The 57671-nt window shown below is 48.5% G+C and carries 48 protein-coding genes and 1 riboswitch; of the genes, 13 read left to right on the forward strand and 35 right to left on the reverse strand.

Translation table 11 applies throughout. From position 1 onward, the window contains the following. The coding region (locus AC58VC_RS35320) for a hypothetical protein (protein WP_497376208.1) at positions 1-209 on the forward strand (209 nt) is incomplete at its 5' end. A 243-nt stretch (positions 210-452) separates the two neighbouring features. On the opposite strand, the gene AC58VC_RS35325 is transcribed toward AC58VC_RS35320, so the two are convergent. Further along, positions 453-1970: an extracellular solute-binding protein gene (locus AC58VC_RS35325; RefSeq protein ID WP_497376209.1), complete on the reverse strand. Its 1518-nt coding sequence runs from the start codon at positions 1968-1970 to the stop codon at positions 453-455. A gap of 149 nt (positions 1971-2119) precedes the next feature. Between AC58VC_RS35325 and AC58VC_RS35330 the strand changes: the two genes are divergently transcribed. Then, positions 2120-4435: a helix-turn-helix domain-containing protein gene (locus AC58VC_RS35330; protein WP_497376210.1), complete on the forward strand. Its 2316-nt coding sequence runs from the start codon at positions 2120-2122 to the stop codon at positions 4433-4435. A gap of 114 nt (positions 4436-4549) precedes the next feature. Here AC58VC_RS35330 and AC58VC_RS35335 read toward each other — a convergent pair whose 3' ends face one another. From AC58VC_RS35335 to AC58VC_RS35345, 3 genes are all read right to left on the reverse strand, one after another. Continuing rightward, positions 4550-4834 carry a hypothetical protein gene (locus AC58VC_RS35335; protein ID WP_497376211.1) on the reverse strand — a complete coding sequence of 95 codons (285 nt, stop codon included), beginning with the start codon at positions 4832-4834 and terminating at the stop codon, positions 4550-4552. 209 nt (positions 4835-5043) lie between these two features. Then, complete coding sequence (locus tag AC58VC_RS35340; RefSeq protein ID WP_497376212.1) at positions 5044-5880, reverse strand: sugar phosphate isomerase/epimerase family protein; 837 nt, start codon at positions 5878-5880, stop codon at positions 5044-5046. A 17-nt stretch (positions 5881-5897) separates the two neighbouring features. Further along, positions 5898-6971 (reverse strand): Gfo/Idh/MocA family protein, encoded by a 1074-nt coding sequence (locus AC58VC_RS35345; protein WP_497376213.1) that lies wholly within the window; start codon positions 6969-6971, stop codon positions 5898-5900. Positions 6972-7092: 121 nt separating this feature from the next. On the opposite strand from AC58VC_RS35345, the gene AC58VC_RS35350 reads away from it, so the two are divergent. The 6 genes from AC58VC_RS35350 to AC58VC_RS35375 all read left to right on the forward strand — a co-directional run bounded on the left by AC58VC_RS35350 (position 7093) and on the right by AC58VC_RS35375 (position 14047). Continuing rightward, complete coding sequence (locus tag AC58VC_RS35350) at positions 7093-7980, forward strand: helix-turn-helix domain-containing protein (protein ID WP_497376214.1); 888 nt, start codon at positions 7093-7095, stop codon at positions 7978-7980. Positions 7981-8076: 96 nt separating this feature from the next. Then, a complete protein-coding gene (locus AC58VC_RS35355; protein WP_497376215.1) occupies positions 8077-8880 on the forward strand; it encodes a DUF2935 domain-containing protein in 804 nt (267 codons plus the stop codon). Between the two features lie 527 nt (positions 8881-9407). Further along, positions 9408-9914, forward strand: coding sequence for an SRPBCC domain-containing protein (locus AC58VC_RS35360; RefSeq protein ID WP_497376216.1), 507 nt, complete (start codon positions 9408-9410; stop codon positions 9912-9914). A gap of 131 nt (positions 9915-10045) precedes the next feature. Then, positions 10046-11500, forward strand: coding sequence for a stalk domain-containing protein (locus tag AC58VC_RS35365; RefSeq protein WP_497376217.1), 1455 nt, complete (start codon positions 10046-10048; stop codon positions 11498-11500). Positions 11501-11659: 159 nt separating this feature from the next. Beyond that, the gene (locus AC58VC_RS35370) at positions 11660-13216 is read left to right on the forward strand and encodes an ABC-F family ATP-binding cassette domain-containing protein (protein ID WP_497376218.1); all 1557 of its coding nucleotides are present in this window, start codon (positions 11660-11662) and stop codon (positions 13214-13216) included. 498 nt (positions 13217-13714) lie between these two features. After that, positions 13715-14047, forward strand: a complete 333-nt coding sequence (locus AC58VC_RS35375) for a DUF5658 family protein (protein ID WP_497376219.1) — start codon at positions 13715-13717, stop codon at positions 14045-14047. A 62-nt stretch (positions 14048-14109) separates the two neighbouring features. Here AC58VC_RS35375 and AC58VC_RS35380 read toward each other — a convergent pair whose 3' ends face one another. Next, positions 14110-17328 carry a response regulator gene (locus tag AC58VC_RS35380; protein WP_497376220.1) on the reverse strand — a complete coding sequence of 1073 codons (3219 nt, stop codon included), beginning with the start codon at positions 17326-17328 and terminating at the stop codon, positions 14110-14112. A 31-nt stretch (positions 17329-17359) separates the two neighbouring features. After that, positions 17360-18658, reverse strand: a complete 1299-nt coding sequence (locus AC58VC_RS35385; protein ID WP_497376221.1) for an EAL domain-containing protein — start codon at positions 18656-18658, stop codon at positions 17360-17362. A 285-nt stretch (positions 18659-18943) separates the two neighbouring features. On the opposite strand from AC58VC_RS35385, the gene AC58VC_RS35390 reads away from it, so the two are divergent. The 3 genes from AC58VC_RS35390 (at position 18944) to AC58VC_RS35400 (ending at position 21919) form a co-directional block, all read left to right on the forward strand. After that, positions 18944-19633 carry a response regulator transcription factor gene (locus AC58VC_RS35390; protein ID WP_497376265.1) on the forward strand — a complete coding sequence of 230 codons (690 nt, stop codon included), beginning with the start codon at positions 18944-18946 and terminating at the stop codon, positions 19631-19633. A gap of 302 nt (positions 19634-19935) precedes the next feature. Beyond that, the gene (locus AC58VC_RS35395; RefSeq protein ID WP_497376222.1) at positions 19936-20766 is read left to right on the forward strand and encodes a hypothetical protein; all 831 of its coding nucleotides are present in this window, start codon (positions 19936-19938) and stop codon (positions 20764-20766) included. A 160-nt stretch (positions 20767-20926) separates the two neighbouring features. Further along, the gene (locus tag AC58VC_RS35400) at positions 20927-21919 is read left to right on the forward strand and encodes a zinc-binding dehydrogenase (protein WP_497376223.1); all 993 of its coding nucleotides are present in this window, start codon (positions 20927-20929) and stop codon (positions 21917-21919) included. Between the two features lie 307 nt (positions 21920-22226). On the opposite strand, the gene AC58VC_RS35405 is transcribed toward AC58VC_RS35400, so the two are convergent. From AC58VC_RS35405 to AC58VC_RS35450, 10 genes are all read right to left on the reverse strand, one after another. Next, positions 22227-23900, reverse strand: coding sequence for a ribonuclease J (locus AC58VC_RS35405; protein WP_497376224.1), 1674 nt, complete (start codon positions 23898-23900; stop codon positions 22227-22229). Positions 23901-23972: 72 nt separating this feature from the next. After that, positions 23973-24668, reverse strand: coding sequence for a response regulator (locus AC58VC_RS35410; RefSeq protein ID WP_497376225.1), 696 nt, complete (start codon positions 24666-24668; stop codon positions 23973-23975). Beyond that, positions 24634-26193 (reverse strand): ATP-binding protein, encoded by a 1560-nt coding sequence (locus AC58VC_RS35415; protein WP_497376226.1) that lies wholly within the window; start codon positions 26191-26193, stop codon positions 24634-24636. Before AC58VC_RS35415 ends, AC58VC_RS35410 begins: the two co-directional genes overlap by 35 nt. Positions 26194-26200: 7 nt before the next feature. Continuing rightward, a complete protein-coding gene (locus tag AC58VC_RS35420) occupies positions 26201-28501 on the reverse strand; it encodes a histidine kinase (protein ID WP_497376227.1) in 2301 nt (766 codons plus the stop codon). 74 nt (positions 28502-28575) lie between these two features. Next, positions 28576-29139 (reverse strand): potassium-transporting ATPase subunit KdpC, encoded by a 564-nt coding sequence (gene kdpC / locus AC58VC_RS35425; protein ID WP_497376228.1) that lies wholly within the window; start codon positions 29137-29139, stop codon positions 28576-28578. A gap of 28 nt (positions 29140-29167) precedes the next feature. Next, positions 29168-31210 carry a potassium-transporting ATPase subunit KdpB gene (gene kdpB, locus AC58VC_RS35430; RefSeq protein WP_497376229.1) on the reverse strand — a complete coding sequence of 681 codons (2043 nt, stop codon included), beginning with the start codon at positions 31208-31210 and terminating at the stop codon, positions 29168-29170. Positions 31211-31240: 30 nt separating this feature from the next. Next, entirely contained in the window at positions 31241-32911 is a 1671-nt protein-coding gene (gene kdpA / locus AC58VC_RS35435) for a potassium-transporting ATPase subunit KdpA (RefSeq protein WP_497376266.1), read from the reverse strand. Positions 32912-32958: 47 nt separating this feature from the next. Further along, entirely contained in the window at positions 32959-33036 is a 78-nt protein-coding gene (locus AC58VC_RS35440) for a potassium-transporting ATPase subunit F (RefSeq protein ID WP_145659149.1), read from the reverse strand. Between the two features lie 156 nt (positions 33037-33192). Further along, positions 33193-33636, reverse strand: coding sequence for a hypothetical protein (locus AC58VC_RS35445; RefSeq protein WP_497376230.1), 444 nt, complete (start codon positions 33634-33636; stop codon positions 33193-33195). Between the two features lie 98 nt (positions 33637-33734). Beyond that, the gene (locus AC58VC_RS35450) at positions 33735-34151 is read right to left on the reverse strand and encodes a hypothetical protein (protein WP_497376231.1); all 417 of its coding nucleotides are present in this window, start codon (positions 34149-34151) and stop codon (positions 33735-33737) included. Between the two features lie 119 nt (positions 34152-34270). Then, a riboswitch (cyclic di-AMP (ydaO/yuaA leader) is annotated at positions 34271-34439 on the reverse strand. A gap of 284 nt (positions 34440-34723) precedes the next feature. Here AC58VC_RS35450 and AC58VC_RS35455 point away from each other — a divergent pair. Then, a complete protein-coding gene (locus AC58VC_RS35455) occupies positions 34724-35245 on the forward strand; it encodes a hypothetical protein (protein WP_497376232.1) in 522 nt (173 codons plus the stop codon). Between the two features lie 327 nt (positions 35246-35572). Here AC58VC_RS35455 and AC58VC_RS35460 read toward each other — a convergent pair whose 3' ends face one another. Next, positions 35573-37399, reverse strand: coding sequence for an APC family permease (locus AC58VC_RS35460; RefSeq protein ID WP_497376267.1), 1827 nt, complete (start codon positions 37397-37399; stop codon positions 35573-35575). A gap of 151 nt (positions 37400-37550) precedes the next feature. On the opposite strand from AC58VC_RS35460, the gene AC58VC_RS35465 reads away from it, so the two are divergent. Then, positions 37551-38453 (forward strand): helix-turn-helix transcriptional regulator, encoded by a 903-nt coding sequence (locus AC58VC_RS35465; RefSeq protein WP_497376233.1) that lies wholly within the window; start codon positions 37551-37553, stop codon positions 38451-38453. On the opposite strand, the gene AC58VC_RS35470 is transcribed toward AC58VC_RS35465, so the two are convergent. From AC58VC_RS35470 to AC58VC_RS35555, 18 genes are all read right to left on the reverse strand, one after another. After that, positions 38454-39962, reverse strand: coding sequence for a response regulator transcription factor (locus tag AC58VC_RS35470; RefSeq protein WP_497376234.1), 1509 nt, complete (start codon positions 39960-39962; stop codon positions 38454-38456). Continuing rightward, positions 39959-41620: a cache domain-containing sensor histidine kinase gene (locus AC58VC_RS35475; RefSeq protein WP_497376235.1), complete on the reverse strand. Its 1662-nt coding sequence runs from the start codon at positions 41618-41620 to the stop codon at positions 39959-39961. Before AC58VC_RS35475 ends, AC58VC_RS35470 begins: the two co-directional genes overlap by 4 nt. Before the next feature lie 94 nt (positions 41621-41714). Then, complete coding sequence (locus AC58VC_RS35480; protein ID WP_497376236.1) at positions 41715-42533, reverse strand: carbohydrate ABC transporter permease; 819 nt, start codon at positions 42531-42533, stop codon at positions 41715-41717. Beyond that, positions 42530-43468: a carbohydrate ABC transporter permease gene (locus AC58VC_RS35485; RefSeq protein WP_497376237.1), complete on the reverse strand. Its 939-nt coding sequence runs from the start codon at positions 43466-43468 to the stop codon at positions 42530-42532. Before AC58VC_RS35485 ends, AC58VC_RS35480 begins: the two co-directional genes overlap by 4 nt. Before the next feature lie 69 nt (positions 43469-43537). Continuing rightward, a complete protein-coding gene (locus AC58VC_RS35490; RefSeq protein WP_497376238.1) occupies positions 43538-44872 on the reverse strand; it encodes an ABC transporter substrate-binding protein in 1335 nt (444 codons plus the stop codon). Between the two features lie 162 nt (positions 44873-45034). Beyond that, entirely contained in the window at positions 45035-46357 is a 1323-nt protein-coding gene (gene melA / locus AC58VC_RS35495; RefSeq protein WP_497376239.1) for an alpha-galactosidase, read from the reverse strand. Between the two features lie 32 nt (positions 46358-46389). After that, the gene (locus tag AC58VC_RS35500) at positions 46390-47163 is read right to left on the reverse strand and encodes an SDR family NAD(P)-dependent oxidoreductase (RefSeq protein ID WP_497376240.1); all 774 of its coding nucleotides are present in this window, start codon (positions 47161-47163) and stop codon (positions 46390-46392) included. 19 nt (positions 47164-47182) lie between these two features. Continuing rightward, positions 47183-47992: an SDR family NAD(P)-dependent oxidoreductase gene (locus AC58VC_RS35505; protein ID WP_497376241.1), complete on the reverse strand. Its 810-nt coding sequence runs from the start codon at positions 47990-47992 to the stop codon at positions 47183-47185. Between the two features lie 22 nt (positions 47993-48014). After that, positions 48015-49004 carry a sugar phosphate isomerase/epimerase family protein gene (locus tag AC58VC_RS35510; RefSeq protein WP_497376242.1) on the reverse strand — a complete coding sequence of 330 codons (990 nt, stop codon included), beginning with the start codon at positions 49002-49004 and terminating at the stop codon, positions 48015-48017. A gap of 20 nt (positions 49005-49024) precedes the next feature. Continuing rightward, the gene (locus tag AC58VC_RS35515; RefSeq protein WP_497376243.1) at positions 49025-49792 is read right to left on the reverse strand and encodes an SDR family NAD(P)-dependent oxidoreductase; all 768 of its coding nucleotides are present in this window, start codon (positions 49790-49792) and stop codon (positions 49025-49027) included. Next, positions 49789-50823 (reverse strand): zinc-dependent alcohol dehydrogenase, encoded by a 1035-nt coding sequence (locus AC58VC_RS35520; protein WP_497376244.1) that lies wholly within the window; start codon positions 50821-50823, stop codon positions 49789-49791. Before AC58VC_RS35520 ends, AC58VC_RS35515 begins: the two co-directional genes overlap by 4 nt. 40 nt (positions 50824-50863) lie before the next feature. Then, entirely contained in the window at positions 50864-52036 is a 1173-nt protein-coding gene (locus AC58VC_RS35525) for a mandelate racemase/muconate lactonizing enzyme family protein (protein WP_497376245.1), read from the reverse strand. Positions 52037-52221: 185 nt separating this feature from the next. After that, the gene (locus tag AC58VC_RS35530; protein ID WP_497376246.1) at positions 52222-52740 is read right to left on the reverse strand and encodes a TetR/AcrR family transcriptional regulator; all 519 of its coding nucleotides are present in this window, start codon (positions 52738-52740) and stop codon (positions 52222-52224) included. Positions 52741-52849: 109 nt separating this feature from the next. Next, the gene (locus AC58VC_RS35535; RefSeq protein WP_497376247.1) at positions 52850-53590 is read right to left on the reverse strand and encodes an SDR family oxidoreductase; all 741 of its coding nucleotides are present in this window, start codon (positions 53588-53590) and stop codon (positions 52850-52852) included. Positions 53591-53874: 284 nt separating this feature from the next. Continuing rightward, the gene (locus AC58VC_RS35540) at positions 53875-54462 is read right to left on the reverse strand and encodes a TetR/AcrR family transcriptional regulator (RefSeq protein ID WP_497376248.1); all 588 of its coding nucleotides are present in this window, start codon (positions 54460-54462) and stop codon (positions 53875-53877) included. 87 nt (positions 54463-54549) lie between these two features. Next, the gene (locus tag AC58VC_RS35545) at positions 54550-55122 is read right to left on the reverse strand and encodes a TetR/AcrR family transcriptional regulator (RefSeq protein WP_497376249.1); all 573 of its coding nucleotides are present in this window, start codon (positions 55120-55122) and stop codon (positions 54550-54552) included. Between the two features lie 57 nt (positions 55123-55179). Then, positions 55180-56283 carry an NADH:flavin oxidoreductase gene (locus AC58VC_RS35550; protein WP_497376250.1) on the reverse strand — a complete coding sequence of 368 codons (1104 nt, stop codon included), beginning with the start codon at positions 56281-56283 and terminating at the stop codon, positions 55180-55182. Between the two features lie 72 nt (positions 56284-56355). Next, a complete protein-coding gene (locus AC58VC_RS35555; RefSeq protein ID WP_497376251.1) occupies positions 56356-57624 on the reverse strand; it encodes an MFS transporter in 1269 nt (422 codons plus the stop codon). Between the last annotated feature and the right edge of the window lie 47 nt (positions 57625-57671).

The raw sequence follows: 57671 nt of genomic DNA on the forward strand, positions 1-57671 counted from the left end.
CTCTCGCGGGAGGTTTGGCGGGATTACGCCAACTTTCCAGCACGAGACTGCCTTTTCGGCTCGCTCTACCACAATCGCGGAGCCTTGCGATTGTGAGACGGCCTTTTCGGCTCGCTCGCGGGAGGTTTGGCGGGATTACGCCAACTTTCCAGCACGAGACAGCCCTTCTGGCACGCTCGACCACAATCCCGGGGGCCTTGCGATTGTGAGACGGCCTTCTCGGCCCTCTCGTGGCAGGTTTGGCGGGATTACGCCAACTTTCCAGCACGAGACAGCCTTTTCGGCTCGCTCGACCACAATCGCGAGGCCTTACGATTGTGAGACGGCCTTCTCGGCCCTCTCGGGTCCTCTCGACTAGGCTCTGGTCACTCTCACCGAGAGCTCATCGAGGCGACACCGGCGCCCCAAACAAACAAAAAAAACCGCCAAGCAGCCCCGGCGGTTCCAATCACTCACTTCTTCGAATATGCCTCATTATATTCCTCAATAATCTGGTCGCCGCCGCCCCTCTTCCAGCGCTCAATCTCCTGCGCAAAGGCGGCCTTGTCGAGTTTCCCAAGCATATAATTGTACGTCGCGTCGGAGACGATTTTGTACAGCTCCACGCCACGCTCGTCGTAGGTTTTCGACTCCAACCCTAATGTCGGGTCCTTGACGACATATTTCTCGTTGTCCAAGCTGAGCTTATCCGCGAGCTGCGACAGGGACTCGCTCTCAGCGACCTGCTTCACCTGCGGATTGTTCAAGTCCGCGATCATGAGCGCATACAGCGCATTCACTTCGTTCACGCGAAGCTTGGACGTCTCCTCCAGCAGCTGGACTTTGTCCCCAATGGTGGTGTAATGACGACCCTCCAATCCATACTTCATCAGGTTGGCGACATCTTTATCCATCGATCGGTCAAAAAATTGCAGCACCTGCTTCAATTCCGCCTCCGTACGAATCGCTTTTTTGGAAAAAAGGTACAGCGCGCTGTAGTTCGGAATCGACCAGATCCGGAACCCCTTGGTACCTTCGATGTGATTCACGAGAGTGAATTTGGCCGAAGGATTCACAAGCTGCACCTCGTCCGAAAGCCGCTGCACATCCTGCATGCTGCCAATATAGACACCAGCGATGCCTCGAATCAGCTTATCGCGCTGTACTTCTTTACTGGTAACCGCAAAATCCGAGTTAATAAGCTTATCGTCATACAACTTTCGCATGAAGTCCATCGTGTCCACATAGGCCTGCGTCTCGAACTCCGGCACAAGCTTCCCATCCGCAACGCCCCAGTTATTCGGCGTGCCGAAATAGGAGCTAAGCGTTTTGAATGCGCCGAATACCAAGTCATTGCGGTCCGTCAGCCCGATGGTATCATCCTTGCCGTCGCGATCGGGATCGCCATACGTGAAGGCTTTTAACACTTGATAAAGCTCCTCCACCGTCGTCGGCTTAGCCAGTTTCACGTTGTTCAGCCAGTCTTCGCGAATAATAATCCCTTGCCGGGATGACGGACGCTCCGTGTACAAACCATAGATTTTGCCATCGACAGCCGCTTGTCCCAAAATCTCCTTGTTCAGCTGCTTCAAATTCGGATAGGCCTCCAAATAGGGTCCGATATCCCAAAAAGCGCCAGAACGGATCGAATTTTTCATCAACATGTAATCCGTATATTTCACATAAGTCGCTTTTTTTAGCGAGTTCGTGGTGAGGGCTGTGTTCATTTTATCGGTGTATATGCCATCCGGAACCCAATTCAATTCCAGCTTCGTATTCGTAAGCTTTTCGATCTCCTGAACAAGCTCAGGGATAGGCGGATGCGGAAAATGAAGCGGTGCCATAATCGAAATTACGGGGCGACTACTACTCGCCTCATCGGCTACAGTAGTGCTTCCTTTCGTGCAGCCACTGATCAAAACAACCGTCAGCAGCCCGATGATAAAGAGTCGAACGCGCTTAAAAGTTTTCACGTTTACTTGTGTATTCATAATCCTTCCCCCTTGCTGCAACAGCATTTTGCGGTCATAATCAAAGAAAATGATTATCCGCCAGACAGATGATTATTGCTCTTAACGACAGACTTGACTACAATACATAGATACAGAAATGATCATCCTATGATAAGGTGTTGGCTGCGATGCCCAATTTAAGTTTTCTCAGCAAAATGACCATGTTCGGGTTCTTGCTCAGCACGCTCCCGGTTATTTTTATCGGCGCTTTTGCCTTCATAACCTCGTCGAATGAGATCCAAAAAAATGTAAACGAAGGAAAAATGCAGTTAATCACCCAAATCAACTCCAATGTAGAGCAGAAATTAACGACTGTCAACCATACACTTAATCAGGTCATCAACTCCACCGTGCTAAAAAAAGCGATGGACATGCCGTTAACTGTAAACGATTTCATGATGTATGACGATCTGCGCAGCGAGATTCGGTATATGCAGTCTTTTGACACGAAGCTCGAAGATGTCATCTTGATCAATGCCCGCGAGAACTGGATGATTAAGAATTCGGGACTGTACCGTTTTGACGGCTACCCTTTTTACGATAAATTGCTCAACCTGATGAACACGCAGGAGAACAGCACGTGGATTATGAACCCGTCGAAATGGTTTTATACGGAGGAAAATGCTCGGAGCGTAACCTGCGATTACAGTATCTCACTGGTCAAAAAGCTGCCAACCACCGGTCTGGAGAAATACGGCTTGGCGATGGCGAACATTCCTGCCTGTTCCCTGCAGGATTTGATTCAGAGCGATACCAAGCATCTTGAAGATATCTTGATTATGGACGAGCACAACCAAATTCTCATGCATCCGGATGCAAGCCTGATCGGTAAATCCATCACAGAGGCCGGCCTGAAAGATCTAAGCCAGCTAACTGCGCCAACGGGTCAATTCACCGCAGATATCAACGAGAAACGTTATTCCGTGAGCTATCTGCACTCGAACTTGAATAATTGGACTTATTTGTCCCTAACCTCCATCGACAGTTTAACCACGGAGTCGCGTAAAATCGGAGTCTACACCATCTACGTCTGCATTCTGATGCTGCTGCTATCCATGCTGCTCGCTTGGCTCGGTTCACGCAAAATGTACTCGCCCATCCAGCTCCTGCTCAATCAAATTGGGGGTCTCGTTACCGTCAACCAGAAGCGGAAGGCCAACGAGTTCCAGATGATCAGCGAACACGTCCATACGCTGTTCCAGTCCAAGTCCCAGCTCGAAAGAGAGGTTCACCAGCATATTGGCCAAGTGCGGACTTTCTTCTTGATCAAAGCTTTTCAGGGTCATATCAAAACAAGCGAGCTGCCCGATAAATTAGCCCAATTTGGCTACACGAAGCATGTTGAAGAGTGGAAAACAATGTCCGTCATTACGCTGCAGATCGACTCCATCGATCATACGCGTTATGAAAAAAGGGACATGGAGCTGCTCCTTTTCGCCGCACACAATATGATTGAGGAGCTCATTCCTTCCGATCAGAGGCTCGCTCCGGTCATTATCGATCAGACGGTGGTGACCTTGATTGGAAGTCCTGACAGCGAAGCTGCCGCTTTCCGCAATAAGGTCTACGCACTGACGGAGCAGATGCAGCAGCACATCTTCAGCTATCTGAATCTGCATGTCAGCATTGGAATGAGTCTTCCCATCCATGCTTTTTCGCAAATGTCGATCGCCTACAAAGAGGGATTGGAAGCTCTGAAGCACCGTATCAAGCTCGGTGAGGGCATCATCATTCAGTACGAGAATATTAACTCGGGCAAACATTTCTTGAATCTAAACTATCCTAAGCCACTTGAAAATGAATTGATGGACGCCATCAAGGTTGCTGAAAAGGATAAGTCCAAAGAGCTGTTGCGACAGCTCCTGCAAGCCGTATTCGCCGCTCCACTCTCGCCGCAGGAATATCAAATTCCGCTGGCTCGGCTGCTCAACAACCTGCTGATGGTGATGCAGGAATCCGGCATCTCTTTGAATCAGATTCACCCGAACAAGGGCTCCCTCTTCGAGGAGCTATTGAATCTGCATATGACTGCAGAGATCGAAGACTGGTTCTGGACAGAGGTCATCCACCCGCTGATTCGTATCTATCGCGACCGGCAGGATGCGCAGTACCACAATATTTCTGAGAAAATCATTGATCTTGTGCAAAAATATTATGATACCGATCTCACGCTAGAGGACTGCGCTTCCAGACTACATTACAATGCGAATTATCTAAGCAGCATTTTCCGTAAAGAAACGAATTGCTCCTTCAGCGATTATTTATCGGCCTACCGATTCAACATGGCGAAGAAATGGCTGCTCGAAACCGATATGCCAATCAAGGATATCTCGTCCAAGCTGCGCTATAACAATTCGCAAAACTTCATCCGCTCTTTCCGCAAGCAAGAGGGTATTACTCCAGGGCAATACCGAGATAAGCAAAAGGAAGGCGTCGCTCCTTAGCGCCAAACTGCAGCGAACGCCAAAAGCCTCCGGAGCCACCAAGCCATCGTTGGTGGTTCCGGAGGCTTTTGCCTCTTCGTTTAACTAAGATGAGCTAGCTGGTTGTCCAGCTTTCTACTCGTTTGGATCTACAGCTGCCTTAAGCGCGGCACGATTGTTCCATAAGAACGAAACAACGCTGTTGCGTTCCTCAAAGAACGCTTCTTTTTCATCCAAATAGTCATTACCACGCCCATGTACGCTGAAACGATCATCGTTGTAGTTCATCAGCGTCCACTGCCCCCCACGCTTGTTATCAGCGAACACAAGGTATAGTTTCTGGCCCGAAGGATCCCACTTCGCATACGACGAAAAGTTATCCAAAATCAAGCCAATGTCATCCTTCTTTTTAATTTGCATGATCTTATCTCCTTTTCATATTTATATAGGCATATTTAGTAGAACAGGAACATAGTAAACGAGAATGCCTGAAAATGTTGTCGGACTGTGCGGATCGCTCATAGGAACCTTTGTCGAATGGCAAACTTCCTGGCATTTCGTGAGACTACCAGCCTGCAAATGCGAAATGAGCCGAGGACATAAAGTCCTCCGGCTCACTCTGCATTATCCTACAATCCCGCCGCCGCATAAACTTTGTCAAAGCCCGCTTTGGAACGCTGCACCAAGCTCTCCGGAGCGTCCGTAGGAGGCGTAGCTGTCAAAATCTCCTGCGAAACAGCGCCTTTATAGCCGATCTTCACCAAACCTTGCAGGAAACCCGCCAAGTCGATCACGCCTTCGCCTGGGTACACACGTCCGTTATCCAGCACATCCTCCACCGGAACGTCCGGCGCGTCGTTGATGTGGACGTGGACGATCTGCTCAGGGCGCAGCTTCTCGATATCAGCTACTGTTAAACCGTTCGTGTACCAGTGGTACGCGTCGTACAGTAACCCTACGTTGCTCTCGCCGATCGCGTCAATCCAATCCAGCGTCTCCTCGACCGTCCAGATGAACGGATGCTTCCAGCGTGTGCGCAGATGATGCGGCCCCACGAACTCTAGACCAAGACGGATGCCGTATGCGCCAAGAATTTGCGCGCAAGTACGCAATCTGCGCGTTGCCAGCGCCATGAAATGCGCAGCATTCAGATCCGTCGATGGCAGAACGTACGTGCAGCAGCTCGTACAGCCAAGCGCTGCTGCCGCTGCGGCTGCTTGAGTCAGCTTCGGCAGATCGGCGCGGAAGCGCTCTTCGGATCCACGCCATTCCACCGGCAGGCCGATGGAGCCGATAACGAGGCCGTGTTTGCCCAACAGCTCGCGCGCTCCGTCTATGCTGTGGCTCTCCACTAGGGCAAGCGCGTCGATATCGACGGCTTCAAAGCCGTATTTTGCCGCTAACTCAATGAACTGCTCCGTGCTTTCCAGCTTGCCAAGTCCTGCTCCCGTTAACCCTCTAAGCATCGTGTTTCCCTCCCGAATTAGATGTCCCAGTTTAGTTTAACTTCATTCCCTGTCCGGGAAGATTCATAGATGGCATCAAGAATTAGATTGTTCGTAAAGCCGGACAAAGCGGAGGTAATCGGCTGTTTGCCTTCCCGAATGCACGCTAGGAAATGTCTGCTCAGACGCAGGCGCTCCCCTTCATCATTCTCAGGCTTTTTCAAATCTGTCTCGATAGCCCGATTGAACTTCTCTGTCAGCAGTTTGCCGGTTGCACCCTTATAACTTGCGCCGCCGTCAGAGCCCATCAGATGAATGAACGGCGTATTGTCCGTATCCATATGAACCGCCCAGCTAACTTCCAACGTCAACGTGCTGCCGTCTTCCATTCGGATGAGCGCCGTAGCCAAATCTTCCACATCATACGTGCCGTTCCAATTTGGCGTCCCCCACGTGCCAATCCCCTTTTTGCGAGGACCGAATTCCGCATAAGTAGCACCAAAGACGGAAACTGGCTTCGGATTGCCCATTAGGTAGAGCGCAAGATCCAGCATGTGAACCCCAATATCAATTAACGGGCCTCCGCCCGATTCGTCCATTTTCGTAAACCATGTGCCCCAGCCTGGGATGCCTTTGCGGCGGAACCAGCCTGTTTTGGCTGTGTAAATTTTGCCTAGCTCACCAGCTTCAACCTGCTCTTTGATCAACTGGGGTACAGCTTCCCAACGCATTTGGTGACCGATCATGACCACTTTGTCCGAAGCCTCGCTGGCTTTCAGGATCTGCTTAGCTGCTGCAGCATGAATACCCATTGGCTTTTCAATCAGCACGTGCTTGCCGGCTTCAATAGCTTGTATAGCAAGGGAAGCATGATGTTGGTTAGGCACACCAATAATGACAGCATCTACATTGTCGCTATGAATAAGCTCTTCTGGGCTAGCTGCTACGAAAGCAATGCCGTATTCTTGAGCTTTTGCTTGCGCCAGGGGCAAGTAGGCATCTGTGATTGCCGTAATTTCACAGGAATCCGCCAATTTCGAAAACTCGCGTATATGCACGCCGCCGATGTTACCAGCACCAATAATACCTATTCTAATTTTACTGCTTCCCACGCTCTGTTCCTCCTCATATGTACATCCTGTACGACCTGCTTTTATGATAAAATAAATGCAGTAGAAAAACGCACCTATATTTCGGAAAACGTCCCATTTCTTCGAAGGAGATTAGCTTAGTATGACGTATTTTCCCGACTATTTGAAAACGTACCCAAATATGCACTCCTCCTTCCCTTTTCATATCAGCAAAAATACGCTGGGACACGGCTTTCGCGCGCATCGCCACGATTTCCTCGAGCTGTCCTATGTCATTGAGGGCACGGGGTCAGAAAGCATTAATGATGTCAATCATGAGATGAGGACGGGCACCTTCACGTTCGTGCTGCCTTATCAGGTGCATGAGATTTTTACGGACCCAGGGCAAAAGCTGGTATTGTATAACTGCATGTTCAGCATGGACCTGTTGATGGAGTCGGGGAGTGATCCTGGTCTGTCAGGGCTTCTAGGCGAAATGACAGCCTTGCCGGCTTATGTCCAGCTGCACGGACAGGATCAGCAAATGATGCTCACCCTCCTTGAGGAGATGTTTCAGGAATACAACGGCACCGAACGATATAGACAGACGCTTTTAAAAGGCAAGCTAAAAGAAATTCTCATCCGCTTCGACCGCCATCGTTGGAAGCATGCCCCACTTACAGAAGCAGAAGCGATCCCGCTTCACGGTGCGAAGACGCATCACTCGGTTTGGCCTATCATTCATTACATTCACCGCAACTATCAGGAGGAGCTGGCCTTATCGGACCTTGCTTCGAAGTTCGCGATGAGCGCGTCTCGGATCTCCGAGGTGATTAAGCAGACGACTGGACAGACTTTTGTCCACTTCCTGCACGACCTGCGGTTGCGCCACGCTTGCAGTCTGCTCGTGTCCACGGAGATGAGTGTAACAGAGATTGCGCTAGAGGTTGGATATGGCTCGTACAAAACATTCTCCCGTATTTTCCGGGAAAGCAAAGGGATCGTGCCCAAAGATTATCGCAAAGCTGAGCATCATCGCCGGATAACGTGAGCAGGGGTCGTCCCAGTTAGCCCAGAAGTGGTCTATCCCTTCCTCCAAGCGATTATACTTAACATAGTATATTTGACTAGGAGGAGAGTGCTAATCTTGTCCAATGAGTTTGTTGCACGTTCTTTAGAAGAAGTGCGGTTTTGGTCCCGAATCATGAAGGAACATTCGCTTTTTCTAAAGCTTGGTTTTCGCTGCGAAGATACACAACTCATTCAGGAAGCTAATCAATTCTACAGCATTTTTGAGCAAATTGAAGGCAAAGCCCATTCGTATACGGAGGCGACTGATCCCGCGCAAATTCAGCGTTTTAACCTAGAAGCACATGCTGCCGCAACACACATTTGGGCTTTTAAAAGAAAAGTTCTTGGACTGATCATTCAATGTAAGCTGCCAGGGGGCAATAACTTTCCCTTACTCGTTGATCATACGAGCCGAGAAGCCAACTATTTCAGGAATCGACTAGAGGAATTAAATACAGGAAGACTAGATCCATTACCTGACGCGATTATTCATGAAAATGTTTTCTTCCTTCGCATTATGGCGGATCATGCCAAGTTCATCGGACATCTGCTTGACCCGTCAGAGCGTCAATTAGTCGAGCAAGCCCGCAATTTCAGCCACGATTTTGATCAGCTGTTATTTCAAGCCATCGACCTCAGCGGCATGCGGCCGCAGTCGCAGACAGAACCGCTTCTGGATCAATTCCTGGATCAGAACCGCGTTTCCGTCGTTTCGCTCCGCGACTTCAAGAAGACGGCCAGAGATTTAATCGAAGCCTGCAAGATCAAAAGCATCATTCATCCACTGCTCGCAGACCACGTGTTCCGGGAGGCCGAGAGGTTCCTGTTCATCATTGATACTTTTGAAGTGGCGCTCACGGGGAAACAGGCCGGAGCCTAGAATATGAGCTAAGGCTGCTACGGAAGGTAGGTATACCTTTTCTTGGCGGCCTTTTTGAATTAGAGGGGACTGTGATCCTCTATTTCTGCGAAACCTGCTATTTTAGGCGACTAGTGGGAACTACGGTCCTCTATTCCTCCATTTCCAAGCCATTCGGTGGCTTTTATCCAAAAATAACGCCCTGTAGTTCCGCCAAACTGCCAACCCCAGCTCATCGGGCTTAAATAACGTCCTGTAGATCCCTTTCACGCACGTTCGAACATCACTTTACAGGCAGCCACACGATCATCTCCGAAATAAACCGCCACCCATCAGGCAATACTACTCCAATCTACATGTGCCCCTGTCTTTATATATTCCTTGACAGGAATATTCCTAGTAAAGTATATTTATAGCATGAAATCGACTAAGAGCGCAGTCGCCCCAAGACTGCCGCGGGTCCTGCTTCAAGGTGGAAGGGAAACCCGTTCTGTTTTTGTTTTACCCGTACAAATGGAATCTATTATAATTTTTGGAGGTATTCACCCATGTCCGAAACTACCAACTCCCGCTCGTTAGTTATTACACGCACATTCAACGCTCCCCGTGAGCTCGTCTTCCAATGCTGGACGAAGCCCGAACATCTGATGCACTGGTGGGGACCGACAGGCATGCAGTTGGAAGTATCCACGTGTGATGTTCGCCCAGGCGGGATGTTCCACTTCAGCATGAAATCCCCTGATGGCTTTCAAATGTGGGGCAAATTCGTCTATAGCGAAGTTTCCCCTCCGGACAAGCTCGTATACACGAACTCGTTCTCCGATGCGGAGGCGAACACCATACGTGCTCCGTTCAGTCCAATTTTCCCGCTTGAGATTTTGAATATCGTAGCCTTCGAAGAGCAAGATGGCCAAACGATTGTCACGACTAGCGGTGGCCCTGTAAACCCAACCGAAGAAGAAGCTGCTTTCTACGCTTCCATGATCGAGAACATGGAACAAGGATTTGAAGGTACCTTCCGTCAACTCGACGAGTACTTGACGAAGCTTGCTTAAAGCCCTATGCACCGGCTCACCAGAGCCGGTGCTTTTCTTTTGACGTCACAAAACCGCCCTGTCCGACCGAATAGTATAAGTAGCCGTATATTTTTCGGCAGCATTCGACTGAACCCAAAGGAGACTACCTCATGCTTCGCCATAAAATGATGAAACCCGGTGCAGCGCTTTTGCTGACGGCTGCACTATTTGCTGGCGCTACCCCGGCGTCCGCGCTATATTCCCCTTCCGTGAACGCCGTAACCAAACAGGTAACCGCTCAGGGCAAATCCTTTAACGTAAGTGTTGTTACGGTCGATTTGACCGATCCGACACTAGAGCTCGCTCCTGCGCTGGCTGACGGAGGAGTTGGCCATGACGCTCCGTTGCAAGCGATCGCAGAGCGCGAAGGCGCCGTTGCCGCGATTAATGGTACATTTTTCAACGCTTATGAGTCTAACCCCTACATCCGCTACCCGAATGGAACGATGGTGCAAGCTGGTGAAGCTCTTCACACCGGTGAAAATCAAACCTTTATTCTGAATCGGGAGAAAGTGCCAGATATTCAGTTCGTGGACCTCGACATCGCCGTGCGCGTCAGTGAAGGGAACGGGACTTACACCATTAACCCTTGGGGGGTTAACAAGTATTACGGTGAGGACAGTGCCGATCAAGTGATCTGGTATACCCCGGACTTCGGCAGCTGGATCAGCTTCTCGAACGGGACCAAAGTCGTCATCGAGGATGGACTCATCACCCGTATCACGAACGATTCCGTGCAGGTTCCTGCCGGCGGTTACGTTCTGTTCGTCGGCAGCAGCGCCAACAACCGGCAGCACATCCTGCCGAATCTAGACATCGGCGATCGAGTTACGAAAGAGCTGTTGGCCAAGGGCGAAGGGGGCAGTTCTCTGAACGCCAAGTCGTGGCTGGCGGCGATCGGAGTCGGGCCGAAGCTGGTCAGTGGCGGCGCTGTCGATATCGACGTTAAGCGGGACGGCTTCTCCGACCCGAAGGTAACGCAATCCCTTGCTGCGCGAAGCTTCATCGGCATCGACGGGTCTGACCGTCTCGTGATGGGCACCGTGCCGAGTGCAACGCTTACCCAGCTCGCCGCCATCACCCTTCAGCTTGGGCTGAAGGAAGCCATGAATATGGACGGCGGATCCAGCTCTGGTCTGTATGCCAACGGCACCATGCTGACCTATCCCGGCCGCGAGCTGAGCAACGCGCTTGTCGTTCGGAAGCTGGACAAGCCGAAGGTGCAAATCGACATCAACGGGCAACCTGAGTATGATTATAGCGGCTTCATCGTCAAAGAGACGACCGTTGTTCCAATCCGTCCCTTCATCACCGCGATGAATGCTGGTTTTCAGTGGGATGCCGCGACCCGAACAGCCACGATTACGAGCGCAGGCGTTACAATGAAGTTGAAGGACGGGAGTTCCACGGCGACAGTGAACGGCAAATCTGTCTCCGTGCCTGTCCCGCTCCAGATCATGGAGCACAGCCGCATGTATGTCCCTCTCCGCCTCGTCGCGGAGTCGCTGAACAGCAAAGTGGACTGGAACAGCAGCTTGTACCGGACATCCGTTCGCCTGCCATAATGATCGATGATGGAAACACTAATAGACCTGAGGGCAAACTGCCTTCAGGTCTTTTCATTTCCCACGAAGTCACATTTTTGCTTGCTAATTCATTGAGTTTTCTATCCCATAACGCTTATAATAAAACGAGAAAAAGTTTAAAAGAAAAGGTGTCATTTCATGAGCATATTAAATGTAGAAAGATTAAGTCACGGCTTTGGAGACCGCGCCATCTTCAATGACGTCTCGTTCCGCCTACTCAAAGGGGAGCACATCGGACTCATCGGTGCTAACGGGGAAGGTAAATCTACCTTCATGAACATCATTACGGGCAAGCTGCAGCCGGATGATGGGAAGGTTGAATGGTCCAAGCGCATGCGCGTTGGCTACCTGGATCAACATGCTGTTCTGAACAAAGGCATGAGCATCCGTGATGTCCTGAAGGGAGCCTTTCAATATCTGTTCGACATGGAACAAGAGATGAATGACATGTACGGCCGGATGGGCGATGTGACGCCAGAAGAGCTTGAACAAATGTTGGAGGATGTCGGTACGATTCAGGACACGTTGACGAATCAAGACTTTTACATGATCGATGCCAAAATCGAAGAAACCGCTCGCGGGCTAGGGCTTACCGATATCGGCTTAGAGAAGGATGTTAACGATTTGAGCGGTGGTCAGCGGACGAAGGTGCTTCTGGCGAAGCTTTTGCTGGAGAAACCGGACATTCTGCTCCTCGATGAGCCTACCAACTATTTGGATGAGCAGCACATCGAATGGTTGAAGCGGTATTTGCAAGAGTATGAGAATGCCTTCATTCTAATCTCTCATGATATCCCGTTCCTGAACAGCGTTATCAACTTGATTTACCACATGGAAAATCAAGCTTTGAACCGCTATGTTGGTGATTACGATCACTTCCAACAAGTACACGAAATGAAGAAACAGCAGCTTGAGTCTGCTTATAAACGCCAACAACAAGAAATTTCCGAGTTGAAGGATTTCGTAGCCCGTAACAAAGCGAGCGTCGCAACACGGAACATGGCGATGTCCAGACAAAAGAAACTCGACAAGATGGACGTCATTGAGCTGGCGAAGGAGAAACCGAAGCCGCAGTTTAATTTCAAAGAGGGCCGCACATCAGGCAAGCTCATTTTTGAAACGACAGATCTTGTTATCGGCTACGATCAGCCGCTATCCAGACCGCTTAACCTGCGCATGGAACGCGGTCAGAAGATTGCGCTAGTCGGTGCCAATGGTATCGGGAAAACGACCTTGCTGCGGAGTATTCTGGGCGAAATCCAGCCTGTTTCCGGCTCGGTTCAAAAAGGCGATCACCAGCAAATTGGTTACTTCCAGCAGGAAATCAAAGATTCCAACAACAACACTTGTATCGAAGAAGTATGGAATGAGTTTCCATCGTTCACGCAATTTGAAGTGCGCGCAGCGCTAGCCAAATGCGGTCTCACCACGAAGCATATTGAGAGTAAAGTTGTCGTGCTCAGCGGCGGCGAGAAGGCCAAGGTCCGTCTCTGCAAGCTGATCAACCGCGAAACCAACCTGCTCGTGCTCGATGAGCCGACCAACCACTTGGACGTAGACGCTAAGGATGAGCTCAAACGTGCACTGCAAGCCTATAAGGGCAGCATCATTCTGATTTCCCACGAACCGGAATTCTACCGTGATGTTGTGACAGAAACTTGGAATTGCGAGTCTTGGACAACGAAAGTGTTCTAAGCATAGAAAGACGAAAAGGCCATCTTTGAGTAGATTTCTCTACTTGATGATGGCCTCTTTTTTGAAGTTTCTCTTCCGAACGCTCCGCTTCCAATGCCGCTGCCGAACCCGCCAAACTCGGCCTAGCAGCCATATTTGCATATAGCTCAGTTGAATGAGAACGTGGCGAAGGAAACCACCCCACCCAAGGATCAGTGCGATATGTACCGTATTATACCAACTCGAGAAGAACGAATGCCTCCGCCTAACCAACCAATTCCTCAGCATCCTCACCCTCTCTCCGTAACCGTTCATTGCTGCTCGCATTCATTGTAAAAGAGATCAGTCGCTTGATAATCAGTCCTCAGACGGAATTCCGTCTCCGCTCTCCGCTTGATTTTGCGCGTCTTCCTAGGGCGACTTAGTAGCTCCGGTTGCTTTCAATTGATACAAAGTGTATCATTAATCTAATCTTACTTATCGATCTTACTCCTTCATGCGACGAAAGCGAGGACGTCTATGCCTGTCATCCGCCATTTTTTCCAGAGCAAACTACTCCTTTGGCTGTTATTATTATGCTTAAGTGATGCCCTATTCACGGACATCGGCTTGCATTTGTCCTTTATCGAAGAGCTAAATCCTCTGATACGAAGTGTATATGAATGGCATGTAGCCGGTTATTACTTCCTTAAACTCATTCTTCCTGTGCTGCTCATGGCCTTCTACCCTTATATCCGAAAACGCATCTGGGTCAAACCCTGCCTATCCCTCACGGTAATTATCTATGGAGCTGTCAATGTTTATCACTTCGTCTGGTTATCGTACGGACTTACCTACCTGGCTACCAACTAGCAGCAATGCAAAGAACCTAGCAATAGCTTACTGCCAGGTTCTTTATTAATTCGTCTTATATCCTAGATGGTTGCGATTATTTGATCGATCTCCAGCTGCACCCGGACAATCCCTTCCTTACAGGCTTCCAGGTTGATTTCACACGCCATCTCCTTCTCGAGCACCAAGACAGCCGCTAACAAGGACTCCGCATATAAATTCGCGGCCACTCCTTTCAGCGTATGTACCATCCGCCTAGCAACGGCATCTTCTTGATGGATGAAAGAAGGAAGCAGCTTCTCTGTGAAAGTAGCATAGTCCTGTTTAAACTTCTCAATCATGTATTGAAAAATGTGGATTTTCTGATCAATATTCCGCAGTACGCGCTCCGTATCTATGCCCTTAATGTGCAATAACCACTGCAAATCTTGCCACTTCTCCAGCATATCAGACAGCTGTTGCTCATTCACGGGTTTAACCAAGATGCCATTAAGTCCTAACTTCAGCATCTGCATCGGGTCCTTCACGAATCCGTTTGCAGTAAGCGCGATGATTGGAATTCGCTGCATGGGCCTCAGCTGTCTCAGCTTTTGCGTTGCCTCGTAGCCATCCATCTCCGGCATATGAATATCCATTAGAATAAGCTTCCAGTCATGCTGCCCTACACGTTCCAGAACCTCATAGCCATTCTGCGCAATAACGGCTTCGTAACCCAATTGCTGTAGAAGCTGCGTGATCACCAGTTGATTGATTTCGTTGTCCTCAGCTACCAGAATGTGTCCCTTGGACTGCAAGGGGGTTCCCTCTGCCATAGACAGCTCCTTGCTGCAATTAGAGCTGTTGGGATAAGGCTTCTGCCCACTCAGGACCTGCAAAACCTTGCGCAGCGACAACCTGCTAACCGGTTTTACCAGAACAGCGTCAGCTTTCAACGCTTCAGGGAGCTCGCTCATTTCTTCTCTGCCTTCCAGCGTCGTAAGCGCGATGACATGAGTTCGGGAGCGGTCTACCGCATTCAACACACGCTGCCAGATTGCCTGATGCTGCATGGGATCCATTTGCATATCCATGAGTATATAGCGGAAAGCCGATTTGCCTGGTCCTCCCTCATCTTGCTCTAGCGCAGCTAATAAGTCAGATACCGTCAGGACCGTCTTCGCTTCGAGCTGGAAGGAGTCCAACAAACCGGATACGTGCTGCGCAGCTATGGGATGATCCTCAGCAACTAGGACACGCTTGTTTTCTTGAAGCAGAAGACGCTGTCTGAAATGAAGGTACATTTCGTCTTCCGTCTGCTTATTTCGTCCGAACAACAGACTAAAGTAAAAGCGGCTGCCTGCTCCCAGCGTCGTCTCAACCCTCAACATGCCTCCCATGGACTGTACCAAATGCTGGCAGATCACGAGCCCCAGCCCTGTGCCTCCGTATCTTCGGCTAGTGGATGTATCCGCTTGCGAGAAGGGCAGGAATAACTGTGACAGCTGTTCCTTAGAGATGCCTATCCCCGTATCCTCCACAGCAAAAGATAGGATGACGCCTTCCTCCGCATATTCTTCAAGCTGCACTTGAAGCCGGATGTGACCCTCTTCCGTAAATTTGATGGCATTATTCGATAAATTAATAAGTACTTGTTCTAATCGAAAAGAGTCCCCGCTGACGATATCAGGCAAATCCTCTGACGTATCCAGCAAAATCTCAATTCGTTTGTTGCCGAGTGATACACTCGCCAGATCGGCGACCCTTTGGAGCGACTCTTCCAAGGAGAAGTCTACTTTTTCCAAAATTAATTTGCCTGCCTCAATCTTCGAGAAGTCCAATATATCGTTAATCGTCGCCAGCAGGACACTCGAGGAGGCATCCATTTTGCTCAAATAATCCTTCTGCAGCGGTGTTAGTTCGGTTCGCTGCAGCAGCAGGGACAGCCCCAAAATGCCATTAAGCGGTGTACGAATCTCGTGACTCATCCTCGCCAGGAATTGACTTTTAGCTCGGTTGGACTCATCAGCCTCTTCGCGCTTCTTAAGATCTGTCATATCGTGGACCGTTCCGGTAACCCCTATGATTTCCGTTCTTTTCTCATTGAAAAGCGGTGATAACGTGACATTATAGGCATGCTCAGCGCCATCCGGCAGCAAAAAATTAATAGCGAATTGCTGCGTCTTGCCGTTAATGATCGCTTGTGTGAAGGACCGCTCCCACTTCGGAGGGTTATCCATCTGAATGACATCAGTCAATTGCTTGCCTTTTACCTGATCAGGCGTAAGCTGGTAAGTTTGATACATTTTATAATTGGCAGAGGCAACGCTTCCATCCAGTCGAAATCTGAAAATGAAATCCTCTGAATTCTCCACTAAGGTCCGGAACTGCTCGTCTCTCACCCTTGCTTTCAACTGGGTAGCACGATGTTCCGACACATCCACCGCTGATCCGATTACTTCGCTAACCACACCAAACTTAAAGATAGGCTGTAAGGAAACGAGGATCTTAAATCCTTGGCAGTCATATTCATATGTGACTCGTTCCCCCTTCCATGCCTGCTCATAATATTGCTGTAGAAAGTCCATAAACTTAGTACCTAATATATTAACTTCATGCGTCTTTTTCCCAATAAACTGACTGGGTCTAAGACCAAGCTGATAAAGTAATTGACCTTCAATCAATATGTACACAAAATGGTCCCTATACTTATGAAATTTAAACGTATAACCCGGCTGTAAGCGCAGCATATCAATGAGTTCCTGTTCCACCTGCCGAATCTGCAGCTTATACTCCCGATTGCGAATCAGATAACCAAGAAAGCATGCCACAACCACCACACACACCATTTGGTAGGTGAGGTATGTGCCTATCAGTTGAAGCGGTGTGCGGTACACAGCCCAGATCATTCCATAGTAGAACACATATAAGAATGTTCCCCCGAATAACCATTTGGACCAGTAGGTACGCATCTTCGAAATCGTAAAGTTGGTTCCTAGAACGGCTGCCAATCCAATAAATAGCAGCGGCAACTGGATCGAGTCGTCTATCGTGAAGCGCCATATCGATAGGATACAAAAGGTGATGAGGATGGAAGGGTATCCTCCCAAAAAAGCGGCTAGCAGAAAACCTACGCCTCGGAAATTAAGACCTATCTGGCCGTCAACCGTCACGCCAAAACTTACGAGAATGATAACTAGGATGCCATGGGTGAGACCCACAAAAACTTTGTAGTACCACGTGGGTTTCTGATCCAATTTCGTCATAATGAAGAATTGCTCAACGAATAAAACAAACACAGTAATAATTGCAAAATTGGTAATCAACTCACTCAGCAGAACATTCACCAGCCTATACTTAAATAACGATTCTGTTTGGTTTGTTTCGTGTATCCGCGTTCAGCATGTGCTCAATGCTCTCCGCTAGAACCGGCTTGCTGAAATAGTAGCCCTGCACGAAACGACAGCCGCAGTCCCTTAGCACTTGAAGCTCTTCTTCGGTCTCCAGTCCCTCGGCCACTACGAGCAGATTTAAGTTTTTGGCCATCGTAATTACGGTATTCACGATAGCAGCATTCACTTCGCGATGTTTCAAACCCTTAATAAAGGACTGATCTATCTTCAACTTATCAATGGGAAAATCCTTTAAATAGCCAAGCGAGCTATATCCAGTGCCAAAATCATCCATCGCGACGCGCACGCCAAGCTTCTTCAGCTGACTGAGTGCATCTGCGGCCAGATTGACATCCATACTCATGCTTTCCGTAATTTCAAGCTCCAAGTATTTGGGCTGTAAGCCTGTTTCCTCTAAAATTTTCTGGATCATCGCGCTAAGCCCGCTATCATTGAACTGGCGTCTGGACAGATTAACAGCCATAAATAAATGGGGAAGTCCTGCTTCCTGCCATTTCACACTTTGTGTGCAAGCCTCTCTAAGCACCCATTCTCCGATCTCATGAATCAGACCACTTTCTTCTGCTACGGGGATAAAATCGCAAGGCGGCACTTGCCCCAAAGACACACTGTGCCAACGAATTAAGCTCTCTAGACCGACAATCCGGTTCGTATACACGTCAACAACAGGCTGATAGACGAGATGAAATTCCTCATTCGTAATCGCTTTGCGCAAATGAAATTCTATATCCATCCGTCTTTGGAACAGATCGTTCTTCGACTGCAGCGAGCCAGAAAGCGTAGCTTCCACGATTCCTACGGATTTGACAGGAAATTCGTACACGCTTTGAATGCCGTTTCGTATCGCCATTTTACAGCGTTCCAGAAAATAGGTCGTCATCATTTCGTGGGACATTTGCCCTGCAAGCATTTCTATATGAAAATAATCCGCAGCGCCCATCCTCATAGCCTGAATGGTCTGCATGGCACCTTCGGATGTATGCGTACTAAGCACTACAATAGGAACTGGACGATGATTCATAATGAGTTGAAGCGCCATAATTCCTGCCATGTTTGCCATCGCCAAATCGATGACCACCAAATCCGGTCTCCCAGCAAGCATACAATCCAATGCGGCATTGCCGTGCTTCGCCGTACCTGTCATGATGAATTGTTCATCTCTCTGAAAGATGGGCAGCAACCTTTCTCTCACATCATTTGAATCACTTATAATCAGGACTCCATACCTATTCAAAAGACCCACTTCATTTACACCCCCCACAAGCAATTTCCATAAAAAACCGTATTATCTCCTATTGTACTTTCCACTTATTAGGTAACTTACCTAAATGGTACGTTTTCTCACCCCTTTTCGCTAACAATTTGCTAACAATTTCCCGATAAAAAGTGTATGAGAGCGATTTACTCTTAAATTTCGACACCTTATAATAGGTTGAGTAGGTAAATTGTTAGGACTTATGATCCCTCTGTTCATCCATGAAAGGCATTACAAATAAACTTAGTTTGGGGGAGTTTATAATTGGACAGGGTGCTTTTAATTGAGGACGATGATATTATCGGCGAAATGGTCTGTATGTATCTGACCGAAGAGGACTTCTTAGTTCTTAGAGCCCATAATGGTCAGGAAGGCCTTGCCGCACTTCGCGAATTCGAACCGGATCTTATTCTCTTGGACCTCATGCTTCCAGACTTTGAAGGCACTGACTTATGCAACTCCTTGCGGGGCTTAACGCCCGTTCCCATTATTATCATCTCTTCTAATTCCAAAGTCAGCGAAAAAGTTGAAGCGTTTACAGTAGGAGCTGATGATTACTTATGCAAGCCATTTAGCATGCATGAGATGAAGGCTCGCATACAAGCGCTTCTACGTCGATTCAAACAAGCCCCTCCACCCGAAGATCAGCTTGTCCAGCAAGCTGTTCCCGTAACGCCTGTTGATTTAAACATTAATCTGGATAAAAGAACGCTCTATGTGCGAGGCGAAGCCATCGACATGACATTCTCCGAATTCGAACTCATTCGGCTGCTGTACGAGCACCCTGAACGCGTGTACCGCCGGGAGGATCTGATTAACGCTTTGCGTGGCTTCGACTCCTATGTCAATGATCGTGCTATCGATGTACATATTACAAATTTACGAAGGAAAATTGAAGTCAACCCCAAAGAACCCAAATATATAAAAACGGTCTGGGGTGTAGGCTATAAATTTGTTTTATAAACGAAGAGGCTGTCTCCATGGTCAGAAATGACCTGAGGGATGGCCTCTTTTTTGATCTCATCCAAGTCTCAGAGGGCCCAATTTGTCGGATAACCATGCAATCTGTTGAAATTTGATATCCAAGAAAGTTTTTCCATATTTTTAACATAAATTGGTTGACATAGAAAACATTAATCATTTATTATTGGACTTCTGAGGCCTTTATTTATAAGAAAAAATCATATATACATCCAATGGCAAGTAACTAAACAGGGATTCACAGTTCGATAACCATTACTAAAGGGACAAACAGGTGAACTCTTATGAATAGTGATAAATTAATTTTGAATTTAGGCAGTCACAGTGCCAAGGTATTCAAGAAATCAGATATTGGCATCGAACAAGTGGATGTTCTTACATGGGAGATTTTGGAGAGCGAAGTCAACCTTCCATCCATTGAAGATCAGCTTAAGTCTTTGCTGTCCACACAAGGCTCCTACCTAGAAGGTGCGCCTCCTAGTAACGTTGAGGCATTCGGAACGGAAGCTATGCGGCAGTCGCCGCGCCTCTCTGGACAGATGGAGGAGATCTGCCGAAATCTGCGGATCGCTTATCGGACGATCAGTCAGAAAGAAGAAGCGGAACTGCTGCGAAGAGCGATTAGCGATTCGGATATCCCTAGCTATCTTGACGTCATCAATGTCGGAGGCAGCCGCATTCAGATTATTACCAAGGAGTGCGAAGCTCCTTATCTCATTCCTTTCGGCATTTCGGATTTGAATCAGGAATTCCAGTTACTTGGAGAGCCACATCAAAGGCAGATTACTACATGTATCAAATGGCTCTCCTCCCGCTTACCCGCATCACTGGGCCAGTTCGCTTACACGGGCGGTGAGAAGTCCTATCTGCGCCATTTCCAGATCGAGCTTGAACAGGATCTCTACTGCTCAAGAAGCGACTTTACCAAACTCGCACGCCAATTGGCGCTTCTAGATCTTTCGGCTTTAGAAAACAACTCCCCCTTCGATCCGAAATGGATGCGCGGTGCCATCGCCTCGAATTGTGTTGTCCTTGCCGGGCTAATCAAATCGGGCTCCAGCAAATTTATGCCTTCCGACCTGAATATCACCCACGGCTTTATGAATCAATTATAATCGTGCAGCATATCATCAAAAGGGTGCCCTAAGGCACCCTTTTGACCAAATCTTAGTGAAAATTTGATGTTATTAAAATCTACCGAATCATCGCGTATTATATAATACAGTGAGCATTAGTTAATTATAATTACATCTACTGATTGGTGGGTCCTCACATATGGCACAAACGATGAAAGCAGCGCTGATCAAGACATACAGCGGGGTTTCGGGCATTGAATTCGGTGAAACGTTAATTCCCCAGATAGACAGTAACGAAGTGCTCATCAAGGTGCATGCAGCCTCTATTAACCCCGCGGACATATTATTTCTTTCCGGGAATTATGGCATTAAACGCGCATTGCCGTCGGTTGGCGGAATGGAAGGATGCGGAACGGTCATTGCAACGGGCAATAGCCTCGTAGCCCGTATGTTGAAGGGCAAACGCGTAGCTTTCGTATCCGAGGTTTACGGCTCCTGGTCGGAATACACGAAAGCAAGCGCGATGACCTGCATGGTTCTGCCCGACCACGTATCGGACGAGCAAGGCGCTGTCTTTTTCGTCAATCCGGCAAGCGCCATGGCGATGGTGAAGATTGCCAAACAGCACAAGTCTAAAGCGATCGTACAAACGGCCGGAGCCAGCGCACTCGGCAGAATCCTGGTGAAGCTCGGCAAAGAGAACGGCCTAGCCGTCATAAGTGTCGTCCGCAAAGATGAGCATGCGCAGCTCCTTAGAGAGATAGGCGGACAGCATATCGTGAACAGCAGCTCTCCAGCCTTCGAAGACGAGCTCAAACGTAAGACTCATGACCTTGGAGCTACCGTATGCTTCGATGCCATAGGCGGGGACCTGACAGGTACCGTACTCTCGGCGCTGCCGGACGGCTCCACACTGTTTCAATATGGCCTTCTGGGAGGAAGCACAACAACGATCAACGCAGATGATCTTGTTTTCCGCCGGAAGCGGATCACGGGCTTCTGGGCGTCCGACTGGGTGAAGACCCAATCCATTTTTGAGCTGCTTTCACTGCAAGGCTCAATGAAAAAGTCGGTCGGATCGCAGATCCAGACCGAGATTAGCCAAACATTCTCGCTCTGTCAGACGGTGGATGCCATCCAGCAGTACGCGGCCAACATGACCTCAGGCAAAGTACTGCTGCTGCCTGTATAGCTGAACGAAGAAAAGACTGTCCTCAAAGTAGTGCAAACTACTTGAAGGACAGTCTTTTTCTTTGAGTGAGGTGCCACAGGCCTATTCGCATAGCCTAGAGGAACTACAGAGGCTGCCAAGCCAAGTTGGAGGAACTGTGATCCGCTATTTCTGCGAATAGCGGGGGTTAGGCGTATGGAGGGGAACTACAGGCCGTTATTACTTCACATTGGGCTGGGTTTCAGCCAAATGTGAAGTAATAACGTACCCTAGTTCCCATTCGCGACCAACTTGATCTAGATCGTCTCGTCACCAGACGCCCTCTCCGCTAGAACTCCGTAATAATCGTGAGAATCACAGGCCGCCGGCCGGTTTTTTCATAAAAGAAACGCCCAAGCACTTCTTTGACATTTATTTTCAGCACATTCCATTGGTTCAACTGCTCCTGCGCCGATTGCAGTCTGTTCACCGTATCCGCGGCCAGAATGCTCGCTCGATCTATGAGATCCTCGGACTCACGCACATAGACGAATCCTCGCGAGATAATATCGGGTCCTGATAGAATTTTACCATCCGTTTTGCTGAGAAGGAGAAACACGATAAGGATCCCATCCTCCGAAAGTTGCTTCCGATCACGCAAAACGACATTCCCCACATCGCCCAAACCGTCTACTAGTGTATTACCCGCAGTGACTTTGCGGCTTTGCGTCGCTACTTCTTCTTTGATATCTACCACATCGCCATTGTTTAAAATGAAAATGTTAGCAGGGTCGACGCCAACTGACTCCGCCAGTATGCGGTGCTGATGAAGCATCCGATATTCGCCATGAATCGGAATGAAATACTTCGGTTTCATGAGTGTCAGCATTAATTTGAGCTCTTCCTGACTGCCATGGCCAGAAACATGCATGCCGGTCACTGAGCTTGAGCCATAGATGACCTCCGCTCCAAGACTAAATAAATGGTCTACGGTTTTGGAGACATTGCGCTCATTTCCCGGTATCGGCGATGCGGACAAGATGACCGTGTCGCCCCGATGGATCTCTACATTCCTGTAGTTCGAGCGAGATAGCCGGGATAAGGCGGCCATGGGCTCTCCCTGGCTGCCGGTGCAGAGAATGGCAACCCGATCGGAAGCCAGGCTGCCGATCTCTCCCGCTTCCACCAACATCCCATCCGGAACCGTCAAATAGCCAAGCTCGGAGGCGATTTTCACGACGTTGACCATACTGCGGCCCAGCAAGGCTAATCTACGGTTCGTCGCATGCGCGGCATCAATCACCTGCTGAAGCCTGTGGACATTGGAAGCGAAGGTGGCGATGAACACTTTTTGCTTCGCTTTATGAAAAGCATCCTCGATATGCTTCCCGACATGGCTTTCGGAAGGCGTATAACCCGGACGCTCCGCATTCGTGCTCTCGGATAAAAGAAGCATGACTCCCTTCGAGCCTATGTCCGCCATTTTATGAATATCCGGATACTGATTATTGACCGGTGTAAGGTCGAATTTGAAATCTCCCGTATGGACAACCGCTCCCTCGGGCGTATGAAAAACAACCCCAAGACAATCAGGGATGCTGTGATTCGTTTTGAAAAAAGTGGACGTGATGCTGCCTAGCTCAATCGTAGAATCGGAGGTGATCTCGATAAGCTTGGTATTGGCTAGCAAGCCAGCCTCTCTCAGCTTTACTTCGATGAGCCCAAGCGTTAAGCGCGTTGCATAGATGGGTACATTGATTTGTTTGCGTATGTAGGGAATACCCCCGATATGATCCTCGTGCCCATGCGTAATTACCAGAGCACGGACCCTATCGCTATTTTCAAGCAAGTAGGTGATATCAGGCACGATGAGATCCACGCCCAGCAAAGTTTCATCCGGGAATTTAGAGCCGCAGTCGATCACGATAATGTCATTCGCATATTCGACGACATACATGTTTTTGCCTATTTCATTAATACCGCCTAAGGAGAAGACTGATAATTGCTGATCCAGCTTGGTCACCTTACTTACCCCCTGTGTCACTTTCATTTGCGTTAATTTTCCACAAGTGTTGTAAGGCTATGCAAGATGGTGTTATTCCTGCCAAGCAAAACGGTATCCAATGCCCGGCTCCGTCAAAATATAGCGGGGTCTAGTCGAATCCTCTTCGATTTTCTTCCGCAAATGGCCGACATATACCCTCAGATATTGACTGTCGGACTCATACTGTGAACCGCCCCATACTTGCTTGAGCAATTGACGATGCGTCATTACCCGGCCGGCATTGAGGGCAAGCACTTTTAGCAAATCATACTCGGTTGGCGTCAGCTTGAGTTTCTCCCCTTGGAGCTCAACTAGCCGTTGGGATAAATCAATAACCAAATCCCCTAGTTTCAGCACCGGTTCATCTTGCGTCTTGGCGATATGGCGTAATGCGACCCGCATACGGGCCATGAATTCTCCCATGCCGAACGGCTTCGTCACATAATCGTCAGCTCCCCGGTCTAAGGCAGCCACCTTATCCTGCTCCTGATCTTGGGCCGTTAGAATAATGATCGGCACCTGCGACCACTCACGAATATGGTTTAGGACTTCCATCCCTGTCATATCAGGTAATCCGAGATCCAGCACGATAAGATCTGGCCGAACCATCGTGGCCTGTAATAAGCCCTCCTGCCCCGTAGCGGCCTCCGTCACATCGAAGCCATGCGCATTTAACGTTACTCGCAACAGCTTGCGAATTTGCGCTTCATCATCAATAATTAAAATTTTCGCCCCAGTTGCTGTCATGCTCATCCCCCTGTTTCTCAGCGAATTGTAAAGGCAAACTAATATGAATAGCCGTTCCTTTGGGTTCATTTCTTTGTGCTATGATTTGCCCGCCATGGGCTTCCACGATGCTTTTACAGATCGCAAGCCCGAGTCCAGTACCGGGAATATGTTTGGTTAATTGTCCTCTATAAAACTTTTCAAATATACGATCCAAGTCGCCTGCCGCAATGCCTGCGCCCTCATCCTTAATCGTCAATTCAAGCATTTGTTGGCGCTGAGCCGCTTCGATCACGATTTCGCTGCCTTCCGGCGAATACTTGATGGCATTGCTGATCACATTAATGAGTACTTGTTCAATCAGCACATCATCCAGCGGGACAGAGGGAAGATCAGGCGCAAGTCGAATGCTCACCTTTCTATGCTGCAAAGCGTCTTTCAGCTGAGAAATCGCAACGCCGACGATATCTTCGATCCCGCTCCACTGCTTATTTAACCGCAGCATACCGCTCTCAATCCGAACCATACCGAGCAAGTTGCCTACCAGCCTATTCATCCGTGTTGACCCCTCGCGAATAGTTAGCAGCAGCTCACGTCGGTCTTCTGGGCTGAATACAGCTTCGCTCTCTAGCAGTCCTGTCACAGAGCCTATGATCGTAGCTAACGGTGTTCGCAGCTCATGAGACAGGGAATCCAGCAGCGCAGTCCGCAGCTTCTCAGACTCGGCTGTCAGCTGCGCTACTTTCGCTTCATTAGCCAGCTTGACGCGAGAAATCGCTACAGCAACCAAATCCGAGAGCGCTTCGATGATACGAATAAGCTCCGGCATCTCTGTTAACGGCCGGTCGCCGACATAAACGGCTAATACACCGTGTACTTGACGATCTGTCTCGAAGGGGACGTAAAGTGTGGATGACTCCCTCAACGAATGTGTGCCACGCCCCGCGCTCGCATGATGATTGTAAACCCAAGCCGCGATAGACAAGTGGGATTCATCCGTCGCCCACTCGATCCCGTCCTTGGAATAGGCTTCTACTTGCTGTTCCCCCATGGGGTTCCGCAATAGAATAGCCGCTTTTGCGCTCAACGCTTCGGAGACATGCAGCACGATTTGATTGAGAAGTACCTCTAAATCCGAAATGGCCGTAATCTTACGGCTTAGTACGTACAGCGCGGCCGTACTAGCTTCTTTCTGCTGTGCTTGATGGATCTGATTGCGAAGCTTCGAAGCCAAGCTTGCCGTAAGGGCGGCAACCGATATAAAGACGAGAAATGAGATCAAATAGCGCAAATCCGCAACTGTGAGACTAAACACAGGAGGGACAAATAAGAAGTCTAAGGATAAGACGCCCATTGCCGCAGCAAAAAAGGAAGGCCCCTTCCCCCAGCGCACAGCACTAAAAAGAACAGGAAGCAGATAGAAAAGAGAAACATTCACTAAGCCTAAGAAGTCACCAAAAGCTTTTAAAAATAAGGTCACCACTGCAATAAAAAGAGCTGTAATCACGTATGACTTCCAGCTGATCCAACCATTTGTTTTGTTCATCATGCTCTCATTTTACCTTATTTCCTGCGGATTGCCACATATCGTAATCGGCTACAATTAACACATCCATCTGGGAGGTAAGCGGCAGCAGTTTCTTGACTGTGGCATCTTTCCACACAATAATTTGCGTGGCCCCCGCCAAGCTTGCTTGAGATGCAAACATGGCTGGAATGGCTTTACGACTCATCACTTCTTGATACACAAACTCGCCACCAAGTCTAACCGTAAGTCTCTCTAAAGTTTCTAGCTTAGACTTCCATTGCTCTCCGTTCCCCACGGCTATAAAGCTTATATACCAAGCCGCTTTAAGCCTATGCGCGATTCGAAATCCCCGGCGAATTAAGCGGTCAGCTTGTGATATTTCCGTGATACAGACATAAATCACTTCTTTTCTCCGCCATGGACCGCGAAGGGAGTTCTTGCGCTCCATAGACTCCAATCGCTCATCTACATCATCAGCAATTTCACGTAAGGCTAACTCCCGGAGAGCGATCAGATTGCCAGTTTTAAAAAAGTTATTCAACGCTTGATCCACCTTGATCATCGCATAAATCCTGCCTTCTCTCATGCGAAGCTGTAAGGCTTCAGGAGCCACATCAATTAACTGCACTTCATCGGCTGCCCGAAGAATACTGTCCGGGACCGTTTCACGAACCCGAATGCCAGTAATTTGCTCAACGGCGTCATTTAAGCTCTCCAAATGCTGAACATTTACCGTTGCAATGACGGATATGCCTGCTTCCAAGATATCCAGCACATCTTCGTACCTTTTCTTATATTTACTGCCAGGTACATTCGAATGGGCTAATTCATCCACTAAAATGACTTCTGGCCGCGCTTTAATAATAGCCTCCGTATCCATCTCCTCAAGCTTCACACCTTGATAGGCAATTTCTGCCCGCGGCATAATGGTCAGTTCTCCAATCTGTTCGATTGTCCCCTTTCTTCCATGCGTTTCGAGCAATCCGATCTTCACATCAATGCCCTTTTTGAGCAAATCATTGCCTTCCCGCAGCATGGTATATGTTTTACCTACGCCTGGTGCGGCTCCAATATAGACCTTGAACCTCCCTCGTTTGATTTTTTCGATTTTGGCCTGGACCTCTTGATTGCTAAGACGCTTATATTTGTACGGCTCCTTCGACACCTGCATGTGGGTAGGAAGAATGCGCTCCCCATCCCGAGAGGCACGATCAGCAACCAGGAACACATCGATATTCTTGACTCTTTTCAAAATGCCATTGATCACAGACCCTTGCCAAAAAGTTTGCCACTTGCTTTGTTTGGAATGTCCTAAAACAATACGAGTTACTTTATGATGAATGGCATAACTAACTAAAGCCTTAGGAATACAACGGCGCATTCGCAGCGGCAGCTCTTCAAATTTGCCACCTACTTTTTCGACAAGCTTCATGATCGACCTTCGAAAAGCGGCCGCTTCCTTCGAGAGCGTTTTATTGAACTTGCGCAAGGTCACAACATGAAGATCACCATTCAACCGCTTCGCGATCTGCTGCCCTCTCCGCACATATATGGAACCATTCCAATGATATTGGGCAGTTACCAGAATGCGCTCCGTCGCCCCTGACGGCCCTAGAATACCCATCTGCTCACGATGCGCTTCCAGGGAGTCATTCACGTCCTCTGCAACAAGACGCAAGGCCAGCTCTCTTAGTACGCCTAAGTTGCCTCGCTTGAAAAGAGCAGAATCTTTATTCCCCTTGAGATGACCTTCTTCCAGTCGATTAAGAATCATTTCGGGCGTTGCATCAATTAATCGAACCTCATCAGCCAGCTCCAGCGTATCTGAGGGCACACAATGCCCCACTTCAATACCCGTCAACTTATGTGCAACTTCCATCGTGGCAGCCAGCTCATACACGTTCACAGTAGTGATCACACTAATATTGTTAGCAAGCAGAAACTTGATATCATCTAAGCGCTTAGGGAAACGGGCATCTGGTCGATTAAGATGGGCCAAGCCGTCTACGAGGACAACCTCCGGATTTCTCTCCATTAATGCATCTAGATTTAAATCTTTTTGCTCAACGCCGTCTTTCATCCAATGAATGCTTGGCACTCTTTCCAAATCTCCTAATTGTTCCACGGTTTCTGGCCTTTGCAGGGTAGATACCGCGCAGATGACCACATCAATCCCCTGCTGCCTCAGATTATGCCCTTCCCGCAGCATATGGTACGTCTTTCCTGAGCCGCTTACCGCACCAATATAAATTTTCAGGCTCCCGCGATGCAGTTTGGAGATGGATAATAGGATCTCTTCCGGTGTTTTCCTTTTGAAACCATCCAATTCAGCATCCTCTCCTTTCTCCTCAAAATGACGCAGAAACCACTCTCGACCTATCGAGAGTGGTTGTCAGCAGCTTACAATTTCACTTGTTTTAGCAGCTCTATATTCAGTTCAGTCACATTCACCCTTGGCTCACCGAGAAAACCGAGCTGTCTGGTTTTTGTAAACTGATCAACAAGACCGTTAAGCACGTTCTCTGCTATTCCTGTTTCTTTACTGATTCTAGGTACTTGGGCTTTGGCCCCTTCTGGTGACAAATCCGGATCAAAGCCGGAGCCAGACATCGTTACTAAATCAGCAGGAATATCGGTTAGACTAGGATTTTCTTTCTTCAAAGCATCAATCTTTTCGGCCAATGAAGCTGCATAATCACTTGAAGCTACCGCCGTATTGGAGCCTGAGGAAGCTGTCGGATCATACTTGGCTGTAGATACCCTTGGATGAAACAGCTTAGGTGACTCGAAGCCTTGAGCCAGTAATTCCGAGCCAATGACCGTTCCGCCGGATTCGATCAGACTTCCATCCGCTTGTTTGGGGAATAAAACTTGAGCTACACCTGTCGTAACAAGCGGATAGATGAGCCCGCAAACGATCATGAACAATATAGATACACGAATTGCTACAAAAACCGATTTCATGACGCTATCTCCTCGTTTCTCTTTCTCTTTAAACGATATTCAGTCCGTGAAGTACCATATCAATGATTTTAATCCCAATGAATGGTACGACGACACCGCCAATACCATACAGCAGCACATTGCGGGACAATAATCGATCCGCTGACATCGCGCGATATTTAACGCCCTTCATCGCTATTGGAATCAGCAGCGGAATGATAATGGCATTAAAGATTAAAGCAGATAGAATAGCCGATTCCGGCGATGCCAGATTCATAATATTCAAGGCCTGCAGCTGTGGCATAGCTAAGATGAACATCGCAGGAATGATCGCGAAATACTTAGCGATATCGTTGGCGATGGAGAACGTCGTTAAAGCTCCACGAGTGATCAGCAGCTGTTTCCCGATGGAGATAACGGAAAGCAGTTTCGTTGGATCCGAGTCCAGATCGATCATGTTGGCGGCTTCCTTCGCAGCCATCGTACCTGAATTCATCGCCAAACCTACGTCCGCTTGTGCCAGTGCAGGAGCATCATTCGTTCCGTCGCCTGTCATCGCAACAAGCTTGCCTTCTTGCTGTTCCTTTTTAATCGCAGCTATTTTATCTTCCGGTTTCGCCTCTGCAATAAACTCGTCTACACCCGCTTCAAGGGCGATCGTTGCAGCTGTCAGGGGATTATCCCCTGTACACATCACGGTTTTGATACCCATTGCACGCAGTTCAGCAAAGCGCTCCTTCAAGCCAGGTTTTACAGTATCTTTGAGGTAAATAACACCATATATCCGCTCATTAATCGCTACAGCAAGCGGAGTGCCTCCGGCCTTAGCAATTCGGTTCGTAATTGTCTCTAAATCATTAGGAATTTTGCCGCCTAAAGCTGTTACATATTTTTTGATCGCGTCAACCGCGCCTTTACGAACTTTGGAGCCTCCGACGAGATTAAGCCCCGACATACGCGTCTCAGCTGTGAACTCGACAACTTCCGCACCTTCGTATGCACTCGTTTGCCACGATTCGCCAAGTTTATTGGCCAGCTCAACGATAGAGCGTCCTTCTGGTGTTTCATCTTTGACAGAAGCTTGCAGGGAAGCAAACGTGACGTCTTTGGCCGTTACACCACTTACAGGAACGAATTCGGACGCCATCCGATTCCCGAATGTAATGGTCCCTGTTTTATCCAAAATCATCGTATCGATGTCGCCAGCGGCTTCAACCGCTTTACCGGACATTGCCAGAACATTAAACTGTGTTACACGGTCCATACCGGCAATACCGATCGCGGATAAGAGACCGCCGATTGTTGTCGGAATCAGACAAACCAGCAGAGCGATCAGCGTGGAAATCTCTAATTTAACATTCAAATACTGTGCCATAGGCACCATCGTCATAATGACGATCAAGAAGATTAGCGTCAGTACGGCAAGCAGAGTCGTTAAAGCAATTTCATTCGGCGTTTTTTGCCGTTTCGCGCCTTCAACGAGTGCAATCATACGGTCTAAGAAAGATTCGCCTGGATCGGTCGTCACTTTGACAACAATATAGTCAGACGCTACCCGAGTACCGCCAGTTACCGAGGAGAAGTCGCCACCTGCTTCCTTAATCACAGGAGCAGATTCACCTGTAATCGCTGATTCGTCAATGGAGGCTAAGCCTTCAATGATTTCCCCATCGGAAGGGATGATCTCACCGATTTCAATGCGAACGACGTCCCCCTTACGGAGTGTCGTAGAGGACACTTCCTTATAAGAGCCGTCCTTTTGAACCAGACGAGCCTTCGTATCGGACTTCGTTTTCCGCAAAGAATCAGCCTGAGCCTTACCTCGCCCTTCCGCCAGTGCTTCCGCAAAGTTAGCGAAAAGCAGTGTGAAGAGCAGAATGAGAAAGACCGCGATATTATAAGCCCTGCCTACTTCTGTCGAGCCAAATAGATCAGGAGCAAGCGATAGCAGCAAGGTTATGACGGTTCCTACCTCAACCACGAACATAACCGGATTTTTAATCATTACCGCTGGATTCAGTTTCTTGAATGAATCCACGATAGCTTGATTGACAATTTCTTTTGATAATGTTTTTTTACGTTCCACAGCCATGTAAATCCTCCCTCTCTATTACGTCTATCCTTAACGCGCTGCCAAATGTTCAGCAATCGGCCCCAATGCCAGCGCCGGGAAGAACGTTAGAGCACCGATAACTAATATAATCATGATCAAAATCCCCATAAATAAAGGCGTGTTGGTCCGAAGTGTGCCTGTTGTAACAGGTACCACACGTTTGGTTGCCAGTGAACCTGCGATAGCGATCATGGCGATGATCGAGATGTATCGGCCTACTAACATAACCAAACCAATACTCATCGCATAAAAGTTCGTTCCAGCGCTCAATCCGCCAAAAGCAGATCCGTTATTAGCAGCACCTGAGGTGAACGCGTAGAGGACTTCCGATAGGCCATGCATGCCTTGATTCGCTATGGAAGTGACCGATTCAGGGCGAATGAGCGCCCAAGCTGTCGGTACTAGAATAATGAGCGGATGCGTCAGAATCGCGATCGCAGCCAGCTTCACTTCTTTGCCTTCAATCTTTTTGCCCATAAATTCTGGCGTACGTCCAACCATCAGTCCACAAATGAATACGGACAAGATGAGATAAAGCAACCCGTTTAATAAGCCGACCCCTTTGCCTCCAAAAACGTTATTTAACATCATTTCAGCTAAAGGAACAATGCTTCCTAGCGGTGTAAGCGATTCATGCATCGAGTTTACACTGCCTGTTGTAGCAGCTGTAGTAACGGTTGTGAAAAGTGCCGTTTCGGATAGTCCGAAGCGAACTTCCTTACCTTCCATATTGCCATGTACACCAAGCGCATCTACAGCGGATATACCTTTATACTCCGCATAGAACACCGTGGAAAGCATAACCAAGAAGATAATTCCCATAGCAGCGAAGACGGTCCAGCCTTGCTTTTTGTTCTTACTCATTAATCCGAATGCGTATACCAGCGAAGTAGGCAGCAGCATCATACAAATGATATGGATCATATTGGTAAATGGCGTTGGATTTTCAAAAGGATGGGCAGCATTCGTTCCGAACCATCCGCCACCGTTAGTACCGATATGCTTAATCGATTCAAAGGAAGCGACCAATCCACGAGTAATCGTTTGTTCGGCCCCTTCAATCGTTGTCGCTTGAGCAGCTCCCAGCAAGGTTTGTGGAACTCCTTGAAAAACTAGAACTAAAGCAACAATGAAGCTAAGCGGCAGAAATACGCGAGTAATCGCCCTTGTCATATCCACATAAAAGTTTCCGAGATTGTCTTGACGGCCAACTAATCCGCGGATAAAAGCTACAGCTACTGCGAATCCCGTTGCTGCCGACGTAAACATCGGGAACGTTAGCCCTACCATTTGAGATAGATAGGACAGTGTATTTTCACCACTGTAAGCTTGCCAGTTCGTATTCGTAATGAAGGAAATCGCAGTATTAAAAGCGATCGTTGGCGATACATTGCCGATCCCATCGGGATTAAGCGGTAGATACTTTTGAAGCCGAAATACGGCGTACATCAGGATCATCATGACAAAATTGACGATTAATACAGCTCCTAAGTATTTTTTCCACCCCATCGCTTCTTCTTCTTTTACACCCACTAACCGATAGGTCGCACGCTCAAAGGGACCAAACACACGATCCAGGCCGCTCTTTTCATAACCAAATACTTTCACCAAGTAACTACCCACTGGCTTTACCAAAAGCATGATAATCACCAGTGTGATGACTACTTGTAACAATCCCATACCCATAGTAGGTTCTCCCCCTGCTTACTTAAGTTCATATTTATCCATTAGAATTTCTCCGGCTTTACTAAAACAAAACCGAGATACACCATGATAGCTACCGCAATTAGTCCAATCACAATCATTTGGTTGCCTCCTATAAGTTTTCATCCAAAAACTTGCATCGAAAGCATCAGCTTACGCTTTTTCACAAAATTTCATAAATCCCCAGAACCCCAGGAAGGTCAATGCCATTAATAAAATCATTGTCACATCGTTGTACATAGCGCACCTCCTTCAAATCAGACAGTACCTAATTTATTGGTTTTTTGTAATAAAGTGGATAGAAGGAACTTCACATCACCATTTTTAGAATAAATAACGTAGTCAGCGCCTAACCCTTTATAAATCAATCTAGGATTTACGCTTTGGGTAATCACATACATAGACCCTGATGTCCAACTGCGGCATATCTGAATGTACCGGCAGCATAACGTCAAGCTCTCTTCGAACAAAATAATGTTTCCGATTGGATAATCGGGAATAATAGGTGTAGATGAACCCGGTACCGATGTATCCACTTGGATGATTTTTTTCACTCCCTGCCCCTCTAGCTTGAGTTTTTCCATCTTATTGTTTGTTAATGCAACAAAAGGAAAACTACTCAACTTTATTTGTTTCATAAAGTCTTCGCCTGCCTTGGTAGGCGCAGCTATTAGCAGCAAATCGCTTTGCATGACTTTCATCGCTTCCTCTCTTACCTGACTCATTGTAACGCCGAACGGTATAAAAATGAGGTAAAGAATCTATAGCGTGCATATAAAAAAAGCATAAAAATGCCTGCTTAGAAAGAGACATAAGCCTCTGAATGGTCAAAGATATAGGAACGATTCGATAGAACATCTACCTCTTTTTTGCCTATAGATCTATGATGAAGCTTATCTGACAAGTCCGTTAATGCCGACTCTATAACATGAGTCCTTGTTTCCCCCCATGCCTCTTTCTTCTGATGCACATATTCCAAACCGTCCTCAAGGGAAAGCCCTTTGAGCTTCTGAAAGACAACAGCCCATTGAACGAAATCTCCCTTCAGGTTGCCGCAAGGAATTTCATAATCCCCTAAACCGCTCGTCCCCAGACTTGTTGAGATCGAAAGCATGCCGCACAGGCAGTCGCGGCCATGTCCAGGCAGCAGTTTATCGGATAACTCATCATCAAAGCGATAGCATTCAATTCGGGTAATCTTGCATTCGGGAACCATTGGTAGATTCACTCTCCTCAATTTTTGGACAACAAAAAGAAGCCTGCGAGCAGAGAATCTCTGCTCTCGGGCTTCATGGCAGCTTCTATATACAAGCTGTAATTAGCACGATAGAACGTTGGCTCTCTCCCAATTCGCTTACGAGGTTAGCTGTCGGATTCGGGCTTGGAAGCGCCCTACCTTGGCAAGCTGGAGCTTGCCTTGGATTCACCCCGCGAAGACGTTGCTCTAGAGCCGTCCTCAATTGGTTCCCCCGTTCCCCTTGCGGGAACTCAGCATTTTCAACTTGCTGTGAAGTTGATGCTCTGAATCTTACGCCTTGGAGCTCAGCCTGTAAAACGTACCGCAATCTCTTTTTCGGCATAATGACTAATGGGTGCGCTTTCAATTAATCAAAGCATTCATTATCACTATCCAAGCTTCGTTTTCCTTCCATTTACGCCATTTTTATCGTTTTTTTATGGGTTACCCCACTTTTCTTTACCCCATTTTTATCACTCCCAGCCTTACAATTAAGGAGCAGAACACACACATTATTTCTGTCAGGTCTTACGTGCAAAGGAGAAATGACGATGGCTTCTACTCCCCATTATTATTTAGGGTTAATCCCCGAAGCGTTAAATCCCATCGCTTTAACTTATGAGTGGTTCGGTGTCTTATGGCTAGAAGAAGCTAACCGTTTCCCTATTATTGTCGGGTACTGGTTCTGTAAGGCGAAGTCGGAAATTATTCAAAAAGCGCAGCAAGCCGGATATGCCAAATGGACGGAAATCTCCGAGCATTACGTGATCATGAACATGTACAGGTCTATACGAAACAAACAAAAGGAGCAAGATTGGGAGAAGCGATCTAGGCTATCTATCCGCATGAATTTCACAGCCCCTTGGAAGAACGTTCCCTCTGGACTATATGTGATCAAATCGAGAGATACCTTCCCGCTGCATGCTTCTGCCATATGTAAAAAAAGGTTCTTCCTTTGGTTAGAACACGCGGCCGTGTGTGAAACCGAGCAAGAACTTCAAGCTTTCATCATGCGCGTGCAAAGAGAGCACTATCTTGGGAAAACAATTAAGGCTGGGAGCCCCACGGTGTAGGCAGCCTGACATGCAAAAAACGCCAGGTTGGTTTCCTGACGTCCTCATGATCCAGCGTAATTCCCAAAAATCTAACGGAAATCCGGCCTAGTTTTTACGAGGGGAGCTACAGTCCTCTATTTTAAATAAAATAAACGATTTCCTCTCAAGGCGGAACTACAGGCTCCTATTTGTCCTCCATGGCACGTTTTTTAAGTGAAATTGGCAAAATAGCGGAACGTAGTTCCGCTAAACATCGAATATCTGGGTTTTTATCAAAATAGCGGCGTGTAGTTCCCCATAGCTGTCAAAAAAACCGTTTTAATATGCTCGAATTTATTTACACATCTACTTTTTCAAATGATACGGCACCGTCGTCACGATCAGATCCCGCCTGTACAGCAGAAACGCGCGGATCAGCAAGCTGGACTGATTATGGAGAATGTGCTGCCAGTTTCGTTTGGGGATAAACTGCGGAATCAAGACCGTTACCCGGTAGTTCGACTCATTCGCCTTATGTTCCACGGTATCGATGAATTTCGTCAACGGTTGAATGATGCTTCGGTAGTGAGAATGCAGCGTAACTAACCGCACATCCGGCTGCCAACACTCCCATTTCTCTTGGAACTGCTTCTCGGCCTCCCGATCAAAAGCCACATACACAGCAATAATCTGGTCCGGCGCCAGCGATTTGGCGTAATTCATGGAATTTTCCACGACATGTGTAATTCCCGCGACAGGTATAATCATCACATTGCCTTTGATCTCGACGGAAGGCTCACATGTCGTGATTCGGAGCTGCTCACCGACAGCCTCATAGTGCTTTTTGATTTTATGGAATGTATAAACAATTAAGGGGAGGAAGATAAACACAGGCCATACCTGCCCCAGCTTTGTGATAAAAAAGATCAGCATCACGGTAAAGCTAATCAACGCGCCAATCAAATTGATCGTTAGTTTGACGATCCAGCCTTTAGGTTTCTCGCGTACCCACTTCACCAGCATTCCTGTTTGCGCGAGCGTAAAGGGGATAAACACACCAACCGCATACAGGGGAATGAGATGCTCCGTCCGGCCTTTAAAAGCAATAATCAGAATGATCGACATAACCGCCAGGAAAATGATCCCGTTCGAATAGCCCAATCGATCCCCTCTGATCGTAAACATTCTAGCGATATATTTGTCCCTGGCCAAATTAACAGCAAGTAAAGGAAAGGCCGAATACCCGGTATTCGCGGCAAGCACAAGGATCATCGCAGTGGTGCCTTGGATGATATAGTACATGTAATTCCTCCCAAATGTTTGGGAGGCAATCTGTGAGACTACTGTTTCCTGCGCTTTGGGAACGATGCCGTAGGCAAAAGCCAAATACACGATGCCCGAAAATAAAATGGCAAGCAATAACCCCATAGCCGCTAAGGTTTTGGAGGCATTATTCGGTCCTGGCTCTTTGAAGTTTGGAATCGCATTGGAGATTGCTTCCACGCCCGTTAATGCCGAACTGCCGGATGCGAAAGCTTTTAATAACAAGAACAGTGTAATTCCCGCAACCGGCGTCCCTATAGTAGTATGCACTTCAGGTGAGACTGTCCCTGTCACCCCTTTATACAAGCCTACGCAGATTAATATAAACAACGCCAAAATAAATAAATAGACGGGATAGGCAAGGATCGAAGCTGACTCCGTGATCCCTCTGAGATTTAGGATCGTTATGGCGATCACGAGCAGAGTAGCTATGTTCACATTGTAGGGATGGAGCGACGGGAAGGCAGAAGTAATGGCGTCTGTCCCCGCCGAGATGCTGACCGCCACTGTTAGGATGTAATCCACCAGCAAGGAGCCACCAGCGAGAAGGCCCGCATTCACACCCAAATTCTCCTTCGAAACGACATACGCTCCGCCCCCACGGGGATACGCGAAAATAACTTGCCGATATGACAAAATGAGAGCCAATAATAGAATGAGCACACCGACACCGATCGGTACCGAGTACCAAAGAGCCGCGGCGCTTATTGTGATAAGCACAATCAGAATCTGTTCAGGTCCATAAGCCACCGATGATAGCGCGTCGGAAGACAGGATCGCTAATGCCTTTGTTTTGTTCAGCTTTTGCTCCCCTAATTCGGCTGATTTCAAAGGCTGACCGATGAGTAACCTTTTCAATGCAGACAACATCATACCACCGCCAAATTTTTTGAGTTCATCCTCCCTTAAATTACCCTCGAAGATACAATAAGAACCACAATTCATACTGCCAAGTTTCTACAAAAGTCGAACAAGCCATGTGATAAAATGGAACCGAACGTCTACTCAGTCTATCCATTGGATGGTGATGACATTGACAGAGGGATCTCCGATTCGGCCTACCACATATCGCGAGCTAGCGCCCAGCGTGCATTGGGCTCAACTGCACCAAAGAACGCCTCAATTCAAATGGGCGCGGCGCATTTACGATTTTCAGTTTCTCTATGTCATTCAAGGCGAATTGCTGGCCACTTTACTGGGGAGATCGCTGCTGATTCCGGCTGGAAGGCTGCTGCTTATACCAGCTAACGTGTATCACACGATCGAAGTGTTGACAGCGCCGCATGTTCATCTGCTGGGGATTCATTTCGATTTCTTTAGCGACCTGCGCGTGAAGCAAGGGGATATTGTCGTGGATGAAAGCAATCCGCTTGTGGATTGTTTTTGCGCGATGCCTTCTATCGACGGGACACCTCTGTTTCCATACGGATACTCCATCTCGCTTCCTCCTGCTGTCGTTTCGCTGATGGAAGCGACCATCCATGAAATGACCGAGCAGAAACAAGGCTTCGAAATGGTTTCCAAGGGGCTGATGCTCCAAATGCTCACACTGCTTATCCGGCACCAAGCCGAGACCGATCGTACCCTTCACCCGAAATATCAAGAAAGCTTACAGCATCTAGCTCATGAACTCAAAACGAGTTACCGAAAAAAGTGGACCAATGGCGATATGGCCGCTTTCATCAATGTTCATGAAGACTATATGAGTAAGCTTTTTAAAGATATGCTCGGCATGAGCCCTAATAAATACCTGCAATCCGTCCGGCATCAGCAGGCTAAGCGGCTGCTACGCGAAACGGATAATAAAATCGAGAGAATCTCGCTGGAAGTCGGCTATGATGATTTTCACTATTTCAGTCGTATATTTAAAAAGTGGGAAGGGATGTCGGCTCAGCAGTATCGCAAGTTTTCGCAATTCATTTGACTAGACATGACTCTTCCGATAATCCGATGGATAACTCGAACAGTTCTCCACAAATAATTTGGTGAAATGCCGCGTGCTGTAGTAGCCAACCTTCTCCGCGATTTGCTTCACTTGCAAATTCGTATTGAGCAGCAGCTCTTTGGCCTTCAGCATGCGAATATTCGTTAAATATTTAACGAATGGCGTTCCTGTTTTTTTATTAAACAGCATGCTTAAATAGTTGGCAGACACATTGAGCTGCTGGGCAATTGAACCTATCCCGATATCATCCATATAATGCTGTTCGAGATACTTTACGACCTGCTCGATCAGATCAGCCGTGACTGGCTCCCTGGGCTTGATCTCTCGCAGCTTGCTTTCCCCCATCTCCCTCAATGCCCTGATCACTTCAGTCTCTGGCCGCGTGGCATCGGCATTATAAGCACCTCCAACACCTAGTGCCTGCACCATATACAGGTGAATGGCCCGCTGCGTTTGCGCACTCGAACTTCGTTTGCCAGCTAGCAGCAATCCCTCCAGCTCTCCAACAGCCGTTTGATAATTCAAATACGCCCTGAAATACATATGCTGCTTAATCGCGCAGAAAAGCAAACTGATTTTGGAGCTATCAGGAACCTGAGCTTCTGACTCCAGATCTACATACCTAATGCGCTGCCCGATGCCGCGAACCACACGTAGATGGCTCCATTCCCCAAGCTGGGCAAGCTGGACATTCAGCTGATCGAAGCCGCGGCACTCACCGGTTTGTAGAATCGTTATAGCTAAACCCTCTTGACGATAGGGTTCAGCAATACAGGCCAGCTCGTCAAAAAATTGCTGCACTTGTTCCCTGCAATCAAAACCTCTCAACGGATCCCAAGAACCAATAACCGCACACTCACCATCAGGCAGCGACACCATGGCAAAATTCATGCCATAAACGAGCAAGCCTTTCATACGCTCACGCAGGTCATCATAAAAGGCGCAGGTCATGTCCGAAAAAGACTTCCCTGTTTTGGTCGTATCAAATATACAAACAGCGCCGATAAACCAGCCTTGCACATAGACACTGTCCAGCTCCTCAAACTTCAAGGTCGTAAGACCGTTGCATAGGGCAAATAAACTATTTTCGAATTGTTGGTTATGCATTTGGATGAATTCTTTATTGTGCTTGGCCGTATTCGTTAACGCCCGCTCCAAATCAAGCGGGTTCACCGGCTTTAGCAAATAATCAGACGCGCCAAGCTGTAGAGCCTCTTGCACATAAGCAAAGTCTGAGAATCCACTTAAGATGATCCACTTGGTGCAAGGCGAGATCGCTTTGCCCAGACGCATCGCCTCCAGCCCGTTCATTCGGGGCATCCGGATATCAATGATGGCGACATTCGGCTTATGTTCATTGACCAGCTCCAGAAGCTCCTCACCATTCGCTCCTTCGCCAACAATGTGCCAGGAGGATTCTACATCCTGAACCATACTGCGAATGCTCGCCCGAATCAGCTTCTCATCATCTGCAATGATCAATTTCATCCTCGCATCACATCCTTTAAAGGTAGTAGGATTTGAACACTAGTCCCTTCATCCTTAGCACTATGAATACGCATCGATGCTCCCTCGAAAGACAGCTGCAACCGCTCCCTAACATTCCGAATGCCTAAGCCCTCCTGTACCTTGCTTGACTCAAATCCCACCCCGTTATCACTAATTTGAATCACTACTACTTCTTCCTTCTCACCAGGGATCTGCTGAATACGGATGTCCATTCTGAGCTCACAACTATGATCACATGGTTCTATGCCATGAATGATAGCATTCTCGATCATCGGCTGCAGCAGCAGCTTCGGAATTAAGAGTGATAGAGCATCCGGATCGCAGCTGATGTGCACCTGAATTTTCTCCGCGAAACGAACCTGTTGGAGCCCGCAGTACTTGTTTATAAAATCGATTTCCTCCTGCAGCTGCGCCCAATCGTTATGCTCTAGCGTGTAGCGCAGCATGCCGCTTAACGACAGAATAGCTCTCTCCAGCTGCATGCTTTGCCCCGTTCGATTGAGTCCAATGAAGCCATTTAACGTGTTGTACAGAAAATGAGGTTGAATTTGCGACTGCAAAGCCCGGTACTCCGCGTTCCGCTTCCCGAGCACGGCTTTATATTCCCGATCAATCAGCTCACCAAGCTTATAGATCATCGTATTCAAATTGCTGCCCAGCTGGGAGATTTCGTCGTTTCCTTTTACCCGATAAAGCGTATTCATATCTCCGCGCTGGACGCGCTTCATCACTTGAATCATTTGCTTGAAAGGTGTAACAATCCAGTGGGAGACTGTGAAATACAGAATCAACGCGATCAACAAGCCACTCGCCGCAAAAGCGGAACCAATCCAATAGACCCGCTTCAAATGGGTTTGGATGAAAGCCTCCGGCGATAGGATCGCGATCACCCAATTCGAGCGGGAGATCGTTTCCCGAACGACGGTGTAGGAGTCTTTCGCGTCCATGACCGTCCGATCTCCCGAGGCAATTTGGCGCTGCATCTCGCCAGTAATAGGCTGATTCGCATAGATCAATTGCTCATTATCGTCAAGGATGACCACCTTTGCCCCCTTGCTCAGCCGAATGCCTTTCATCATCTGATCCAAGAGGACCGTGTCGGCATCCGCCATAATGATGCCCAGCGGCCGACTCGAGTCTGGATCCTTGATCAGACGCGTAACCGAGAAAACCTCGCTATCCGCGTTATTCAGATAATCCTGCTTATGTACACCAGTGAACGCTACGTTCCCGTCGGCTTTTACCGCCTTAATATACCAATCCTGCAGTTTAAAAGGAAAACCTTTCACCACTTGATCAGAGAAACTGAGAGGCGGCGTAATGTAAACAGAACCATCCATCGGCAGAAGAATGGTTCCGAGTATGTCCTTTCGCATATTTTTCAAATAGCTAGGGAGGGTTTTATTCAGTACTTCTTCCGCCTCATATTGCTCATAAGGGGTCAGGAGCTTCCACTGAGAGGTAGATTTCAATTTCAAAGCAAGCATCACTTCGTTGTTTAAATAAGGAGTAACGGTCATTCGTTCCAAATCGTCCAAATACGTTTGAATATCGAACGTAAGCGCAGTTAAAGTCCCCTCTAGCAGAGAGGACTCTTGTTCTTTAATTAAATCAAGGTAATAGGAGGGCAATTTCACGACAATACCGACAATCGGGATGACAATGGTAATGAAAAATAGTAGAGATAACCGGAATCGAATCGATTGTCTGATTGTATCAACCTCCTAGCGATTATCCTTTGATCGCGCCGGAAGCAAGTCCCGAGACAAAGTAGCGCTGCAAAAATAAATAGACAATCGTCATCGGAATTGCGCCCATGAAGGACCCGGCAGCCACCCAACCTACATTACTTGTGTACTGGCCAAAGAATGATGAAAGCGCTACCGTTATGGTCCGCATCTCTGGCTTTTGCAAGAAAAAGATCGAGAATTGATAGTCGTTCCACACAGCAACACCAGACAAAATAATAACAGTCGCCGTCACAGGCTTAAGCAGCGGTAAGATCACCGTGAAAAATAGCTGAAAACGACCCGCTCCATCAATCATCGCCGCCTCGTCCAAATCCCGCGGAATCGTGGAGATAAAACCGGTGTACAAGAAAATCGTCATGGGCAGATTGAAGGTAATGAACAATAGAATAATGCCCCAGTACTGATTCATCCCGCCAATATCTACCATAAATTTATACAACGGAACCAGAATAGTCAATGGGGGAACGATTAAAGCAGACACGAAAACCGCATAAATGAATTTATTCCAGCTCGTTTGGCGCCGTGCAAGCGGATAGGCCGCAATGGAGCCAATCATGACGATCAAGACTACCGAAATAACCGTCACGATGAAGTTGCTCCGGAAAGCATCCGCCAGATGCGCTTCCTTCCAAGCATCTCGGAAGTTGTCGAAGTATAGATAGCCCGGAAACATCCATTTGGAGCTTAGATCATCGAACGCTTTGAGAGATGTCGTTATCAAAATATAGAAGGGCAAAATGTGCGCCAAGCAGATGACGAGGGAGAGCAGCGTTAACAGACTTTTTCGTTTGTTTTTCATGCGTTAACCTCCCTCTTTCTAAGAAACAGCAAGGCTGTAATACTCACGATGGAGATCATAATGAACATCAGAATACCAATCGTGGCGGCATATCCGGCATCTTCCCGCCCAAAATAGAGCAGATACATAATCGAAGACAAAGATGCGGAGGCATAGCCTGGACCGCTGTTGGTCAAAGCGACGATGACGTCAAACAATTTAAGACCGCCAATCAGATTGAGTACCATGCTGACCGTGAAAGCTGGTGCAATAAGCGGCCATGTCACATGCGCGAAGCGCTGTAAGGGACCCGCTCCGTCAATCGTTGCTGCCTCATAGTAATCCCTTGGAATCGACTGCAATCCGGCCAAATAGAGCACCATCGCGATCCCCAAATACTGATACGTGTTGACGAACGTAATAATCCACACATTCAGATTCGGATCTCCCAGCAAATTCGAAGGCTGATCATGAAACAATAGAATAATGTCATTGATGGCGCCGCCTTGATACTGGAAGAAGAAGTACCAGATATACCCCATAATTAGGGAGGAGATAATGACCGGCAAATAAATGACCGTACGGACAAGTCCTCGGGTTCGGATATTCAGATTTAAGAATAATGCGTATAACAAGCCGATGATATTTTGAAAAACAGCACTGCCGATACCATAGATCGCCGTATTGCGGATGACCTTTAGGATCTCAGGATCCGTGAACATCCGGCTATAATTGTTGAGACCGATCCATTTGTAGTCTTGATTGTAGCCGTCCCAATTCGTAAATGAAATTTTGATCCCTTTAAAAAACGGATAGAAAATAAAAATGAAAAATAAAAGCAACGCCGGAATATAGAGCAAATTCAGCAAAGCACCGCTGCGCACGAGGCGACTAAAGGTTGTTTCCGTTTTTTTACGGGAACGGGTCTGTACAAGCGCTGTCCTTGACTCAGCCATAAGATCACCTTCCTCCTTCATGATCATAGAGCAAAAAGGAGGGTGGCTGTCACCCTCCCAATTCCGCTACTATTGATTGCGCAGACGTAAGTATTCGGACTTCATTTTGTCAGAGAATTGCTGAGGAGAAACCGTTCCCGCGAGCAAGGCAACGCCTGTTTTGCACATGACGTCCCACATGCCGTTTGGCAGGTACACACGGTCAAAATAAGGGAACACGCGAATATTTTCAAATTGCTTGTAGTATTCGGAGAATTCATGCTTGGACTCGATATTTTTTAGGCCTGCAGGCAGCTTGGTGGCATTGGCGATTTTGGACATATTCTCTGGTTTGGCAAAGAACGCAATAAGCTTCTTGGACTCTGCCAAGTGCTTGCCGTCTTTCCAGGCGCCCATCGTATAACGCTCACCGCCTGAGAAGGATTGGCTGTCTCCAGCAACCATCGAGGTCAGTGGGGCAATGCCGATTTTGGCACCTTTATTGTATTTGTACACTTCGTCCGCGAAGGAAGGTGCACCGAATACGAAAGCTACCTTGCCCTGTGCAAACAGTTGCGGCATGTCACTATATTTGGCCGTCAGCACATCTTTGTTGATGTACCCCTTCTTGCTCATATCCTGCAGCTTTTGCGCAAGCGGTGTCCATTTGTTCCAATCAAAAGTCCCATCGAGCAGCGTCTTGGCATCATTCGTCGACGGAGAGATGTACATCGATGTGGCGTATAGATCGGAGAAACCGCCGATCATCCCGTTATCCACACCGGACATGAAGAACGGCGTCACCGCTCCGTTACTGGATGTTTTGATTTTATCGGCTGCCGCCATCAGTTCATCGAAGGTTTTTGGCGGTGTAATGCTGTATTTTTCAAGAATTTCAGCGTTATAGGAGATCCCGTCTTTGGCTTCGCTCATCACGAGCGCCTCTACTTTGCCGTCCTTGTCCGTGACGACAGGTTTGATCGTGTCCGTCATATCTTTTGCCCACGGCTCATTGCGTAGATCGGCTAGATACTTGCCATAGCGGATAATTGCCCAACCATGCGTGTCGAAGACGTCAGGCAAATCGTTTGCCGCCATTTTAACCTTCAGAATGTTCTCGTATTCTGCGCCGGGGAATTGGAATTCAACGGCTACGTTCGGATTTTCCTTTGTAAAATCTGCTGCAATGCCCTTCATCATCTCTTGATTCGGCAGCTCGGAGATCGTACTGTACACCGTTAGTTTGATCTTATCCCCACTCGGTTTGGCATCTGGGGTACTGGCCGCCGTCGTCGTTGTCGGTTTCGTAGTCGCTGCCGGATTGTCCGTCGTGGATGTTCCCGTGCTTGGCCGGCTGGAACAGCCCATGAAAACAACGGAAATCGTGAGCATCATAGCAGCAACGCTTAAAAATGTTTTTTTCATTTTTACGAATCCTCCCTTTGCATGATTGAAGTGATGATTTGCCATCTGTGAATACGGAATGCTTCACACCTTAATCATATCAATTTTGGTTGCGCTTACAAGTGTGTCAAATCTACGGTTGAAGCGCTATTTTCCATGGGAGGGGTGCACATAATCTTACCCTTAAGTGAGGTGCTTGAATTGAGTGAGCCACCCTTTATTCGCTGCGAACATGCGATCAACCATTTCCTGAATTTCAGCTAGGCTAAGAACGGCAGACGTTAAGGGATCGAAGCAAATAGCATGATAAATCATCCGCGGATCCCCTGTGAGAGCCCCTTGAACCGCCAACTCCTCGCAGCGAGCGCTTGTATTCACAAGAATGGCCAAATGATCCGGAAGCGCCCCCACGTGAATCGGGCTTAACCGTCCTTTGGAGGCTAGAACAGGGACTTCTACACAGCAGCCTTGCGGCAAATTATCGATGTACCCCATATTCCGTACGTTGCCATTAAATTCAAAGAGAGTGCCGTCACCAATCGTCGCGTTGAAGATATAGGACGCATACTCCTCGCCGCGCTTCAGGTCGATCGGACTGTCTCGCCACTCTTCCATCTGCTTATGCCAGCCGCCGCGCAGCTTTTCAGCATAGTTGATGATTTCTGCGTAATGCCCTGGATTCCAGCCTGTTCCATGGGTGCAGTATTTCTCGATCAAATCCGGACGTTTGCGGAACCAGGCATTATATTCCGAATTATGACCACTCGATTCCGTCACGTAGTAATCCAAATGGAGAAACATTTCATTGCGGACCTGCTCCTCATTGTAGATTTCAGGCCGCTTCATGACCGCTTCGCGAATGAGTGGGTAAGCATCCTTGCCTTTCCATTTGTAATCCAAATAGAAAGCCTGATGATTAATGCCCGCACAGCGGTAGGTAATCTCCTCCATAGGCGCCCCGATCCAACCGGCAAGCATCGCTGCCGTTCCTTGCACGCTATGGCACAAGCCCGTGACTTGCACTTTGCTTTCGCCTTGCATCGCTCTAATCAGCATCGCCATCGGATTCGAATAGTTCAGGAAAATCGCCTCGGGACAGTAACGCTCAATATCTCTACAAAGCTCTAACATCACTGGAATCGTGCGCAAAAAACGGAAAATACCCGACGGACCTCGAGTATCGCCAATATTAATATCGACGCCATACTCTTTGGGGATTTCGATATCCGTGCGCCAGACCTCCAAGTCGCCGACTAGGATGGTACAGACTACACCATCCGCCCCGGTTAGCGCTTGCTCCCGGTCCGTCGTTGCTTCTACCTTCGCCTTATACCCACCTGCGGCGATGATGTTATCAACCGCTGTCTTGGCGTAAGCGAGTCGTTCCTCCGAAATATCCATCAAGGCGATAGTACAAGCCTCAAATGCGGGAAATGTCAGCAAATCTCGAACCAGATTTTTCGTAAACACCAAGCTGCCTGCGCCGATAAAAGCAATCTTTTTCATACCTCGCGCTCACTCCTCACTATTGAACCGGATTATAAACCAAGTCCCCCATCAACCGTAAGCTGTTGCCCTGTAATTTGTCCTGCCTGATCCGATGTGATAAAAAGGACAGCAGACGCAATATCCTTGCCGTTTTGCATCCGGCCCATAGGCATCCGCTGGGTCGCTTTCTCCAAAGACTTCTCGTCTTCACCTTCCGAAGCAAGACGAGCCATCTCCCCATCGGAGGCGACCCAGCCAGGGTGTACGCAGTTCACGCGAATACGGTGTTTGGCTAACGAGCCTGCCAGATTCAGCGTCAGCGTGACGAGCCCGCCTTTCGAAATCGCATAGGCGAGCGTGTCCGGCGATCCCTTCCTTGCGTGGAGTGAGCCAATATTGACGATATTGCCTCCCCCTCTGCGCATCATGCCTGGCACTGCCGCTTGGCAGGTCAAATAGGCCCCCTTGAGGTTAACCCCCATCACAAGATCCCAGAACGCTTCATCCGTCTGGAATAAGTCTGCTCGGGGGAAGATGCCGGCATTGTTCACCACGATGTCTAGGCCCCCGAACGATGTCTCTGTGAAGGCCACCATCCGCTCCACCTCAGCGCTCTTGGACACATCGCACCGGAAGAACTGTGCCGGACGGCCTTCCTTCCGCCATGCAGCAGCAACGTCTTCCCCCTGCTCATCTACGTCAGCGATCACAACGCTCGCTCCGGACAGCAGGAACTGCTCAGCAATTGCGGCGCCGATCCCTTTTGCGGCTCCCGTGACCAGCACGGTTTTACCGTCATATTGAAAGCCAGCCGTATCTTTCATCCTATCCCCTCCATAGTTGCTAGAACTCGTAAGCACCCTCGACTGCTGCTTTCTCATAAGCAATCCGCGGAATTTGTGTGGCCAGCTTCCCACCGCTGATATCAATCATCGTACCGGTGATATAGCCGGCAAAGTCGGAAGCGAGGAAGCAGATTAGGTTAGCAACATCTGCCTTCTCTCCCCAGCGGCGCAGCGTCAGGGTGTCAAGCAAGCGCTGCTGCTGAGGCTCCCCAAGCTCCGCGAAATGATTCATATCCGTCGGAATCATCCCGGGTGCATAGCAGTTCACCGTAATGTTCCACGGACCTAACTCCCCTGCCAGTACCCGGGTGAATTGTTCCACGCCAGCTTTGGATGACGCGTAGGCTGCACTGCCATAGCTCGGTACGATGGCAGCGAACGAGGCGGCATTCATGATCCGCCCGGTTCTTTGCTGCTTCATGATCGGTGCCACAGCCTTGCACATCAGAAAAGTGCCTTTCAAATTAATATCAAGGTTCAAGTCCCAAACCTCTTCCGAGAGGATATCCACAGGTGCTCCTCCGGCGACCCCCGCATTATTCACCAAGATATCAATATGACCGTACGTATCCACGACACGCTGAACGACTTCTTGAATCTGAGCATAGTTGCGCACATCACATAGGTACGTACTCCCCTTGCAGCCGCTTTGATCAAACTCCTTCTGAACATCCCCCAAGTACGACTCATTAATGTCGGTGACAACGGTAGTCACACCTTCCTTAGCAAGCGCCATGGCGATTACTCTCCCAATCCCCCGACCTGCACCGGTGACAACTGCCACTTTTCCAGATAGATCAATGTGCATCCTACGTCCATCTCCTTCCCGGTTACATCGTCTGCGAAGCGGTATTGTGCGCTTGCAGCAAATTTTGCAAATAAGACAAGCTCGTTAGGAACTGCCGCTGCTCATAGGCGATAATGTCTTCTTCCGGGGCGTTCTTTTCAAAAGGAGTTCGCCAATCCCCTGTTGGCCTGGCATTTGCCTGCGCGAAACGCAATAGATTAGCAAGCTGCGCCGCTGAACGGTGAGGGTACTCCTGCCAGTAATCCTCACAGAGCACCCTCGTGTGGCGCGCCTCAAGCGCACCAAGCTCCATCGACATATTGACCTTCGGACAATATTCAGCAAACACCTGAAGCAGCGCAGCGAAATCTACGACGCCTTGGCCTAACGGACAACGTACGAGGCGATAGCCTTCATCGCTCATATAAATCCAATAGTCCTTCATATGCACATGCTTAAGGTGCGGTCCGAGCCTCTTTGCAAAATCAACCGGTTCCTCCGCCGTCGCCAGCGGATTGCCCGTATCCAGCGTAATGCCGAAGTGTGGGGAGCCGATCTCCCTACAGAGCCAGAGCAGCTCCTCTGAAGCCAAGTCCTGATGATTCTCCACCGCCAGCACGACGCCAGCCTGCTCTGCCGCTCTTGCGGCCTCTCCCAGCCCTGATAACACTTCCTGTAAAAATGACGACCACCGCCCTGCCATTCTGCGTCGGTCGCCGCCAAAATCCGCACCGCCCACAACCGTACGGACAGTTGGTGCGCCTAGTCTCACAGCCGCTTCAACAGCCTCTTTAAGTGGTTTCGGATTATAGCCCCCTGAGGCCACAACGAGATACTGCCCTCCAGCCTTAGCTTGACGACTTAACGCAGCTGCATCCTCTCCTTCAAGCAGTGACAGCGGGAGCTCAATGCCTTGGAGCCCGTACTGGGTCGCCTGTTCAAGCAATTGTGACGCCGTAATACGCGGACGTGTCGAACGAGGATGGATGCCCATCATAAACGTAGTGCCATATACAGCAAGACCAAGTTTCATCCGAGTTCACCTTTTCCCTTCTATCTCGCCGTCCAACCGCCATCAACAACCATCGAAGCCCCTGTCATAAAGCTGGACGCCTCCGATGCCATGTAAATAATGGCTCCAATGATCTCCTCAGGTCTACCCCAACGTCCCAAAGCGATATTGTCGATAAAAAAGCGATTAGCTTCCGGATTATTCATCACAACCGTGTTCAATTCCGTCGCAATCGGCCCAGGACAAAGCGCATTCACCGTTATGTTATAAGGCGCCCATTCAAGCGCGAGCACCTTCGTTAGCTGAATGAGGCCGCCTTTGCTGGAGCAATAAGCCCCTCTTTCCGGCAGTGCGATGCTGCCCAGCATGGAGGACAGGTTGATGACCCTGCCATAGCGTTGGCTTTTCATCGTTTTGGCGACTGCGCGTGCACATAGATACGGCGCTTTTAAGTTCGTGTTCTGAACGAGATCCCAGCTCGCTTCATCAAAGTCCTCAATCGGTTTCCGCACATTAATACCGGCATTGTTGATCAAAATATCAATCCGTCCAAACGCCTGGACGGAATCCGCAACCATCGCCTCAACCTGTTCGGCTATCGTAACATCCACCGCAAGACCGAGCGTCCGTCTGCCGGTTGACTCTGCGATCGCTCGCGCAGCCGCTTCCGCCTTCTCCTTCTCGCGGCTCGTCACGATCACATCAGCCCCAGCCTCTGCCAACGCCTGAGCCATGACATAACCAAGCCCCCGTGTTCCACCCGTAATTAAAGCAACACGGCCATCTAATTTGAATAGCTCCAAACTCATTGGACAGATTCCCCTCTCTCATCTAGCGTCAATAGGATCTTGGCGATCTTCCCCGGATTCTTGATGAGCATGTCAAAGCAAGCACTTCCGCTTTCAAGCGGAGCCAGCTTTGTCCACGGCGACAAGTTGACGCGCCCTTCGCTAATCCACTGAAGCGCCGTCTCAAAGTCATCGGAGTGGTAGGCGAACGCCCCCGTCATCTGAATCTCGCTGCGAATAATTTTATTAATTGGCAGGCTGCTTGCTTCCTCGTGCAGTCCAGTGAAAATGACCCTTCCCCCCGGCCGCACCGACTCAACGCAAGTTTGGCGGGTCAGCTCCATGCCGACAGCATCAATAGCTGCATCGAAGGACCGCTCATCCACAAGGCTGCTTACCCGAGTTACAGTTACAGCTCCCAGTTCCTTAGCGATTTCAAGACGTTGTTCATTGATATCAACGACCACGATCTGTTGCAAGCCGTACACCTTGGCTGCCTGCAGAGCCAGCAGACCGATGGGTCCCGCTCCCATAATCAGGAGACGATCGGTGGGCAGCGGTCTGAGCAGCTTGCAAATATGTACCGCACAAGCAAACGGCTCCGCGAAAGCGCCTTCATCAAAAGAAACGTGATCGTCCAGCCGGTACACGTTCTTCTCCGCAATCGCTACATATTCAGCGAATGCTCCAGGGCGGTGCGCCCCAATTAATTGGCGCTCCGGGCACAGCTGCGCTGCCCCTGTCGTGCAAGCGCGGCAGCGACCACAGGACACGAGCGGGTTGGCCGTTACGCGATCCCCTCGGCGGAACCGGGTCGTTGAGGGCTCGTTCTCATCCCTGCCGTTCCCAACTTGCTCCACGACACCGGAGAACTCATGCCCCATAATGAGAGGCGGCTTACGGAGCGAATTATGCCCCAAATAGCCGCTTAATTCAGAACCGCAAATGCCCACCCGCTCCACACGAATCAGTACCTCATCCGGGCCAGGGATTGGCTTAGCCACCTCCCTTATCTGCATGGTGCTGGGCCCTTCATAGACCAAAGCTTTCATGCTCTAACCTCCTTATGGCAAAATAGTTCGCCTCGCTCATTCAATGCTTCTCGCGCTTTTCCCAGCCCTGCTTGAATAAAGGCAGCCAGTGGCCGGGGTCATACGGATGCTTCGCAATCTCTTCAAGGTTAAGATCAATGCCGAGACCAGGACCCTCTGGCGGAAGTAGATATCCGTGATCAACTTTGAGCGGAGGTATAAGCAGCTGCTCTTCCCACGGCTCATTAAACTCGTCAAAAATTTCATGGATGAAGAAATTCGGCGTAGCCATATTCAAATGTGCGCACACCACGGAACAAATTGGCCCTTGTGCGCTATGCGGAGCCGTAACACCACCATGCGCATGTACCATCCCGCATATTTGCTTGGAAGCGGAGATGCCGAGATATTGCGGCTCCAGTTGAATGATATGTACCGCGTCATGCTTCAGCAGCTCAGCGAATTGTTCGCGGTTATAGTAGTCCTCTCCACAGGCAATGGGCACGGGGCTCCGCTTAGCCACCTCAACCATGGAGGAGATTCGCTGCGGAGGCACTGGTGCTTCGAACCAGGTAGGCTCATAAGGCAGCATCGCCTCTGCGAATTGAAGAGCTGTATGTACACTAAAGCGGTTATGCCCTTCAATGAGAAGATCAACATCAGGACCTACTGCTTCGCGAACCGCCGCGATAATCTCAAGTCCAATTCGGAAATCCTTCCTTTCCACGGTTCGCCATGCGTTACCAAAAGGATCAAATTTTAGTGCGGTATACCCTCTAGCGACGACGTCCCTGGCCTTCTCGTGAAAGCTTTGCGGATCACGCGGTCCCCGGTACCAGCCGTTCGCATAGCAGCGCAGCTTTTCGTGACATTTGCCGCCCAATAGCTTATACAGCGGCAGTCCAGCCTCTTTGCCGATAATATCCCAGCAAGCGGTTTCAATTGCAGCCAGCGCTGAGCCCTGAATTTGACCGCCATCCGAATACACATCACGCGTCATTTTTAATGCGATGGTTTCCACATCATGAACGTCCATCCCGATATACAGATGCTTCAGCTCATGAATCGCCGCCTCCACCGTTTTGGCAAACCCATTCAGGGTTCCTTCACCGATGCCATAAATGCCTTCTTTCGTATGCAGCTTGACGAAAAGCCAATTTTTCCACGAGTTCCCGACGATGAATGTCTCCACATTGGTAATGATCATTCCGCAACCTGTCCTTTCACTTTCCATAATAGAGAAGTAACCGACATTACAAGCTTTCATATGCATTGTAACAAATCCAATTGCCCTGATATTTGCCTAAAGGAGAAAACATGTTGGACTTTTCCGATAAACGCCAAAGAAGAAGGCTGCTTGATGCGCTAGCCTTCTTCTTTATTAATTATTGATCAATTAATTACTAGTATTGAAAAAAATTATCTCTTTATCATCAAATCTGGCATATCCAATGCTAATGAAACGTTGCACAGCATACCTCGCGCCAGAAAGATCGTCGTCCGCTCTTCAGCCTCCTGCAGTCCTGCCTCCTCAAAGGCTTGCATCACAAACTGCTTCACATCATTCATCCCCTGCTTCATCACAGCACGGATCGGTGCTTCCTGGATCGTCTGCGCCTGCATCTGCAGCAAGATTTCGTTTCTGTGCGATTGCGTAATCTCTTCGTAGGCACGAATGAAGCCGAACTCCAGATGCTCTGGCGATGTAGACTCCTTCACGTGCTGAAAAGCTTGAAGGATACGTTGCCATGAGAGTTCCAGTGCAGCTTCCAGCAGCGACTCCTTGGTGAAGAATCGATATACATAAGGCTGTGAGATTGCGGCACGTTCTGCAACTTGCGCAGTTGTAGCCCGATAATAACCGAATTCGGCAAACACTTCGACAGCGGAATTAATAATATCATTGCGTCGATCAGAAGACGTTACACCTTTAACCACTTGCCGCGGCCTCCTCTATTGTTAAAAGTCCCATTAGTGATTGGTCAATCACTAATGGGACTTAGTATATAACACATAGTTGGAGATTGCAACTTTTAACTTGCCGCTTTTACACCATACCGCCGTTAACCCGAATTGTTTGACCAGTGATCCAACGCGATTCTTCGCTAGCTAAGAAAAGCACCACACCCGCGATATCTTCCGGTTCTCCCATTCGTCCAAATGCGTTTGAATTCGCGCTAGCTTGAATCTGTTCCTCTGACTTACCAGCGGTGAATAGCTCCGTATTTATCGGCCCTGGCGCTACCGTGTTGATCGTAATGCCTGCTGGTCCCAATTCTTTGGTGAGCTGGCGCGTAATTTGTTCTACTGCTCCCTTCGTACTTGCATAAGCACTATAGGTAGGAAACATCATGCCAACAACGGACGTTGAGAAATTAATAATGCGGCCTCCTTTATTCATGTGCTTAAGCGCCTGCTGGATCGCAAAATAAGTGCCTTTTACATTGATAGCATACTGTTTATCAAAGTCTTCTTCCGTCATAGCTGCTAGCGGCTTCGTAATCATAACCCCTGCGTTATTTACGAGAATATCGACCTGTCCATATGCGGCTATAGTTTGCTGAAAAAGCAGCTCAATATCGGATACTTGGCTAATATCCGCCTGAATGGGTAAAGCTTCTCCGCCGTTTTCTTTTATGCTCGCCGCCACTTCTTCTGCCTTAGCAGGATTGCTGGCGAAATTAATAACGACCTTCGCACCATGCTTGGCGAGAAGCTCGGCTATTTCTCTTCCGATCCCTCTGGATGCTCCTGTTACGATTGCTACTTTCCCGGATAAGTTAGACATGTGATGGCTCCTCCTTGTTATCTTCATTGTTTGGCTTATAAATCTATTATATGCATGTCGATAACAAATTACAACTGACAAATTTATATATTTGTCAGTTGATGTACCGTTCCACCCTAAGTGGCAGAACCCTCGATGAAAAGCAGCTCCCTCACGCTATTGAACCGTCCCCTCTGATCCGGAGTACTTGTACTTAACGCGGTAGTTCTTCCATCCATTCCTCCCGCGGCGCCTTAATACGCCAAAAAGACCTAGCGGTTAATTGAACCGCCAGGTCTATCTTGTCATTTGCGAATCCCCGAGAGGATTAATTCCCATACCAAATCAAACTCCTGCTCAATCGTTGATGACGACCACTCATAGGCATGAGCGGGATGATGGAATCTCGATGTAGCGAAGAAAATAGCCCTCGCCATAGCCTCAGGTTCGCCAGTACGAAACTCCTTCGAGCTAACTCCATCCTCGATGATACCCATCATCTGACTGATCAGATGCTGCACATGCTCCTCAACCATATCCACGGCTTCCAAGGTAACCGCCGAATACATACCGAACATTTCCGGCTCCTCAATCACATGCTTCCGTTTGCTTTGGATCAGCGCTTGGAGCCATGTCCGCAGCCGATCAACAGCACTGCCACCCGTTTGACTCGCAAGCTCCTGCAGAGGTTTCGCAATCCTAAGCAGCCAGCGCTCGGTTACGGCTTCTCGTAAGGCCACCTTGCTCGGGAAATGTCGATACAATGTCCCGTGACTGACCTGCAGGGCTTTGGCGACATCAACAACCGATGTTTTCTCTGGGCCATATCGCCGCAGAACTTGTTCCGCGGCCTCCAGAATTGCTTCCTTTGTTAAGGGTTGATCATTAGCCATATCCGTCTTCTCCCTAAGTATGATTCTCATCATAGCACAAGGAATAAACAAACTTAAAGTATCAACTATGGAATTCTGTCATTTGTTCTAATCAAGCATGGATAACGTTGTATCTACGATACCTTGCAGTTTCTCAGCATCTTCCGTCGTTTTAACCAGTACCCGCAGTCCGAGTAACGTATTATTCAAAAACTGTGAAAGCTTTAGAGCATCGTGATGAGGGCCTATTTCTCCCGACTTTATACCGAGTTCAACAAGCTCTTGCAGGCGTGCTTCCGTCTTGGAAAAGCTCTCATTGACCTTGGCCGCGGCTTCCTCATCATGTATGGCTAGCTCCACAGCCGTGTTGACCATTAAGCACCCTCGGGGTTTATCTTCTTTTTTACGAATCACTCGTTCAAAAATGTCTCTAAGCGCCTTTCTCGGCGATGTATGTCCATTGGCATGATGTATAGGAATACCGATCACTTCTTCATACCGGTCAATAACTTTCATAAATAAATCATGCTTGTCCCCAAAGGTATCATAGATGCTTCTTCGATGGACGCCCATTTCCGTCACCAAGTCCTGCATGGATGTTTTTTCATAGCCTTTTTCCCAGAAAACGCCCATCGCTTTGCTTAGTACCGCATTAACTTCAAACTCTCTGTTTCTAGCCATACGCTACCCCCTTCATACAGAGATTAGTATAGCATTACATTTTGAGCTGTTCGATACCTACATAAGGTCCTTCAGACGGTCAGCGGTGTACGGAATTAGCTCATTATCCCGACCTTCGCGAATCTTCACCGCCCAAGCAGGATCTGCCAAGATGGCACGGCCAATTGCAGCCAGATCAAATTCCTCCCGCTCAAGTCGTTCCAGCAACTCATCGATCATTTCGTGTTCATCATTCTGGTCAAACGGCTCGGATTCAAGCCCTACCGAACCGACGGTGATGGTCGGCTTGCCTGTCAGCTTCTTGGTCCAGCCTGCAAGATTCAGCTCTGAGCCAGGGAACTCCGGCTCCCAGAAATGCCGGCTCGAGCAGTCGAATACATCCACACCCGCTTCCACCAGCGGGGCCAGGAACTGAGCCAGCTCCTCTGGCGATTTTGCCAGCTTGGCATCGTACGAACCGATTTTCCACTGCGAGAACCGTAGAATGATGGGAAAGTCAGGTCCGACCGCCTGACGGCAGGCTTCGATGACCTCAACAGCAAAACGTGTCCGTGCAACCAAGTTGCCACCATAGCGATCAGTCCGTTGATTCGTTTTTTCCCAGAAAAACTGATCGATTAAATAGCCGTGACCGCCGTGCAGCTCAATACCATCAAAACCAAGCCGCTTAGCGTTCGCAGCGCCATCCGCATAAGCCTTAATGACGCCCGCAATATCCGACTCCGTCATGGGTTCACCCGCTTTTTCCCCCATTAAATCAATACCTGAAGGGGAGATGGAAGCAGCCTCCAGATTCGGCTCCGAGCGAGTCCTTCTGATAATCCCTACATGCCAAAGCTGGGAAACAATTTTCCCACCAGCGGCATGCACTTCTTTGACAACATGAGCCCAGCCGCTCAACGCAGCTTCCCCATGCATATGCGGGATGTTAGGGTCTCCTGTCGCAGCAGGATGGTCGATGACAGCTCCCTCCGTCACGATCAGAGCGACTCCGTTCTCTGCGCGTCTGCGGTAATAAGCAGCCACATCGGCACCCGGTACGCCATCTGGGGAGAAGCTTCTTGTCATTGGGGCCATGACAACACGATTAGATAAGGTAAGGTTATTTAGTGTGAAAGGTTGAAATAACGGTTGAATGGATTGCTTTTGACCAATTTGCATGAGATCCCTCCATGTTCGTGTTTCATCACAATCGTCACTGTTACCTTTTCCTTAGTTTGGTTTAATTATTTGTTAAGCTGCTACGAGGGCAGCCGCTTTTCTGTTGCGAATTCTCAGCGCTACAATTGCTGCAAGCAGACAGACGAAACCAGCGGCAACGAACGGCACTGTATAGCTGCCAAGCAGTTCACGCAGGAAGCCTGCGCCATAAGCTGCTGTGGAAGCACCCGCTTGGTGAGCAACCAGAATCCAACCAAAAATCATACCTGCTTTTTCTTTACCAAACGCATCGGATGTCAATTTCACTGTAGGAGGAACCGTTGCGATCCAATCCAATCCGTAAAACACCGCGAATACCGTAAGTTGCGTATAACCGGTACCAAGTGCATAAGGTAGGAAGATCAGTGATAAACCGCGCAGTCCATAATACCAGAACAGCAACAATCTACTGTCGAAGCGGTCAGACAACCAACCTGAGAAAGTAGTACCCACAAGATCGAATATCCCCATCAACGCGAGCAAGCTTGCAGCTGTAACAATTGGAATGTTGCTATCTCCACAAGCTGCGATTAGATGTGTACCAATGAGGCCATTCGTCGAGAATCCGCAAAAGAAGAAGGTGCCTGCTAGCAGCCAGAATGTCAGATTCTTCGTAACGGAAAATAAGGTACGAATCGGTGTAAGCAGTAAGTTCCCCTGGAAAGGCGCAGGCTTCACAATTTCCGTAGTACCAAGCGGGGCTACGCCTTTATCATACGGATGATTTCTCATCCAGATCAGGATGATCGGCAGCAAGATAAGCAGTGTCGCCATAATAACGTATACGGCGTTACGCCAACCATTTTCACTCGTAATCTTGGCTAGCAAAGGAAGGAAGAGCAATTGGCCCGTTGCGGCGCTCGCCGTTAGCATACCTATTACCAAACCTTTGTGCTTCACGAACCAGCGATTCGCAACAGTTATCCCTAAGACGTTAGCCAAAGCTCCTGTACTAAGTCCACCCAGTACTCCCCACAACAGCATCAGCTGCCAAACTGCCGTTATGAACGGCGTGAGCCCTAATGAGATCAGCATTAGCAAAATGGCAAAGACCATTGTCCGGCGAACTCCGAATTTAGCCAGCATCGCGGCTGAGAACGGCCCAATTAACCCATATAATAAAATACGAATGGAAATGACGCCTGATATCGATGCTCGCGTCCAGCCAAACTCTTTTTCAAGGGATTGAATTAACACACTCGGAAAAGAGCTAATCCCCGCAGACACAAGCAACGTTAGAAACACAATACCTATAACAACCCAACCATAATAAAACTTGGAGAGTTTATTTTCCTTCAACATTTCTATCACCCCTTCTGTTTATGAGAATGTTCATTCTCAAAATATAA

This window comes from Paenibacillus sp. J22R67, from assembly GCF_059692175.1.

Coding starts and splice junctions, on each gene's coding strand:
- AC58VC_RS35325 (WP_497376209.1), bottom strand. CDS start 1,970: ATGAATACACAAGTAAACGTGAAAACTTTTAAGCGCGTTCGACTCTTT.
- AC58VC_RS35330 (WP_497376210.1), top strand. CDS start 2,120: ATGCCCAATTTAAGTTTTCTCAGCAAAATGACCATGTTCGGGTTCTTG.
- AC58VC_RS35335 (WP_497376211.1), bottom strand. CDS start 4,834: ATGCAAATTAAAAAGAAGGATGACATTGGCTTGATTTTGGATAACTTT.
- AC58VC_RS35340 (WP_497376212.1), bottom strand. CDS start 5,880: ATGCTTAGAGGGTTAACGGGAGCAGGACTTGGCAAGCTGGAAAGCACG.
- AC58VC_RS35350 (WP_497376214.1), top strand. CDS start 7,093: ATGACGTATTTTCCCGACTATTTGAAAACGTACCCAAATATGCACTCC.
- AC58VC_RS35360 (WP_497376216.1), top strand. CDS start 9,408: ATGTCCGAAACTACCAACTCCCGCTCGTTAGTTATTACACGCACATTC.
- AC58VC_RS35365 (WP_497376217.1), top strand. CDS start 10,046: ATGCTTCGCCATAAAATGATGAAACCCGGTGCAGCGCTTTTGCTGACG.
- AC58VC_RS35370 (WP_497376218.1), top strand. CDS start 11,660: ATGAGCATATTAAATGTAGAAAGATTAAGTCACGGCTTTGGAGACCGC.
- AC58VC_RS35375 (WP_497376219.1), top strand. CDS start 13,715: ATGCCTGTCATCCGCCATTTTTTCCAGAGCAAACTACTCCTTTGGCTG.
- AC58VC_RS35395 (WP_497376222.1), top strand. CDS start 19,936: ATGAATAGTGATAAATTAATTTTGAATTTAGGCAGTCACAGTGCCAAG.
- AC58VC_RS35400 (WP_497376223.1), top strand. CDS start 20,927: ATGGCACAAACGATGAAAGCAGCGCTGATCAAGACATACAGCGGGGTT.
- AC58VC_RS35410 (WP_497376225.1), bottom strand. CDS start 24,668: ATGACAGCAACTGGGGCGAAAATTTTAATTATTGATGATGAAGCGCAA.
- AC58VC_RS35415 (WP_497376226.1), bottom strand. CDS start 26,193: ATGAACAAAACAAATGGTTGGATCAGCTGGAAGTCATACGTGATTACA.
- kdpC (WP_497376228.1), bottom strand. CDS start 29,139: ATGAAATCGGTTTTTGTAGCAATTCGTGTATCTATATTGTTCATGATC.
- kdpB (WP_497376229.1), bottom strand. CDS start 31,210: ATGGCTGTGGAACGTAAAAAAACATTATCAAAAGAAATTGTCAATCAA.
- kdpA (WP_497376266.1), bottom strand. CDS start 32,911: ATGGGATTGTTACAAGTAGTCATCACACTGGTGATTATCATGCTTTTG.
- AC58VC_RS35440 (WP_145659149.1), bottom strand. CDS start 33,036: ATGATTGTGATTGGACTAATTGCGGTAGCTATCATGGTGTATCTCGGT.
- AC58VC_RS35445 (WP_497376230.1), bottom strand. CDS start 33,636: ATGAAAGTCATGCAAAGCGATTTGCTGCTAATAGCTGCGCCTACCAAG.
- AC58VC_RS35450 (WP_497376231.1), bottom strand. CDS start 34,151: ATGGTTCCCGAATGCAAGATTACCCGAATTGAATGCTATCGCTTTGAT.
- AC58VC_RS35455 (WP_497376232.1), top strand. CDS start 34,724: ATGGCTTCTACTCCCCATTATTATTTAGGGTTAATCCCCGAAGCGTTA.
- AC58VC_RS35460 (WP_497376267.1), bottom strand. CDS start 37,399: ATGTTGTCTGCATTGAAAAGGTTACTCATCGGTCAGCCTTTGAAATCA.
- AC58VC_RS35465 (WP_497376233.1), top strand. CDS start 37,551: ATGGTGATGACATTGACAGAGGGATCTCCGATTCGGCCTACCACATAT.
- AC58VC_RS35470 (WP_497376234.1), bottom strand. CDS start 39,962: ATGAAATTGATCATTGCAGATGATGAGAAGCTGATTCGGGCGAGCATT.
- AC58VC_RS35480 (WP_497376236.1), bottom strand. CDS start 42,533: ATGAAAAACAAACGAAAAAGTCTGTTAACGCTGCTCTCCCTCGTCATC.
- AC58VC_RS35485 (WP_497376237.1), bottom strand. CDS start 43,468: ATGGCTGAGTCAAGGACAGCGCTTGTACAGACCCGTTCCCGTAAAAAA.
- AC58VC_RS35490 (WP_497376238.1), bottom strand. CDS start 44,872: ATGAAAAAAACATTTTTAAGCGTTGCTGCTATGATGCTCACGATTTCC.
- melA (WP_497376239.1), bottom strand. CDS start 46,357: ATGAAAAAGATTGCTTTTATCGGCGCAGGCAGCTTGGTGTTTACGAAA.
- AC58VC_RS35500 (WP_497376240.1), bottom strand. CDS start 47,163: ATGAAAGATACGGCTGGCTTTCAATATGACGGTAAAACCGTGCTGGTC.
- AC58VC_RS35505 (WP_497376241.1), bottom strand. CDS start 47,992: ATGCACATTGATCTATCTGGAAAAGTGGCAGTTGTCACCGGTGCAGGT.
- AC58VC_RS35510 (WP_497376242.1), bottom strand. CDS start 49,004: ATGAAACTTGGTCTTGCTGTATATGGCACTACGTTTATGATGGGCATC.
- AC58VC_RS35515 (WP_497376243.1), bottom strand. CDS start 49,792: ATGAGTTTGGAGCTATTCAAATTAGATGGCCGTGTTGCTTTAATTACG.
- AC58VC_RS35520 (WP_497376244.1), bottom strand. CDS start 50,823: ATGAAAGCTTTGGTCTATGAAGGGCCCAGCACCATGCAGATAAGGGAG.
- AC58VC_RS35525 (WP_497376245.1), bottom strand. CDS start 52,036: ATGGAAAGTGAAAGGACAGGTTGCGGAATGATCATTACCAATGTGGAG.
- AC58VC_RS35535 (WP_497376247.1), bottom strand. CDS start 53,590: ATGTCTAACTTATCCGGGAAAGTAGCAATCGTAACAGGAGCATCCAGA.
- AC58VC_RS35540 (WP_497376248.1), bottom strand. CDS start 54,462: ATGGCTAATGATCAACCCTTAACAAAGGAAGCAATTCTGGAGGCCGCG.
- AC58VC_RS35545 (WP_497376249.1), bottom strand. CDS start 55,122: ATGGCTAGAAACAGAGAGTTTGAAGTTAATGCGGTACTAAGCAAAGCG.
- AC58VC_RS35550 (WP_497376250.1), bottom strand. CDS start 56,283: ATGCAAATTGGTCAAAAGCAATCCATTCAACCGTTATTTCAACCTTTC.
- AC58VC_RS35555 (WP_497376251.1), bottom strand. CDS start 57,624: ATGTTGAAGGAAAATAAACTCTCCAAGTTTTATTATGGTTGGGTTGTT.